The organism is Cryobacterium sp. TMT1-62, assembly GCF_004403145.1.
Lineage (GTDB): Bacteria > Actinomycetota > Actinomycetes > Actinomycetales > Microbacteriaceae > Cryobacterium > Cryobacterium sandaracinum.
The window spans coordinates 1-57,671 of record NZ_SOGZ01000024.1 but is presented as its reverse complement, the minus strand read 5'-3'; the positions used below and the strand labels follow the sequence as shown (position 1 = coordinate 57,671).

Here is a 57,671-nt window from a genome sequence, read left to right as displayed (position 1 = left end):
ACCGCCGTCTACGGCCACTTCGGCCGCGAGCTTCCCGACTTCACCTGGGAGCGCCTCGACCGGGTCGACGAGCTGAGAAGCGCTGCCGGACTGTGACCGGGCAGGCGCGGCGCCGATGACCCGCTCCGGCCTCGTGGCCCGGGTGCTCATCGACTCGCCGCTGCCGCAGCTCGACCACCTGTTCGATTACAGCATTCCCGATGAGCTCGCCGGCATCGCCCGGCCCGGCGTGCGCGTGCGGGTGCCGCTGCGCTCGGCCGGTCGCGTCGCCGACGGATACCTGATCGAGGTGCTGGGTGCGGCCGAGGGGCGCGGTGCGGTCGGACCGGCCGCAGGCCCGGAGGCGCTGCCGGGTCTCGAGGCTGGCACCGAATTCCGGGGCGCGCTCAGCCCGCTCGAGAGCGTGGTCTCCGCCGCCCAGGTGCTCACCCCCGAGGTCTGGGAGCTCGCCCGTCGGGTCGCCGACCGGGCCTCGGGGAACGCGAGCGACATCATCCGTCTCGCCGTGCCCCCGCGCCAGGTCCGGGTGGAGAAGGCCTGGCTGGCGGCGCGAACAGCGGATGCTTCCGCCCCGGCCGACGGGACGGCCGGTGTTGCCACCGTGGCCGAGCCTGGCGATGTGGCCGACCCCGCCACCCCCGCCGGACCGGCCTGTGCCGATTACCCGGCCGGCACCCTCGACACGGCCGTCGCCACGGGGGCGCGCCTCTGCGTGGCCGCGGTGCCCGAGCTGCAACGGCTGCCGGACGGGCAGACCATCGGGAAGTGGGCGATCACCCTGGCCGAGCTCGCGGTGGCCGGCCTGGCCGCCGGGCGGAGCGCCATCCTCATCGTGCCGGACTACCGCGACCAGGACCAGCTTCAGGCCGCCCTCGACCTGCTGGCCCCGGCCGACTCGGTCAGCCGCGTCGATGCACGCCAGCCCAACCCGGAACGCTATCGGGCCTTCCTGGCCGCCCTTGCCCCGGAACCCCGGATCGTGCTCGGCAATCGGTCGGCCGTCTACGCGCCGGCCCACGACCTCGGTCTGATCGCGCTCTTCGACGACGGCGACCCGCTGCACGGCGAACCGCTCAGCCCCTACGCGCACTCCCGCGACGCCGCGCTCGTGCGCCAGGGCCAGTCCGGCTGCGCCCTCGTCTTCCTCGGCCATACCCGCACCGTCGAGGTGCAGCGCCTGGTCGAGCTGGGCTGGCTCACTGCGGTGCACCCCGCGCAGAACCGGCATCCGCGGATCATCCCTACCGACTTCCAGTCCGAGCCCGACCAGCAGGCCCGCGCCGCGCGCATCCCGACGGCCGCGTGGCGGGCCGCCAAGGAGGCGCTGGCCCAGGGCCCCGTGCTGGTGCAGGTGGCCAGCCCCGGCTACGCCCCGATGCTCGCCTGCCAGAGTTGCAAGAAGGCCGCCCGCTGCACCACCTGTCAGGGGCCGCTCGCTTTGGCCTCCAAGGACTCCACCCCGTCGTGTCGCTGGTGCGGGGCGCTGGCCGCCAACTGGAGCTGCACGCACTGCGAGGGGCGCGCCCTGCGGGTCGTCACCCTCGGCACCGGGCGAACCGCCGAAGAACTCGGCCGGGCGTTCCCCGGCGCGCGCATTATCGTCGCCGACGGCGACCATCCGCTGCAGCACCTCGGCGACGCCCCGGCCCTGGTGATCGCCACCCGCGGCGCGGAGCCCATCCCGACGGGTGGATACCGAGCCATCCTGCTGCTCGACGGCGAACGGATGCTCGCCCGGGAATCCCTGCGGGTCGGGGAGGACTGCCTGCGCTGGTGGTCCAACGCCGCATCCCTGGCGGCCCCGGGTGCCGCTGTGGTCCTGGTCGGCGTGGGCGGGCTCGTCGCCCGGGCGCTGAACTCCTGGCAGCCCGAGATGCTCGCCGCGTCGGAACTGGCCGATCGCCGCCAACTGCGATTCCCGCCCGCGGTGCGTGCTGCATCCGTCACCGGCACCGACGCCGACGTCGCCCTGGCCCTGGCAGAGCTGGCCGGGATGGACGGCGTCGATGTACTCGGCCCGGTCACCACGGAGGACCCCCTGGTGCGTGCGATCGTGCGGCTGCCCTACGCCAGCGGTGACGCCGTGGCCCGTGCGCTCAAGGCCGCGGTCGTGCGCAATGCCGCCCGCCGCCGGCGCCCGAAGGGGGCGGCCTTCCGCCCCGCGCCTACACTCAAAGTACGATTCGACGACCCGGAGCTGCTCTAAATGAAACTCGTCTTCGCCGGCACGCCGCAGGCGGCCGTGCCCAGCCTGGGCGCCCTGGCTCAGTCCCACCACGACCTCGCGGCCGTGATCACCCGGGCGGATGCCCCGTTCGGCCGCAAACGCGTGCTCACCCCCTCGCCGCTCGCGCGAGCCGCCGTCGAGAACGGGCTGCACGTGATCAAGGCCAATCGCCTCGACGAGGCCGCGACCGTGGAGATCGCCGCACTGCGACCCGACCTCGGCGTCATCGTCGCCTACGGCGGGCTCGTGCGTGAACCGCTCCTGTCGGTGCCCCGGCTCGGCTGGATCAACCTGCACTTCTCCCTGCTCCCGCGCTGGCGCGGTGCCGCTCCCGTGCAGCGCGCACTCATGGCCGGCGACGAGCAGACTGGTGCCGCCGTATTCCAGCTGGTTCCGGAACTCGACGCGGGCGCCGTGTTCGCGCAACTGACGCGGGCGATCGTCGAGGACGACACCGCGGGCAGCCTGTTGCGGGCGCTCAGCGACAGCGGCGCGCGTCTGCTGCTGCAGGTGATCGACGCCCTCGAAGCCGGCGGCGTCCAGGCGACCCCGCAGTCCGGTCCGGTCACCCTGGCCCCCAAGCTGACTCTTGCGGATGCCCGTATCGACTGGTCCGAACCGGCCGTCTCGGTGCGCAACCGGGTGCGCGGGGTCACCCCGGAGCCGGGCGCGTTCACGGTGCTCGGCGACGCCCGCCTCAAACTCCAGGGCGTTGCCCTGACCCAGGGATCCGAGCCGCAACCGGCCGGCCTGATCCGTGAGATCGACAAGAAAGTGCTGATTGGAACGGGGACCGAGCCGCTCGAGCTGGTCACCGTGCAACCGGCCGGAAAGACACAGATGAAGGCAATCGACTGGTGGCGCGGAGTGAATTGGACGGAGGTTGTCGCCTCATGAGCGACGACCGTCGCCAGGGGCGAAAGAACGACGTCCGTGCTCAGGGCGGCCGCGGCCTGGAGCGCCCGCAGACCGACTTCGTGCAGCCGGCCCGGCGGGTGGCCTACGAGGTCATCGCCGCCGTGCGGGAATCAGACGCCTACGCGAACCTGCTGCTGCCCAGCCGCATCAAGCGGGCGGCGCTCAGCACCGCGGATGCCGCATTGGCCACCGAGCTGACCTACGGCACCCTGCGTATGCAGGGCTTCTACGACCGGGTGATCGCCGACGCGGCCGGTCGGCCCGTCACCGTGATCGACCCGGCCATCCTGGACGTGCTACGTCTCGGTGCGCACCAGTTGCTCGCCACCCGGGTGGCCACCCACGCCGCCGTGAACGAGTCCGTCGAACTCGCCCGTCAGGTGGGCTCCCGCGCCACCACCGGTTTCACCAACGGGGTGCTGCGCACCATCTCCCGCTCCAGCGCCGACGAGTGGCGCGAACGCGTGCTCACCGAAGCCACCAGTGATGATGACCGCCTTGCCGCGGAGCACTCACACCCGATCTGGGTGGTGCGGGCGTTCCGGCAGTCGCTGCGCCTCGAGGGCCGAGAGACCGAGCTCGAGGAGCTGCTGTCGGCCGACAATGCCGCGCCCAAGGTGAACATGGTCATTCTGCCCGGCCTCAGCAACACCGAAGACACCGACGGTCTCGGCGTTGCCAACGACTTCTCGCCCATCGGTTTTGTGCTGGCCGGCGGCGACCCCGTGCACCTGATGCAGGACAGCGGCGGACGCCTTCGAGTGCAGGACGAGGGATCCCAGTTGGCGGCCCTCACGCTCAGTCGGGCCCGCCCGGTGGCGCCGGGGGAGCGTTGGCTCGACCTGTGCGCGGGCCCCGGCGGCAAGGCCTCCCTGCTTGCCTCCGAGGCGCTGGCCGGCGGGGCCAGCCTCGTCGCCAACGAGCTCGTCCCGGCCCGGGCCGCCCTCGTGCGTAAGGCGCTGGCCGCCGTGCCCGGAGAGGTGCCTGTCTGGGAGGAGGACGGCACCCGGTTCGGAGACGATCATCCGAAGGAGTTCGACCGGATCCTGCTGGATGCTCCCTGCACCGGGCTCGGCGCGCTACGTCGGCGCCCGGAGGCCCGCTGGCGCAAGCAGCCCAAGGACGTCGCCGAGCTCTCCGATCTGCAGTCCGGGCTGATCCACGCGGCCCTTGGCGCGCTCAAGCCGGGCGGGGTGCTGGCCTACGTCACCTGCTCACCGCACATCGCGGAGACCCGCGGGATCGTGGCTACCGCGCTCAAGAGATGGGAGGGCCGTGTGCGCACTCTCGACACGGCATCCGTGCTGCAGGGGCTGAGCAGCTCCGAGCTCGACCTGCCCGGCGACGGGGGCAGCGTGCAACTGTGGCCGCATAGGCACGGCACTGACGCTATGTTCATCACCCTGCTCGAGCGCATGGAGTAGCCCGCGCACCCGGACCCCGCGCACCCGGACCCCGCGCACCCGGACCCCGCGCACCCGGACCCCGCGCACCCGGACCCGGCGCATTCGGGCCCTGCGCATTCGGGCCCCGGCCTCGACCCAATCTGACGGAGATTCTGGCTCCCCTGGTTCTTCCGTGAGCATGACCCGGCCGAGCCCGCGCGTGTGGCTAAGGCAGGACATCCGTCCCGCGCGTTCACCGGTGCCGCGAATCAGTGCGGCACCGGGGTAGATATCCAACCCGGCCGGCTGGATCTCCTGAGTTGACCACGACACTCGCGAATGCGCAGCGGTTCTTGCGCGGGCGGGGCGAGTGCCCGTCCCGCCCGACGGCAACCGGTGGATGCGTCGTTCCTGCGGCTGCGGCTCTGCCTCGGCCAGCCGGCATGCGGGCGGGCCGGCGTCGCCCCGGCCGCGCCCGCGCGTCGCGTGGCCAACTCAGGACATCCGTCGTCCGGGCTGCCCAGCCGCCGCGAACGAGTACGGGACCAGTTCGGATGCCGGTGTAGCCGGACGGATCTCCTGCGTAAGCCACAACGCGCGCCGGATCTGCGGCAGGGCTTGTGAGGTCCAGGCACTCGCATCCTTCTCCGTCGCAGCCCGAACGAATTCGACGGAGATTCTGGTTGAAAACTACTTTTTTGAAAGGTTCTAGGCCCATTTCGGCAAAATCTCCGTCGAATTCGTTCGGGACGGGATCGCTCCAGGGCCTTGGGCTCGACCGGCAGGGGACTTTCGAGCCGCCGGGGCTCGCCGCAGTAGGGTGAAAGCATGGTCACCCGGATTAACCCCAGCATCCTCGCCGCCGACTTCGCCAATCTCGAACGGGACCTGGGGCGCATCCGCACCGCCGACCTGGTGCACGTCGACATCATGGACAACCATTTTGTACCGAATCTGACGTTCGGACCGCCCGTCGTCGACCGCCTCGCCCAGGTCTCCCCGCTGCCCTTCGACCTGCACCTGATGATCGAGAACCCGGAGCGTTGGGCGCTCGGCTACGCCGAAGCCGGCGCGTTCTCGGTCACCTTCCACGCGGAGGCCACGACCAACCCGGTCGGCCTGGCCCGCAAGCTGCGCTCGATCGGCGCCCGGGCCGGCATCGCCCTCAAGCCCGGCACGGCCATCGAGCCCTACCTCGAGCTTCTGCCCGAATTCGACCAGGTGCTCGTGATGACCGTCGAACCCGGCTTCGGGGGGCAGAGCTTCATGCCCTCCACCATGCGCAAGCTCCGCACCCTGTCGGAGGCCGTGAAGAAGTCCGGCCTGGACGTCTGGCTGCAGGTCGACGGCGGCATCACCGAGGACACCATCGTCATCGCCGCCGAGGCCGGGGCGAACACGTTCGTCGCCGGCTCCAGCGTGTTCAACGCCGCGGACCCGGCGAAGCAGATCGCCCTGTTGCGCGCCGCCGCGACCGAACACCAGCACGCGCACTAGTACCCTAGTCAGGTGAAGACTTTTGACGACCTGTTCGCTGAACTGAGCGACAAGGCACGGACCCGCCCCGACGGTTCGGGGACCGTGCGCGAACTCGACGCCGGCGTACATGCCATCGGCAAGAAGATCGTCGAAGAAGCCGCCGAGGTCTGGATGGCCGCCGAGTTCCAGAGCGACGACGAAACCGCCGCCGAGATGAGCCAGCTGCTGTACCACGTACAGGTGATGATGCTGGCGAAGGGGCTGACCCCCGCCGACCTGTACCGCCATCTGTGACGCGTCATCAGAGAGACTCCACCCGGTTGACCCCGTGAGACCTGTTCGCCAGAACCTGAAGACGCAGAGAGTGCCCAAATGCTGAGAATTGCCGTGCCCAATAAGGGCTCGTTGTCCGAAACCGCCGCGCAGATGCTGTTCGAGGCCGGCTACACCGGCCGCCGCGACCCGCGCGACCTCGTCGTCGCCGACCCCCGCAACGACGTGGAGTTCTTCTACTTGCGTCCCCGCGACATCGCCACCTATGTGGGCTCCGGAGCCCTCGACGTGGGAATCACCGGGCGCGACCTGCTGCTCGACTCGGGCTCCACCGCCCAGGAGATCGCCAGCCTCGACTTCGGCGACTCCACCTTCCGTTTCGCCGGCCCCGCAGGCCGCTTCACCGACCTGGCCGACCTGTCCGGCCATCGCGTCGCCACCAGCTACCCCGGACTGGTCGAGGCCTTCCTCGCCGAGCACGACGTCAGCGTGACACTGGTCACCCTCGACGGCGCGGTCGAGTCAGCCGTTCAGCTCGGCGTGGCGGATGCCGTCGCCGACGTCGTCTCCACCGGCTCCACTCTGCGCAAGGCCGGCCTCGAGATCTTCGGCCCGGTCATCCTGCAGTCCACGGCCGTGCTGATCAGCTCCGAGAACGACAAGCCCGGCATCGCGACCCTCCTGCGCCGCTTGCAGGGCGTGCTCGTGGCCCGCCAGTACGTGCTGATGGACTACGACATCCCGCAGACGCTCCTCGACGACGCCTGCCTGCTGGCGCCCGGCATCGAGTCGCCCACCGTATCGTCCCTGCACGACCCGGAATGGGTTGCCGTGCGTGTGATGATCCCGCGCCTGAACACGAACCATGTCATGGACGCCCTCTACGAGCTCGGGGCGCGCGCCATCCTGATCAGCTCCATTCACAACGCCCGCTTGTAACGGGCTGACCGGCGGTACCCAGATGCGGCGACACACAATGGAGGCACAATCGTGAGTCTTTCGGTGCGGGTCATACCCTGCCTCGACGTGGCCGACGGCCGCGTGGTCAAGGGCGTGAACTTCCAGAATCTGCGAGACGCGGGCGATCCGGTCGAACTCGCCCGCCGGTATTACGAGCAGGGAGCCGACGAACTCACCTTCCTCGATGTGACCGCCACGGTGGACAACCGTGCCACCACCTATGACGTCGTGCGCGCCACCGCAGAGCAGGTCTTCATCCCGCTTACGGTGGGCGGCGGCATCCGCACGGTCGAGGACGTGTCCCGGCTGCAGGCCAGTGGTGCCGACAAGGTCGGAGTCAACAGCGCCGCCATCAAGCGGCCCGCCCTGATCGGCGAGATCGCCGACCGGTTCGGCTCCCAGGTGCTCGTGCTCTCGCTTGATGTGAAGCGCAGCGGGCGCACCGAGTCCGGCTTCGTCGTCACCACCCACGGTGGCCGCACCGAAACCGACCTGGACGCTCTCGCCTGGGCGCAGACGGCCATCGGGCTGGGGGTCGGCGAGCTGCTCGTCAACTCCATCGACGCCGACGGCACGAAGGCGGGCTTCGACGTCGAACTCATCACGCTGATGCGCGCCCTGAGCACCGTTCCGGTGATCGCCTCCGGCGGCGCCGGCCGGGTCGAGGATTTTCCCCCGGCCATCGCGGCGGGGGCGGATGCCGTGCTCGCGGCATCCGTGTTCCACAGCGGCCAGCTGACCGTCGGCGACATCAAGGCGGAGCTCCGGCACGCCGGAATGCCCGTGCGCTGATGATGCTGTGCCTTACCCGACCCGAAACGGCTCCGTAAATGACCGATGTACTCTCCACCCTCGACGACGCCCTGGCCAGGGCCGTCTTCAACTCCGACGGCCTGCTGCCGGCGGTGATCCAGCAGTGGGACACCGGTGAGGTGCTCATGCTCGGTTGGATGAACCGGGAAGCGCTGCGCCGCACGCTCACCGAGGGGCGCGTGACGTTTTGGTCGCGCAGTCGCCAGGAATTCTGGCGCAAGGGCGACATCTCCGGCCACGGCCAGTATGTGAAGTCCGCCGCGCTCGACTGTGACGCGGACACCCTCCTGGTGCAGGCGGACCAGGTCGGAGCAGCCTGCCACACCGGCTCCCGCACCTGTTTCGACGGGCGCGGCATCGAGGTCGTGACCGGCGCCCGCCCCGCGGCACCCGACGTGGCAGCAGACCGGGCAACCACCCAAAAACCGAAGGACTGACCATGGCACCGAACAGCTCCGGCCCAGCCCCGACGACCACCGCCGGGCAGTTCGCGCTCCAGATCGACGACCACCGGGTGTTCCCCGTGGTGCGCGAACTCTTCGCCGACGGCGAAACCCCGGTGGGCATCTACCGCAAGCTCGCTGCCGGCCAGCCCGGTAGCTTTCTCCTCGAGTCCGCCGAGCAGGGCGGCATTTGGTCGCGGTTCTCGTTCGTGGGCGTGTCCTCGTTCGGCGTGCTCACCCAGCAGGGCGACGAGACCCGCTGGCTCGACTATGGCCTCTCGGCTGAGCGCGCCCTCGGCGACGCCACCGGCCTCGGCCCGCTGGCGGCTCTCGCGGCCCTCCACGAACGCTGGGAAACCCCGCGGATGCCCGGCCACCCACCCCTGACCGGCGGCCTCGTCGGATTCATCGGCTGGGAGGCGATCCGCCAGATCGAGCGCCTGCCGAATCGCCCGCCGGCGGACTACGACGTGCCGGGCCAGGCCTTCAGCTTCGTGGCCGACCTCGTCGTGATCGACCACAAATTCGGCACCGTGCAGCTCATTGCCAACGTTCTGAACGACGGCCACGACGAACCGGATGCCCTCTGGGCCGCCGCCCAGGACCGGCTCGACGCCCTGCAGTCTCGCCTGGCCGAGCCCTCCGAGACCTGGCTCGCGGAGGTCGACCTCGCCACGCCCGCCTCCCCGACGAACCGCACCCGACGTGAGGACTTCCTCGCCGCTGTCGACGTCGCCAAGGAGCACATCGTCGACGGTGACGTGTTCCAGGTGGTCGTCTCCCAGCGGTTCGACCAGGAGTGCACGGCGGACCCCATCGACGTCTACCGGGTGCTGCGCAGCCTCAACCCGTCGCCCTACATGTACCTGCTGAGCCTGGAATCGCCGGAGAAGGAGACTTACTGGATCGTGGGCTCCTCCCCGGAGGCCTTGGTGAAGGTGCAGAACGAACGCGTGTTCACGCATCCGATCGCGGGCTCGAAGCCGCGCGGCACGACCCCGGAGGCCGACGCCGACTTCGAAGCCGAGCTCGCGGGCGACGCCAAGGAACGCGCCGAGCATCTGATGCTCGTGGACCTGGCCCGCAACGACCTGCTCAAGGTGTGTGCACCCGGCTCGGTCGAGGTGACCGAGTTCATGCGCATCGAGCGGTTCAGCCACATCATGCACCTCGTCTCCTCGGTGGAGGGGAACCTGCTGCCGGGCCGGTCCGCGATCGACGTCTTCCGCGCCACGTTCCCGGCCGGCACTCTCTCCGGGGCCCCGAAACCGCGCGCCCTCGAGATCATCGACGCGCTCGAGCCCGCGCAGCGCGGCGTGTACGGGGGGGTGGTCGGCTACTTCGGGTTCGCCGGGGACGCGGACCTGGCCATCGCCATTCGGACCGCAACGATCATGAATGGCGTCGCCCGCGTGCAGGCCGGCGGCGGCCTCGTCGCGGACTCCGACCCGGCGTCGGAATACCAGGAGTCGCAGAACAAGGCCGCGGCGCCCCTTCGCGCAGTCGCGGTCGCGAACGCCATGAAGCGGGTGCGCTAGGTGGCATCCGCACGGCGCCTCAAGCTCGGGCACATCCTCGTGATGCTGGCGGCCAGCGGTCTGGCCCTGCTGGCCTGGACCCAGGTCTGGGTGAACGTCATCGTGGAGCAGTCCGGCTCGGCTGTGCACAGCCTCGAGGTGTCCGGCTCCACGGCCGCCCCCGGGGTGACAGCCCTTGCCCTCGCCGGACTGGCCCTCGCCGGTGCCCTGAGCATCGCCGGTCCCGGCATCCGGGTGGTCCTCGGCCTGCTTCAGGTTCTGCTCGGCTTCTCCGTGTGCCTTTCGGCTATTTTGGCCGTCACCGATCCGGCGGCGGCCAGTGCCGGCGCGGTCACCGATGCCACCGGAATCTCCGGCGCAGACTCGGTCGTCGACGCCGTCGCCTCAGCGGCCGTGACCCCGTGGCCGTTCATCGCGCTGCTCGCCGGCGTGGTCATGGGCGGCGCCGGGGTCGGGGTGCTCGTCACGTCCCGGCGTTGGCCCGGACCGACGTCCCGCTACCAGGCCGTGCGATTCGAAGCGGCCGAGTCGGCCGAGTCGGCCGAGGCGACGGATGCCGGCGATTCCGACGCCGCGGACGTTTCCGCACCCGAACGTGACGCCATCGACGACTGGGACGGGCTGAGCCGCGGCGAAGACCCCACCACCCCGCAGTGAATCGAGACCTGATTCCCGGTTTCACCTGGTGCGCTGGGGAGGCCGGGGAACCGTGGGGCCGCTAGACTTGACTTGTCCGTCAGCGCACAAGAGGAGAATCATGAGCTTTGAATCGGTAGACCCAGGTGAAGGCCATTCGATCGCGGCCTGGACCGCCGTCACCATCATGCTTCTCGCCGTCGCGATCGGCACCGTTGCCTTCTTTCTGGTGATCCCTTGGCTCGTCTGGGCATCCGTCGGCCTGCTGGTGGTTGGCCTGCTGGTCGGCCGGATCCTCGCCAAAATCGGTTACGGCGTAGCCGATACGGCTCACCTGGGCCACTAGTCGAGTGCTGTCTGATCTTCTAGCCGGGGCCGTCGCCGACGCTGAACTTCGTCGGGCCGCCCGTCCGTTCGCCATCGTCGAGGCAACCGCTCTCGACCAAACTCCCGCGATCGATGCCCTGGCGGTGCTCGCACCCGCCGATCAGGTCAAGATCATCGCGGAGGTCAAGCGCGCCAGCCCGTCCCGGGGCACCCTGGCCGAGATTTCGGACCCTGCCGCCCTCGCCGTCTCCTACGAGTTCGGCGGCGCCAGCGCGATCAGCGTGCTCACCGAAGGTCGCAAGTTCCTCGGCTCCCTGTCAGACCTCGAGCAAGTGCGATCCGCCGTGCGCATCCCGGTGCTGCGTAAAGACTTCATCGGCTTGCCGTACCAGGTCTTCGAGGCCAGGGCGGCAGGTGCCGACATGGTTCTGCTCATCGTCGCCGCACTCGACCAGACCACCCTGGTCTCCCTGCACGACCTCGTGCGCCAGCTCGGCATGACCGCGCTGGTCGAGACCCATAGCGCCGAGGAGGTCGACCGTGCCCTGGCCATTGGCGCAAGCCTCGTCGGGGTAAACGCCCGCGACCTGTCCACGTTCCAACTCGATCAGGACCTGTTCGGCAGGCTCGCGGACCGGATCCCCTCGGGCGTCGTCCGCGTCGCCGAATCGGCCGTCAAGACCGCCGCCGACGTGGCGCACTACCGCGCCGCCGGCGCCGACATCGTGCTCGTCGGCGAGGCCCTCGTCACAAACGATCCCATCCGAACCCTCTCCGAATTCCTGGCGGTTTAAATGTCAACGTCCCTCAGAACAGAAGCAGGCCCGTACTTCGGCGACTTCGGCGGGAGGTTCGTGCCGGAGTCCCTCGTGGCTGCCCTCGACGAGCTGACCGACGAGTACGCTCTGGCACGGCAGGACCCGGCCTTCGCGGCCGAATTGATGGAATTGCACCGGAGCTACACCGGGCGCCCGTCCATCATCACCGAGGTGCCCCGGTTCGCCGCGCACGCCGGCGGTGCCCGCATCATCCTCAAGCGGGAAGACCTCAACCACACCGGCTCGCACAAAATCAACAATGTGCTCGGCCAGGCTCTTCTCACCAAGCGCATCGGCAAGTCCCGCGTCATCGCCGAGACGGGCGCCGGGCAGCATGGCGTGGCGGCCGCGACGGCCGCCGCCCTGTTCGGGCTCGACTGCGTCGTCTACATGGGCGAGGTCGACACGGAGCGCCAGGCCCTGAATGTGGCCCGGATGCGACTGCTCGGCGCCGAGGTCGTGCCGGTCAAGACCGGGTCCCGCACCCTGAAAGACGCCATCAACGACGCCATGCGTGACTGGGTCACCAACGTTGAGACCACCAACTACATCTTCGGTACCGTCGCCGGGCCGCATCCGTTTCCGGCCATGGTGCGCGACTTCCAGAAGATCATCGGCGAGGAGGCCCGCCAGCAGGTGCTGGACCTCACCGGCCGCCTCCCCGACGCGGTCACCGCCTGCGTCGGCGGTGGTTCGAACGCCATGGGTATCTTCCACGCGTTCCTCGACGACCCGGAGGTGGCGCTGGTCGGCTACGAGGCCGGCGGTGACGGCGCGGAGACCCTGCGCCATGCGGCGACGATCACCAAGGGGCGCCCCGGCATCCTGCACGGCGCCCGCAGCTTCCTGCTGCAGGACGAAGACGGTCAGACCGTGGAGTCGCACTCCATCTCTGCGGGTCTGGACTACCCGGGGGTGGGCCCGGAACATGCGTGGCTCGCCAGTATCGGCCGGGCCACCTACCTGCCGGTCACCGATGACGAGGCGATGAGCGCCCTCCGGCTGCTCAGCCGCACGGAGGGCATCATCCCCGCCATCGAGTCGGCGCACGCCCTCGCCGGCACCTTGGACCTCGGCAAGCAGCTCGGACCTGACGCCACCATCCTGGTAAACCTCAGCGGACGCGGCGACAAGGACATGGAAACCGCGGGTCGGTACTTCGACCTGCTCGACAAGGGCGCGGAACAGTCATGAGCACGGAAACAGGTACGGGTTCCACGACCGGAACGACGAGCACGGTCGAGGCGACAATCGCCCGTCGCCGCTCCGAGGGCGGCGGTGCTCTGATCGGCTACCTGCCCGTCGGGTTTCCCACCCTGACCGAGAGCATCGACGCGGCCGTGGCACTCGCGCAGAACGGTGTCGACGTCATCGAGCTGGGCCTGCCGTACACCGATCCCGTCATGGACGGGCCAGTGATCCAGGCGGCCACCCAGCAGGCTCTGGCCAACGGCTTTCGGCTGCGGCACGGGATCGAGGCCGTCGCGGCGATCACCGCCCAAGTGAACGTGCCCGTTCTGGTCATGACCTACTGGAACCCGATCATGCAGTACGGCGTGGACCGGTTCGCCGACGACCTGCTCGCGGCGGGAGGCGCCGGGCTGATCACGCCCGACCTCATCCCCGACGACGCGGCCGCCTGGGTGGGAGCCAGCACGCGAACCGGACTCGACCGTGTCTTCCTCGCCGCCCCGTCGTCGTCCGACGCCCGGCTGCGTCAGGCAGTGGACGCCAGCCGCGGCTTCGTCTACGCGGCCTCCACCATGGGAATCACCGGCGCCCGTGGCGACGTGGACTCCGCCGCGCGGGTGCTCGTCGACCGCCTCCGCGCCGTCGGGTCCACCAGCGCGTGCGTCGGACTCGGCATCTCCACCCCGGAGCAGGTGCGGGAGATCCTCGCCTACGCCGATGGCGCCATCGTCGGTTCCGCCCTGGTCAAGGCACTGTCCGACGGGGGAGTGCCGGCCCTGGCCGTCCTCACCCGTGACCTCGCGGCCAGTGCCCGGGATCTGCGCCCCGCCGTCTGATCCCCGCCATCGAAGCACCCAAAAGCTAAGGTAAGTTGACCGAGGCGGTCACGGGGCCTCCCCGGCGCCACGATGAAAGGTAGTCCCCAGGTGTCTTTTCTTCTGAGCATCCCGAGCCCGAGCCCCGAATGGAGCTCGTTCACCCTCGGCCCGTTCACCATCCACGCCTACGCCCTCTGCATTCTGGCAGGGATCATCGCCGCCACCGTCATGACGAGCCGCCGACTGTCTGCGCGCGGCGGAGAGCCGGGCGTGGTGCTGGACATCATCCTGTGGGCCGTTCCGCTCGGCATCGTCGGCGCGCGCTTATACCATGTGTTCACGCACCCCTCCGACTACTTCTTCGAGGGTGCCAACCCTCTCGAGGTGTTCGCCATTTGGAACGGCGGCAACGCCATCTTCGGAGCGCTCCTGGGCGGGGCCGTCGGCGCTTACATCGGCTGCCGCATCTCGGGCATCCGGTTCTGGGCCTTCGCGGACGCCCTGGCACCGGGGATGCTCGTGGCGCAGGCCATGGGCCGTCTCGGCAACTGGTTCAACGAGGAGCTCTTCGGTCTGCCGACCGACCTGCCCTGGGGCCTCGAGGTGTCCGCGGCGAACCCGGCCCTCCCGATCGGGCTTCCCCCCGAAACGTTGTTTCACCCAACCTTCCTCTACGAGATGGTCTGGAACGTGGTCGGCGTCGTCCTGATCCTCGCGATCGAACGCAAGGTCGCGCTCCGCTGGGGCAAGGCCTTCGGCGTCTACCTGATTTGGTATGGCCTCGGCCGCAGCTTCTTCGAATCGATCCGGGTCGACCCGAGCGAGATGTTCTTCGGCCTCCGCACCAATGTGTGGGCCGCTTTCGCCGCCATCCTGCTGGGAATCATCCTGATCGTCGTGCAGAGCAAGCGCCACACGGGCCTGCCCGCGAGCGTGTACATTCCCGGCCGCGAGTGGAAGGGGCCCGACGCTGAGGTAGAATCTGATGAGTTTGATTCGGACCCCAAGGATCACGGTGATGAGGCCGTCGGTCCCGCCGGATCAGGCGACGTTGCAGCCACAAGCACCAGCAACTCGCGCCTCTAGGCTCAAGGTTGACTCCAACCTGTTCCACGGCTTGTGACCCGGTATGACGGGCCGCCGCGCACATGTCTACCTGAGCGGGCCAGCGTCGTCCCCACTCGCCAGTTACTTTTGTGAGGACGGTCCAATGCCGCAAACACCCCTCTTCTCGCGCTTCAGCGCAGTGCCGAAGCCGCAGGGCTTGTACAACCCGGCCGATGAGCGCGATGCCTGCGGCCTCGCCATGGTTGCCACGCTTCGGGGCACCGCCGGGCACGACATCATCACCCTCGCCCTCGACGCGCTGCGCAACCTCGAGCACCGCGGTGCGGTCGGATCGGATGCCGGCACCGGAGACGGCGCGGGCATCATCACTCAGGTTCCCGACGAGTTCCTGCGGTCGGTCACCGATTTCGCCTTGCCCGCGGCGGGCCGCTACGCCGTCGGCAATGTGTTCCTGCCGATCGATCCCACCAAGCGCAGCGGCATCAAGCGTCAGATCAACCGGATCGCCCTCGAAGAGGGACTGGTGATCCTCGGCTGGCGCGAAGTTCCCGTGCGCCCCGACGAGGTCGGCACCCTGGCGCGCGCGGCCATGCCGGCCATCCAGCAACTGTTCGTGCAGAGCGCCCGCACGACCGAGGCCGGCGACACGCTCGGCGACATCGCGCTGGACCGCCAGGCAGTCAGGCTGCGGAAGCGTGCCGAACGCGAGCTGGAGATCTACTTCGCCTCACTGTCCTGTCGCACCGTGGTCTACAAGGGTATGGTCACGACGCTTCAGCTGGAGCCGTTCTACCCGGACCTGTCCGATCCGCGCTTCGTCTCCAGGCTCGCCCTCGTGCACTCCCGCTACTCCACCAACACGTTCCCGTCCTGGCCGCTCGCGCAGCCGTTCCGCATGATCGCGCACAACGGCGAGATCAACACGGTTCAGGGCAACCGCAACTGGATGCAGGCGCGCCAGTCGCAGCTCGAATCCGACCTGCTCGGCGACCTGGCGCCGCTGCTCCCGATCGTCACCCCCGGCGGCAGCGATTCGGCCTCGTTCGATGAGGTCGTTGAGCTGCTCAGCCTGTCGGGGCGTTCGCTCCCGCACGCCGTCATGATGATGGTGCCGGAGGCCTGGGAGAACCAGACCGACCTCGACGCCGAACGCCGTGCGTTCTACGAGTACCATTCCATGCTGATGGAGCCGTGGGACGGCCCGGCCGCGATCGTGTTCACCGACGGATCCCTCGTCGGCGCCACCCTCGACCGCAACGGGCTGCGCCCCGGCCGCTACCTCATCACCGACGACGGCCTCGTCGTGCTCGCCAGCGAGATCGGGGTGCTCGACATCGACCCCAACCGGGTGGTGCGCAAGGGCCGCCTGCGTCCCGGCAAGATGTTTCTGGTCGACACGGTCGCCGGACGCCTGATCGAAGACGACGAGATCAAGGCCGACCTCGCGGCCAGCGAGCCGTGGGGAACCTGGCTGGACGCCGGGCGCATCAACCTCAAGGATCTGCCCGAGCGGGAGCACATCGTGCACCCGCCGGCATCCGTCGTGCGCCGCCAGCGCACCTTCGGCTACACCGAGGAGGAGGTGCGCATCCTGCTCGCGCCGATGGCTCGCCTCGGCGGGGAACCGCTCGGCGCGATGGGCTCCGACACCCCCATCGCCGTGCTCAGCGACCGACCCCGGCTGCTCTTCGATTACTTCACGCAGCAGTTCGCTCAGGTGACCAACCCGCCGCTCGACTCGATCCGCGAGGAAGTTGTCACTTCCCTCAAGCTCGGGCTCGGTCCGGAACGCAACCTCCTCTCGGTGGGCCCCGAGCACGCCCGGCAGGTCGTGCTCGATTTCCCCGTGATCGACAACGACGAGTTGGCGAAGATCCAGCACATCGACACCGCGCCGGGCAGCCGCACCACCAGGACCATTCGCGGGCTCTACCGGTTCGAAGACGGGCCGGACGCCTTGGAGGCCCGCATCAAGGAGATGTGCGCCGAGGCCGACGCCGCCATCGACGACGGCGCGATGTTCCTCGTCCTGTCCGACCGGGATTCCAACAAGGATCTGGCCCCGATCCCGTCGCTGCTGATGATTGCCGCGGTTCACCACCACCTGATCCGCACCGAGAACCGCATGAAGGTCGGCATCGTGGTCGAGGCCGGCGATGTGCGCGAGGTGCACCACGTCGCCCTCCTGATCGGCTACGGCGCATCCGCCGTGAACCCGTACCTTGCGATGGAAACGTGCGAGGATTTGGTGCGCAGTGGCTACATCACGACCGGCACGCCCGAACAGGCCGTGCGCAACGTGATCAAGGCCCTCGGCAAGGGCGTGCTCAAGATCATGTCCAAGATGGGGATCTCGACCGTCTCCTCCTACGCCGGCGCGCAGACCTTCGAGGCCGTGGGACTGAGCCAGGAATTCATCGACCAGTACTTCACCGGCACCACCAGCAAGCTCGGCGGCATCGGCATCGAGGTGGTCGCGGCCGAGAATGAGGCCCGGCACCGGGCCGCCTACCCCGAGGATGCCGCGGTCACCGCGCACGAACGCCTCGCGACCGGAGGTGAGTACCAGTGGCGCCGCGACGGGTCTCCGCACCTGTTCAACCCGGACACCATTTTCCGGCTCCAGCATTCCACCCGCACGCGCAGCTACGACATCTTCCGCGAGTACACGAAACTCGTCGACGACCAGGCGACGAGCCTGATGACGCTGCGCGGCATGTTCACCTTCACCACCGGCAAGCGCCACCCCGTGCCGCTGGACGAGGTGGAACCGATCTCCTCGATCGTGAAGCGCTTCGCGACGGGGGCGATGAGCTACGGATCGATCTCCGCCGAGGCGCACGAGACCCTCGCCATCGCAATGAACCGCCTTGGGGGCAAGTCCAACACCGGTGAGGGTGGAGAAGACCTTGACCGCCTGCTCGACCCGGAGCGACGCAGCGCCGTCAAGCAGGTGGCATCCGGCCGGTTCGGTGTGACCAGCATGTACTTGTCCCACGCCGACGACATCCAGATCAAGCTGGCGCAGGGAGCCAAGCCCGGCGAGGGCGGCCAGCTGCCGCCCACGAAGGTCTACCCGTGGATCGCCCGCACCCGGCACGCGACCGCCGGCGTCGGCCTGATCTCGCCGCCCCCGCACCACGATATCTACTCGATCGAAGACCTCAAACAGTTGATCTTCGACCTGAAGCGGGCGAATCCGACCGCACGCATCCACACCAAGCTCGTCAGCCAGTCCGGTATCGGCGCGGTCGCCGCCGGAGTGGCCAAGGCCCTGTCCGACGTCATTCTCATCTCCGGTCACGACGGCGGAACCGGCGCGAGCCCGCTCAACTCCCTCAAGCACGCGGGGACCCCCTGGGAACTCGGCCTGGCCGAAACGCAGCAGACCCTGATGCTCAACGGGATGCGCGACCGGGTCGTGCTGCAGGTCGACGGCCAGTTGAAGACCGGCCGTGACGTCATCATCGGAGCGTTGCTCGGCGCCGAGGAGTTCGGCTTCGCTACCGCCCCGCTGATCGTGGAGGGCTGCGTCATGATGCGCGTCTGCCACCTGGACACCTGCCCCGTCGGGGTGGCCACCCAGAATCCCGAGCTGCGCAAACGTTTCACTGGCAAGGCCGAGCACGTGATCAACTTCTTCGAGTTCATCGCTCAGGAGGTGCGCGAGTACCTCGCCGAGCTCGGATTCCGCAGCCTCGACGAGGCCATCGGCCACCGGGAGGTGCTCGACGTCAACGGGGCGCTTACGCACTGGAAGGCCTCCGGACTCGACCTGTCGCCCATCCTCGTCGGTCCGGACTTCTCCGCGGGGGAGCCCCGGCAGTCCGGTCGCCCTCAGGAGCACGAACTTGAGCTCCACTTCGACAACGAACTGATCCGGCAGAGCGCCAGTGTGCTTGAACATGGTGGGCAGGTCTCGATCTCCCTGCCCATCCGAAACACCGAGCGGGCCGTGGGCACCATGCTCGGCCACGAGGTCACCGTGCGCCACGGCGAGAACGGGCTGCCGTCCGGTTCCATCGACGTCACCCTCACCGGCAGCGCCGGACAGTCCTTCGGCGCGTTCCTGCCGAGCGGCATCATCCTGCGGCTCGAGGGTGACTCCAACGACTACGTCGGCAAGGGTCTCTCCGGTGGCCAGATCACCGTGCGACCCGACCGGGGCAGCCTGTTCCCGGCCGAGCAGAACGTGATCGCCGGTAACGTCATCGGCTACGGCGCGACCCAGGGCAGCATGTTCATCCGCGGCATCGTGGGCGAACGCTTCCTGGTGCGCAACTCCGGGGCCACCGCCGTCGTCGAGGGCGTCGGAGATCACGCCCTCGAATACATGACCGGGGGACTGGCGGTCATCCTGGGCGAAACGGGGCGCAACCTGGGTGCCGGTATGTCTGGCGGAACCGCCTACGTCTACGGTCTTCGTACCGAGGATGTCAACCGGCAGGCCCTCGACTCCGGCGAACTCACACTTCTGCCGCTCGGCGGCGCGGACCGCGAGATCGTGCGCGACTTGCTCGGACAGCATCATGACCAGACCGAGTCCGCCCTGGCGGCCCGGCTGCTGGCCGATTTCGAGACCACCATGTCCACATTCGTCAAGGTGCTACCGCGCGACTACGCGGCCGTCCTGGCAACCAGGCAGATCGCCGTCGACGAGGGCCTCGACCCCGATGGCGTCGTCGTTTGGAACCGCATTCTGGAGGCAACCAATGGCTGATCCGAAAGGATTCCTCAAGACCACGGACCGGGAGCTTCCGGCCCGCCGTCCCGTATCCGTTCGTCTGATGGACTGGAAAGAGGTCTACGAGCAGGGCGACGCGACGCAACTGAAACGCCAGGCCGGCCGCTGTATGGACTGCGGTGTGCCGTTCTGTCAGCAGGGCTGCCCGCTCGGCAATATCATTCCGGAATGGAACGACCTCACCTGGCGGGACGAGGGTCGACAGGCCATCGAACGTCTCCATGTCACCAACAACTTCCCGGAGTTCACCGGGCGTCTCTGCCCGGCACCCTGTGAGTCGGCCTGCGTTCTCGGAATCAGTCAGCCGCCGGTCACGATCAAGCAGGTTGAGGTCTCCATCATCGACCAGGCCTTCGCCAACGGATGGGTGCAGCCCCAGCCGCCCGGACGCCTCACCGGCAAGACGATCGCGGTCGTCGGCTCTGGCCCGGCCGGCCTCGCGGCCGCGCAGCAGCTCACGCGGGCCGGTCACACGGTGGCGGTCTTCGAGCGCGACGACCGGATCGGCGGGCTTTTACGTTACGGCATCCCGGACTTCAAGATGGAGAAGAAGCACCTCGAGACCCGACTCGGCCAGATGACGGCCGAGGGCACCCGCTTCCGAGCAGGCGTCACCATCGGGGTCGACATCACCTGGGATGACCTCCGGGCCCGCTATGACGCTGTGGTGGTCGCCACGGGGGCCCTGGTACCCCGCGACCTGCCGATCCCCGGGCGCGACCTGCCCGGAGTGCACTTCGCCATGGAATACCTCGTGCAGCAGAACAAGGTCGGCGCCGGCGACACTGTTGACCAGCAGATCACCGCCGAGGGCAAGCACGTGGTCGTACTCGGCGGCGGCGACACCGGCGCCGACTGCATCGGTACCGCGCACCGCCAGGCCGCGGCATCCGTCACGAATCTCGCCATCGGCCGCCAACCGGGCATGGAACGGGCGGAACACCAGCCGTGGCCGCTGTCACCGACGCTGTTCGAGGTGTCGAGCGCCCACGAAGAGGGCGGCAACCGCGAGTACCTGGTGTCGACGGTGGAGTTCCTGGCCAACGAAGCGGGCGAGGTGCGCGCCATCCGCGTGGCCGAGACCGAATTCCTGGGCGGACGCCGGGTGCCCAAGGCCGGAACGGAGCGCGAGATCCCTGCGGATCTGGTTCTCCTGGCCATGGGCTTCACCGGTCCTGAATCACGCGAGCTGACCGACCAGCTGCACGTGCCGGTCGATGGGCGGAGTAATGTCGAGCGTGACGTTAATTACCAGACCAGCCATGAAGGCGTGTTCGTTGCTGGTGATGCCGGCCGTGGCCAGTCGCTCATCGTCTGGGCGATCGCCGAAGGTCGGGCTGCTGCGGCAGCCGTCGACAAATTCCTCGAAGGCGAGACGCAACTGCCTGCACCGGTCAAACCGTCCGATCATGCCTTCGCAATCTGATTGGTCACTGATCCAGTGATTCGATTCCAAGAGATTCACCACCCCGTGGTCTCCCAACCATCAACAGAGAATATGCGCCGAAACAGCGCGGAAACCGGAGTTCTTTCAGAATGAGACGCGCCAAAATTGTCGCCACGCTCGGGCCGGCAGCAGCCAGCTACGATCAAATTCGTGCCCTTATCGATGCCGGTGTCGACGTCTGCCGGATGAACCTGAGCCACGGGGACTACCAGGTCCACGAGGGTGTTTATGCGAATGTACGCAAAGCAGCGAACGACTCCGGTCGTGCCGTCGCCGTCATGGTCGACCTGCAGGGACCGAAGATCCGTCTCGGAAAATTCGAAGGCGGCCCTTACGAACTTGCCCTCGGAGACATTTTTAAGATCACCACAGAAGAAATCCTGGGTACCAAGGAACTCTCCGGCACCACGTACAAGGGCCTGCCCCAGGACGTCAGGCCCGGCGACTTCCTGCTGATCGACGACGGCAAGGTCAAGGTCGAGGTGGTGGCCACGAACGACACCGTCGTGACGACCAAGGTGATCGTTGCCGGCCCGGTGTCGAACAACAAGGGCATCAACCTGCCCGGTGTCGCCGTCAACGTGCCGGCCCTGTCCGAAAAGGACGAGGCCGACCTGCGCTGGGGTCTCCGCCTCGGCACGGACCTGATCGCGCTGTCGTTCGTTCGGGACGCCGCCGACATCACCCGCGTGCACGAGATCATGGCCGAAGAAGGACGCCGCGTTCCCGTGATCGCGAAGATCGAGAAGCCGCAGGCCGTGGAGAACCTCGAGGGCATCGTCGACGCGTTCGACGCCATCATGGTGGCCCGTGGCGACCTGGGCGTGGAGCTGCCGCTCGAGGCCGTTCCGATCGTGCAGAAGCAGGCGGTCGAGCTCGCTCGTCGCATGGCCAAGCCGGTCATCGTGGCGACGCAGATGCTCGAGTCCATGATCCACAGCCCGGTGCCGACCCGCGCGGAGACGTCTGACGTCGCCAACGCCGTGCTCGACGGCGCGGATGCGGTCATGCTCAGTGGCGAGACCAGCGTCGGCGAGTACCCCGTCGTCACGGTCCAGACGATGGCGCGGATTGTCGCGTCGACCGAGGACCACGGCCTGGAGCGTATCGTTCCGCTGACGAACAAGCCGCGTACCCAGGGCGGTGCGATTACCCTCGCCGCCATCGAGGTCGCCGAGTTCGTCGAAGCGAAGTTCCTGTGCATCTTCACGGAGTCCGGTGACTCGGCCCGACGGATGTCCCGGCTGCGGTCGAAGATCCCCATGCTGGCTTTCACCCCGGAGCCCGGTATCCGTCGTCGACTGGCCCTCACCTGGGGCATCCAGACCTACCTGGTCGACCGGGTCACCCACACGGATGCCATGTTCGGACAGGTGGATGACATCCTGCTGGGCCAGGGTCTGGCACAGCTCGGTGACAAGGTCGTCGTCATCAGCGGTTCCCCTCCCGGCATCGCGGGTTCCACGAACGACATCCGTGTGCACCGCGTCGGCGATGCCCACAATGAAGTTCACCCGGCGTACGCGAAGAAGTAGCGCCGCGACGGAGAAAGCCCCGCCGCCCGGCTTCGGGTGGCGGGGCTTTCTCGTGCTGTCAAATCTGCGCGGCACAGCCGAGCGCCGTGATGCTGTGACCCACCGCCCCCGGGCGACACCCTGTTCCCCTTCAGTGTCGCCCATGAGGCTGTGCGCGTGAACACTCCGAACCGGAGCGTGACTGGACGGTCCGTGGCGTGCGCGGGTCCCCCGACCCGGTAGCGTGGGCATGTCCAACCTCATTTCAGGCTAGCACCTGTTGGACATGTCTAATGTCACGGTCCGGCGCCACGGGACAGCGGCGCACAGGGGGGAGCAGGACGTGAACTACGAAGCACGCACCGAGCGGGCGCGCGAACTGGTGGCCACCCTCACCCTCCCGCGTCCGCTGACCGCCGCGACGCTGCACCGGTACATGGAAGGTCTGCGCGGCAAGGCGATCCTGATTCGTGCGGCGAGTCCGCGGCTCGTAGAATCCGGAGTCTGCGGGCTGTGGATCGAGGTCGCCGGGGAGAATTTCGAGCGCATCCACCATGCGCCGACGGACTCCGCCGTGCACCGCCAGCAGTTCATCAACCATGAGTTCGGCCACATGATCCTGCGGCATGAGAAGCAGCTGATGCCGGCCGAGCGGGTCGCGCTGCTCGCACCCCTCATCCCGCTCGACTCGATCGCATACGCGCTGTCCCGCAGCAACTTCACCGACGAGCAGGAAGCCCTGGCCGAGGCGATCGGCGACCGGCTGGCCCTGATCATGTTCGGAGACAGCGCCGAAACGGCCAACGGCCCCCGAACCGGTTTCGGCCGGGTGCTGTAGTGCAGATCATCCTGCTATCGGTGTCGGCGTTGATCTGGATCGCCACAATATTGTGCGTGCCGTCACTCCTTCGCGGTCGTCGTCGCCGTCTCTTCTGGGTCCTCGTTGCTTTCGGGACGACAATGACCCTGCAGCCTTACGTCGTGTACAACGCCGTCGACGGACTACTGGGTGGGGACAACGTCGCCTACTTCAGCTTTCATGCAACGGCGATCGTTACCATTGGTCTCCTGGACGGCATCGTGCAGGAGGCCGTGTCCGTGGGCGGTCTCACGCGGCGTAGGAATCAGGTGACCGCACTCGTCACCGGCGCAATTGTCACCGCCCAAGCTGTCCTATTCTTCGGCGGAGACTGGCGTTTTCGAGACCAGATCCACGAGGCTTTTCCGAATCGTTGGGATTTCGCCGCCTACTCGTCCACCACGTGGATTGCGATGGCACTCTTCTCCGTGTCGGTAGGTGCGGCATGCGCGTCCGATCTACGCCTTCAGCATCGGTTGATCACTCGGGCGTCTCTCGCTCTCGTTGTGCTCGGTTGCCTCGGGGTTCTGGTCTACACGATCGTCAGCTTCGCGAGCGTGACCGCAGCCCTTCTCAGTCCGGACTTCTCCTTTGACGGGTGGCCCTACACCGCTTACCACATCGCCCTCGCCACCGCTCCCGTCTGCCTCGGCCTGGGTCTGGGTCTGACTGCCATGGAAGTGGGTATCCAGGCCCTGGCGAAGACCAGCCGCAACCGGGTGCTGCTGTGGCAGATCACTCCGTTGTGGGAGCGCCTGCTGGCCGGATCTCCGGAGCTCAGCATCGAGCGCGACCTCTCGCGCGTCGGGCTGCTCCTCGTGCGGGCTCCCGGCGCTCACCTGTACCGGCGTTACGTCGAGGTGCGGGATAGCCTGCTCCTCAACCCAGACCAGAGCCTGACGGTATCCGAACGGACACTGATCAACGCCGCCGAGAACCACGTGCGGGCCATCCCCGCCGCAGCTTCGATCGTCACCACCCTTGCCCGCCCCGCGACACCCCGACAGGACCACACATCGTGATTGACCCGCGAGCAGCCGACGACGGGCCCAGCATCCCCGGCGAACCGATCAGTCCGCAGCGGGAACTGGCACGCAAGCTCAACCTCCTGCTTGACGTGGTCGTCGCCGAGGGCAACACGCCGCACACCTACAAGCAGATCGCCGCGGGACTGCAGGCGCGGGGCCTGTCGCTCTCCCGAGCCCGGTGGGCCTACATGATCACCGGGGACGGGCCTCTCGTGACAGACGTCGACCTGCTCACGGGCATCGGCGAGTTCTTCCGTATCCCGCCGGAGTACCTGCTGGGCTCTGACTGCGACCTCCCCGACCGCGTCGATTCCCAGCTCGCGTTCGTGAAAAGCCTGCGTGCCCAGCGCGTGGTCAACTTCGCGGCACGCACGCTCGGGGATGTGTCCCCGGAGACGCTGCGGTCGATCACCGCGCTCCTGGAAGAGGACATGCAGCGCGGCGATGCCGCGCGACCCGCTGAGGGCTGACGGGCTGACGGGCTGACGGGCTGACGGGCTGGCCGATGCGCCGACTGGCGCTGAGGCCCCGGCAGAGCCGAAACGGCCCGACTCGGCGGAAATTTCTGCCTGGGGGTGTTGGTACCGGTGGTGGGACTCGAACCCACACGTCCTTGCGAACAAAGCATTTTGAGTGCTCCGCGTCTGCCATTCCGCCACACCGGCTCACAACACCTGCTCCAGAATACCGTAGGCTTTCTCCCGTGACCGACCAAGACTCCACCCCAGTACCTCCTCGCCGCGTTGTCGTTGCCGAGGATGAGTCCCTCATCCGCCTCGACATCGTCGAAATCCTCCGCGACGCCGGATTCGAGGTGGTCGGTGAAGCCGGCGACGGAGAAACCGCTGTCGCCCTGGCCACCGAGCTGCGGCCCGACCTGGTCATCATGGACGTGAAGATGCCGCACCTCGACGGAATTTCCGCGGCCGAGCGCATCACCAAGGCGCACATCGCCCCCGTCGTGCTGCTGACCGCGTTCAGCCAGAAAGAACTCGTCGAGCGCGCCACGGAAGCGGGCGCGCTGGCCTACGTGGTCAAGCCGTTCACCCCGAACGACCTGCTGCCCGCCATCGAGATCGCGCTGTCGCGCTACAGCCAGATCATCACCCTCGAGGCCGAGGTGGCCGACCTCGTCGAGCGCTTCGAGACCCGCAAGCTCGTCGACCGGGCCAAGGGCCTGCTCAACGAGAAGATGGGGCTCACCGAGCCCGAGGCCTTCCGGTGGATCCAGAAGGCGTCCATGGACCGCCGGCTCACCATGCACGACGTCGCCCAGGCGATTATCGAGCAGCTCAGCGCCAAGAAGTAACCTTCGGCAGCCGGGCAGATCACCCTTCGAGGTTGATGCCTGGCCGTTTTTCAAGCCTCGGGTCTTGCGCCTCGGGCCGGTTCGTCAGTTCCTTGATCAGATTGGTGATCCGGATCGTCGAGCAGCGCCGGCCCTGATCATCCGTGACCGCGATCTCGTGCGTCGTGAGCGTACGGCCCAGGTGCACCGGCGTGCAGACACCCGTGACGAAGCCCGACGTCGCCGACCGGGTATGCGTGGCATTGATCTCGATCCCCACCGCCAGGCGGCCGGGACCGGCGTGCAGATTGGCGGCCATCGAGCCCAGCGACTCGCCCAGCACGACATAGGCGCCACCGTGCAGGAGCATCGCCGGTTGCGTGTTGCCCTCGACGGGCATCCGTGCCACCGCGCGCTCGATCGTGAACTCGACGAACTCGATGCCCATCTTTTCGGCCAGGGAGCCGGCTCCCCGCTGCTGGACCCACTCGAGGGCGTCCGTGGTCTGCTGGATCATAGTCACCTTCGGTCGCTGCACCTGCCCGCGCCGGATGACGCTTGTAGGCTATCTCTGTGTCAGATTCCGAAAAGCCTACCCTGATGATCATCGACGGCCATTCCCTGGCCTACCGGGCGTTCCACGCCCTCCCCGTGGACAGTTTCCAGACCCACGACGGGCAGCACACCAACGCCATCCACGGGTTCCTGTCCATGCTGCTCAGTCTGCTGCGCAACGAGAAGCCCACGCACATCGCCGTGGCGTTCGACATCTCGCGGTTCTCCTTTCGAACGCGCGAATACGCCGATTACAAGGGCACGCGGGCCAGCACGCCAAGCGAGTTCATCGGGCAGGTGCCGCTGCTGCAGGAGGCCCTGGCTGCGATGAACATCACGACGCTGACCAAGGAAGACTTCGAGGCCGACGACATCCTCGCAACACTGTCCGTGCGCGGCAACCAGGAAGGCTTCCATGTCCTGGTGGTCTCGGGGGACCGGGACACGATCCAACTCGTCAACGAAAACGTCACCCTGCTCTACCCGGCCAGCCAGGGCGTCTCGGCGCTCACCCGCTACGACCCGGCCCGGGTGCGCGAGAAGTACGGCATCGAGCCGGCACAATACCCGGATGTCGCGGCCCTGGTCGGCGAGACCAGCGACAACCTGATCGGGATCTCCAAGGTGGGGGAGAAGACCGCCGTGAAGTGGCTCGGCCTCTACGGCAGCCTCGACGGCATCCTGGAACACGCCGAGGAGATCAAGGGCGTCGTCGGCAACAACCTGCGCGAGCAGAAAGAGAACGCGATCCGCAACCGGCGACTCAACCACCTCGTCACCGACCTCGACCTCCCGGTGGAGCTCCCCGACCTCGTGCGGCGCCCCATCGACGAACCGGCCGTGCGCGCTGTGTTCGGTCGGCTCGAGTTTCGCACCCTGCTTGACCGCGTGATCAAGCTTGAGGGCGCCGGCGCGACCGAAGGCGTCGCCGTGGTCGTGCCGGAGGAAGTGCTGGTCGCCGCGCCTCAGGCCCCCGCCGCCCAGGACCTGCTCGACGAGGAGCTGGCCGCGTGGATCGCCCGGGCCACGGTCGCCTCCCCGCAGGGCCTCGCTCTCTCCGTCGAGGTACACGAGGGCAAGGCCATTGGCTTCGGAGTGTCCGGACCGACCGAGTCGGTAAACCTGCCCTGGCAGCCCGGACGCACGGACTACCTCGCATTCGAGGCCTGGTTGGCCAGCGACTCGCCCAAGATCATGCACGACGCCAAGAGCCAGATCAAGGCGCTCCGCCGCAGCAACCTGGACTTTTCGGGGCTGGTGTTCGACAGCCTGATCGCGGGCTGGCTACTGCGCCCCGGGGTGCCGGACAAAACCCTCGCCACCCTCGTCTTGCGATACCTGGGCGAAACCCTGCCGGTGACCGACCCCAACCAGCTGATCCCGGCCGAGAACGAGGCCGGGGGCGTGCCGGTGGAGTCCTGGTACACGTTCCGGGTGGCCGCGGCCATCGACGCGCTGCTCGACGACGGGTCCCGCGAGGTGCTCACCACCATCGAGATGCCCACCCTGCTGGCACTCTCCGACATGGAACTGGCCGGCGTGGCCGTCTCCCATGACCAGTTGTCGGCACTGTCCGGCCAGCTGGGCGAGCGCGCCGCCGGGTTGGCCGCCAGCGCCTACGCCGAGATCGGCCGCGAGGTGAACCTCGGTTCACCCAAGCAGTTGCAGGAGGTGCTGTTCGACCAGCTCGGCATGCCCAAGACCCGGGCGAACAAGACCGGGTTCTCGACGGATGCCGGGGCTCTGGCCGACCTGCAGGCCAGCAACCCGCATCCGTTCCTTGACATGCTGTTGCAGCACCGCGACGCCACCAAGCTGCGCCAGATCGTGGAGACCCTGGACAAGGCCATCGACAAGACAGGACGTATCCACACCACGTATGTGCAGATCGGCACGGCCACCGGTCGGATCTCCTCCACCGACCCCAACCTGCAGAACATCCCGGTGCGCACCGAGGAGGGCCGCCGCATCCGGGCCGCATTCCACGCGGCCAACGGGGCCGACTGCCTGCTCACCGCCGACTACTCGCAGATCGAGATGCGCATCATGGCGCACCTTTCCGGCGACGCGGGACTGATCGAGGCCTTCAACGCCGGCGAAGACCTGCACCGGTTCGTCGGCGCAAGCGTGTTCGGCGTGGCGCCGGAAGACGTCACGAACGAGATGCGCTCCAAGGTCAAGGCCATGTCCTACGGCCTGGCCTACGGATTGAGCGCCTTCGGGCTGTCCCGGCAGCTGCGCATCGAGACGAAGGAGGCCAAGCAGCTCATCACAGACTACTTCGCCCGGTTCGGCGCGGTACGCGACTACCTGCGCAATGTCGTCGAGCAGGCCAAAATAGATGGTTACACGGCCACCATATTCGGCCGCCGCCGCCCGTTCCCCGAGCTGCACAGCGCCAACCGGGTCGTACGCGAGAACGCGGAGCGCGCGGCCCTCAACGCGCCGATCCAGGGGTCGGCCGCCGACATCATGAAGATCGCGATGAACGGGATCGCCGTGGACCTGATCGACGGCAATTTGGAGTCGCGCATGCTGCTTCAGGTACACGACGAACTGATCTTTGAGGTTGCCCCGGGGGAGTGGGATGCGCTCCGCCAGGTCGTGACGCACCGGATGGAGACCGCAGCGGACCTGTTGGTGCCGCTCGACGTGCAGGTCGGCCGCGGCGACAACTGGGATGCCGCCGCCCACTAGGCAGCGACTACCAGCCGCCCGAATGCGAGGTCCGGCGCTCCGCCCGCGGTCGAGCGCGTGTTCTAGGCTCGGGTCATGACAACCGACAAGCAGCGCACCCCCACGCCGATCGACCGGATCGCCGAGGACTGGGTGGACACCCTCGTCGATATCGACCCGACCGTGGGCACGTACATCGGCCGCACCGAGGTTGACGGCCGCTTCGGCGACTACTCCCCGGACGGGCTGGACCGCAGGGTCGACGCGGCCCGATCCTTCATCACCCGCCTCGACGCGGCCACGGCCGTCGACGACGTCGACGTCGTCACCCGCACCGACCTGCGCAGCTCGCTCGCCCTCGACGTCGAGAGCGCCGAAGCCGGATTGCCGCTGCGCGACCTGAACGTGATCGCGTCGCCGGCCCAGGGCATCCGGGAGGTCTTCGACCTGATGCCCACCGCCACCGTCGCCGACTGGGACACCGTTTGCGCCCGTCTGCGCGCACTGCCCGGGGCCATCAACGGCTACATCCAGACCCTGCGTCTCGGTATCGAGCGCGGCAGTATGCCTGCCCGGCGTCAAGTGCAGGAAGTCATCCTGCAGGCCCGGCGCCACGCGGCGAACGACGGCTTCTTCGCCGAGCTCGCCGCCAACGCCGGCCACGACACGGGAGCGCTCCCGGCCTCGCTGGCCAAGGATCTCGACACCCGGGCGCGTGCCGCTGCCGCGGCCTATGGAACGCTGGCGGACTTCCTCGGCACCGAGCTCGAGGGCAGGGCCCCCACCCGCGACGCCATCGGTCGCGACCTCTACCTGCTGCAGTCCCGCCGTTTCCTCGGCGCGACCATAGACCTCGACGAAACCTATGAGTGGGGCGTGGAGGAGCTGGCGCGGATGGTCGCCGAGCAGGAGAGCATCGCCGACCTGATCAAGCCGGGCGCGAGCGTGCCCGAGGCCATTGCGTTCCTCGACACCGAACCCAGCCGCAAGCTGCACGGCACCGACGCCCTGCAGAAATGGATGCAGGAGACCAGCGACCGAGCCGTCGCCGAGCTCTCCGAGACCCAGTTCGACATCCCCGACGAGATCAAACGCCTCGAGTGCCTGATCGCCCCCACCCAGGAAGGCGGCATCTACTACACCGGGCCTACGGACGACTTCTCCCGCCCGGGCCGGATGTGGTGGTCGGTGCCGGTCGGGATCACCGAATTCGACACCTGGCGCGAATTGACCACCGTTTACCACGAGGGCGTGCCCGGCCACCATCTGCAGATCGGCCAGGCCGTCTACAACCGGGCCAAGCTGAACACCTGGCGCCGCCAGCTGGCCGGCACCTCGGGTCACGCCGAGGGCTGGGCGCTCTACGCGGAACGTCTGATGGAGCAGCTGGGCTACCTCGATGACCCGGCCGACCGTCTCGGCATGCTGGACGGGCAGCGGATGCGCGCCGCCCGCGTCGTCCTCGACATCGGCGTGCACCTCGAGAAGCGGCTGCCCGACGGTTCGGGCCCCTGGACCGCCGACTACGCCTTGGAGTTCTTGGGCCGGAACGTGAACATGAACGCGAGCTTTGTCAAGTTCGAGGTGAACCGGTACCTCGGCTGGCCGGGGCAGGCCCCGTCCTACAAGGTCGGCCAGCGCATCTGGGAGCAGCTGCGGGACAGGTACAGGGAGCGCGAGGGTGACGCCTTCTCGATCAAGGAGTTCCACCGCAAGGCCCTCGATCTCGGCGGGGTCGGCCTGGACACCCTCCAGGCGGCGATGCTCGGTTAACGTTCGGGGTCGATCGGCGTAGTTTCGGTGGGGGACGGGCAAGTTGCCGGCCTCTCCCGCAAACAGCTAAGCTTGACTGTCACGCTTGTGACGAACTGTCCACCGCCATGCATGGTGCACGAGCACGAGTTTTTCCCGTGTGTGGCCCGAACTATGTCCATCCTGGAGCAACTACTACATGACAAACGCAACGACCGAACGGGCACCCAAGCAGGTCGCCATCAACGACATTGGATCTGCTGAAGACTTTCTTGCCGCGGTCGAAAAGACTCTGAAATTCTTCAACGACGGAGACCTCATCGAGGGCACCGTGGTGAAGATCGACCGCGACGAGGTTCTCCTCGACGTGGGCTACAAGACCGAGGGCGTCATCCCCTCCCGCGAACTTTCCATCAAGCACGACGTCGACCCCTCTGAGGTCGTCAAGGTCGGCGACCTGGTTGAGGCCCTCGTTCTTCAGAAGGAAGACAAAGAAGGCCGTCTCATCCTGTCCAAGAAGCGTGCTCAGTACGAGCGTGCATGGGGCGACGTTGAGAAGATCAAGGAGTCGGATGGCGTTGTCACCGGTTCGGTCATCGAGGTTGTCAAGGGTGGCCTCATCGTGGACATCGGACTCCGCGGGTTCCTCCCGGCCTCGCTCATCGAGTTGCGCCGTGTTCGCGACCTGACCCCGTACCTGGGCCAGGAGATCGAGGCCAAGATCCTCGAACTCGACAAGAACCGCAACAACGTCGTGCTGTCCCGTCGTGCGCTGCTCGAGCAGACTCAGTCCGAGAGCCGCACCACGTTCCTCAACAACCTTCAGAAGGGACAGGTCCGCAAGGGTGTTGTCTCGTCGATCGTCAACTTCGGTGCGTTCGTCGACCTGGGTGGCGTTGACGGTCTGGTTCACGTCTCCGAGCTCAGCTGGAAGCACATCGAGCACGCCAGCGAGGTCGTCGAGGTTGGCCAGGAAGTCACCGTCGAGATCCTTGAGGTCGACCTCGAGCGCGAGCGCGTGTCGCTCTCCCTCAAGGCCACGCAGGAAGACCCGTGGCAGGTCTTTGCTCGCACCCACGCCATCGGCCAGGTTGCACCGGGTAAGGTCACCAAGCTCGTTCCGTTCGGCGCGTTCGTTCGCGTTGCCGAGGGCATCGAGGGACTCGTTCACATCTCCGAGCTCTCCGGCAAGCACGTCGAGCTCGCCGAGCAGGTCGTGTCGGTCGGCGACGAGGTCTTCGTCAAGGTCATCGACATCGACCTCGAGCGTCGCCGCATCTCGCTGAGCCTCAAGCAGGCCAACGACGGTGTCGACCCCGAGGGCACCGAGTTCGACCCGGCGCTCTACGGAATGCTCACCGAGTACGACGACCAGGGCAACTACAAGTACCCCGAGGGCTTCGACCCGGAGACCAACGAGTGGCGCGAAGGCTTCGAGACCCAGCGCGAGAAGTGGGAGCAGGACTACGCTGCAGCCCAGGCTCGCTGGGAAGCCCACAAGAAGCAGGTTGCCTCCGCGAACGACGAGATCACCGCCGTCAGCGATGTCCCGTCCGCCGCAGGCAACACCTTCTCGAACGAGACGGCCGGCGCCGGCACGCTCGCGGACGACGAGGCCCTCGCAGCACTGCGCGAGAAGCTCTCCAGCTCCAACTAGCACCGAGCTGACTGAAGGCCGCACCCTCCGGGGTGCGGCCTTTTTTCGCTTCGCCGGCGGATGCCGGTTCGTCCATCGAGGGCCGTTAGCATGGCAAGTGTGTACTTGATTGGACTGACCGGCGGGATCGCATCCGGAAAAAGCACCGTCGCGCGGCGGCTAGTGCAGCACGGGGCCGTGCACATCGACGCCGACCAACTCGCGCGGGTCGTGGTCGGGCCCGCCACCCCGGGGCTCGTCAAGATCGCGGATGCTTTCGGTGACGCGGTGCTGCTGCCCGACGGCAGCCTGAACCGGGTGGCGCTCGGCGCGGTCGTGTTCCGTGACCCGGAGGCGTTGGACCGCCTCAACGCGATCGTGCACCCCGAGGTGCGCGCGCGCTCGAACGCACTGATCCGCGAGGCGGAAGATGCCGACCGCAACGCGATCGTCGTGTACGACGTGCCCCTGCTGGTGGAGGCAGGCGTCGACCATCCTTTCGACCTCGTCGTCGTCACCCAGGCCGACGAGCCGACCCGGGTGCGCCGCATGGTGGAGCTGCGGGCGATGGATGTCGGCGAAGCGGAGCGCCGGATCCGCGCCCAGGCCAGTGACGCCGACCGTCACAGGATCGCCGACGTCGTCATCGACACGGGCGGCACTCTTGAGCAGACCCTGGAGCAGGTCGACGTGCTGTGGGACCAGGTGCGGGGTCAGGGTCAGCAGCGCATTGTCAGAGGCGCTCCGTAGACTGACGAGCATGGAACCCACGCGCTCTGTTAATCCGTTCGAGGTGGTGAGCGAGTACACGCCGAGCGGCGACCAGCCCACAGCGATCGCCGAGCTGGCCGGCCGCATCAACGCCGGAGAGACCGACATCGTGCTGCTCGGCGCCACCGGGACGGGCAAATCGGCGACCACGGCCTGGCTGATCGAACAGGTGCAGCGGCCGACCCTGGTGCTCGCCCATAACAAGACCCTCGCCGCGCAGCTCGTGAACGAATTCCGTGAGCTGATGCCCAACAATGCCGTCGAGTATTTCGTGTCGTATTACGACTACTACCAGCCCGAGGCCTATGTGCCCCAGACCGACACCTTTATCGAGAAGGACTCCTCGATCAACGCGGAGGTCGAGCGCCTACGGCACTCCACCACGAACTCCCTGCTCAGCCGGCGCGACGTCATCGTGGTCTCCACGGTCTCCTGCATTTACGGCCTCGGCACGCCCGAAGGCTACCTCGAGGCCATGGTCGCTCTCCAGGTCGGTCAACAGGTCAACCGGGACTGGCTGATCCGCAAGTTCGTTGCCATGCAGTACCAGCGCAACGACATCGACTTCTCCCGCGGCCACTTTCGGGTGCGCGGCGACACCATCGAGATCATCCCGATGTACGAAGAACTCGCCATCCGCATCGAGATGTTCGGCGACGAGATCGAGGCGCTCTACAGCCTGCATCCGCTCACCGGCGACATCGTGAGGAAGCTCGACTCCGTTGCCGTCTTCCCCGGCTCGCACTACGTGGCCAGCACGGACGTGATGGAGCGCGCCATCGGCACCATTCAGGAGGAGCTCGCCGAACGGCTTGAACAGCTGGAGCGCGAGGGCAAACTGCTCGAGGCCCAGCGCCTGCGCATGCGCACGCAGTTTGATCTGGAGATGATGGAGCAGATCGGTTTCTGCTCCGGCATCGAGAACTATTCCCGGCACATCGACCAGCGGCAACCGGGGGAGGCGCCGCATTGCCTGCTCGACTATTTTCCTGACGACTTCCTGATGGTCATCGACGAGTCCCACGTCACGGTGCCGCAGATCGGCGCCATGTACGAGGGCGACTCCTCGCGCAAGCGCACACTCGTCGATCACGGGTTCCGGCTCCCGAGCGCCCTCGACAACCGACCGCTCAAATTCGGGGAGTTCAAGGGGCGCGTCGGCCAGACCGTCTACCTCTCCGCCACCCCCGGCAAGTACGAGTTGGGCATCGCCGACGGCATCGTTGAACAGATCATCCGTCCCACCGGGCTGATCGACCCGCAGATCATCGTCAAGCCCAGTAAGGGCCAGATCGACGACCTTCTCGAGGAAATCCACAAGCGCGTCGACCGCAACGAACGCGTCTTGGTCACCACGCTCACCAAGAAGATGTCCGAGGAACTCACTGACTTCCTCACCGAGGCCGGCGTGCGGGTGCGGTACCTGCACTCGGATGTCGACACGCTCCGTCGCGTCGAACTCCTCACTGAGCTGCGGGCCGGCGTCTACGACGTCCTCGTGGGCATCAACCTGCTCCGCGAGGGACTCGACCTGCCCGAGGTGTCGCTTGTCGCCATCCTCGACGCCGACAAGGAGGGCTTCCTCCGTTCGGCGACCTCGCTGATCCAGACCATCGGCCGCGCGGCCCGCAACGTCTCCGGCGAGGTGCATATGTACGCCGACCGGCTCACAGCCTCGATGGAGCGCGCGATCGACGAGACCGACCGCCGCCGCGAGAAGCAGGTGGCCTACAACACCCTTCACGGCATCGATCCCACCCCGCTGCGCAAACGGATCGCTGACATCACTGAGGTTCTCGCTCGGGAAGAGGCGGACACCGCCGAGCTTTTGGCCGGCCGCGACACCCGCCGCAAGGGCGTCGCGGCGACACCGCGCCGGCAGGGACTGGCCGCGAACGGCGCGAACGACCTTGAGTCGATTATCGCCGACCTGAACGGCCAGATGCTCGAGGCGGCGGGGGAGCTCAAGTTCGAGCTCGCGGCCCGGCTCCGCGACGAGGTATCCGAGCTGAAGCGCGAGCTGCGCCAGATGGAGAAGGCCGGCCACATCTGATCGGATGATTGGACTGGCTGGGTAGATTTCGAACATTTGTTCGCTCAGGGCGTGCTGATTCGCAGGGTTGGACGCGTGACGCTGCATAGAATCGAATGGTGTCAATTTCCAAGGTAGAGACCGGATCAAAACTCAACGTTCGTGGCGCCCGTGTGCACAACCTGCACAACGTGGACCTCGAGATTCCGCGCGATTCGCTCGTCGTCTTCACGGGGCTGTCCGGCTCGGGCAAGTCTTCTCTCGCGTTCGACACCATCTTCGCGGAGGGCCAGCGGCGCTACGTCGAATCGCTGTCCGCGTACGCCAGGCAGTTCCTGGGCCAGGTCGACCGACCCGACGTCGACTTCATCGAGGGCCTGAGCCCTGCCGTCTCCATCGACCAGAGATCGACCAACCGCAACCCTCGGTCGACCGTGGGCACCATCACCGAGGTCTACGACTACATGCGGCTGCTCTGGGCGCGCATCGGTGTGCCGCACTGCGCCGTCTGCGGCGAGGTCATCCAGGCACAGACCGTGCAGCAGATCGCCGACCAGCTGATGGGACTCGATGAGGGCGTCCGTTACCAGGTGCTCAGCCCGGTCGTATCCCAAAAAAAGGGCGAGTTCGTCGACCTGTTCAAGGAACTGGCAGCGGGCGGTTATTCCCGCGCCATCGTCGACGGCACCCCGATCCAGCTCAACGAGCCGCCCGTTCTGAAGAAGCAGCTCAAACACGACATCTTCGTGGTCATCGACCGTCTGGTCGCCGGCCCCGACCTGTTGAGCCGGCTCACAGACTCCCTTGAGACGGCGCTCAAGCTGACCGATGGCATCGTGCAGATCAACTACGTCGACCGGGAGGGCGACGAGGCCTGGCAAAGCTACTCGGAGAAGCTCTCCTGTCCCAACAACCACCCCGTGCAGCTCACCGAGATCGAGCCGCGCACATTCTCCTTCAACGCGCCCTTCGGCTCCTGCCCTGAGTGCTCCGGGCTCGGCACGCGCATGTCGGTCGACGCAGACCTGCTTCTCGGCGACCCCGAGCTCAGCATCGCGGACGGCGTCGTGCTGCCCTGGACCACGCAGGGCAAGGGACTGTTCCAGTACTACGAGAAGCTCCTCGACGGGCTCGCCCGAGACCTGGACTTCTCCCTCGACACCCCGTGGGGCGAACTGCCCGCCGAGGTGCAGGACGCCGTTCTGCGCGGCGACAACTTCGAGGTCAAGGTGAAGTGGAAGAACCGCTACGGCCGGGAGATGAGCTACACCTCCGGCTTCGAGGGCGTCGTGCCCTACATTGAACGTCAGTACCTGCAGGCGGAGTCCGACACCCAGCGCGCCCGCTGGGGAGAATACCTGCGCGAAGTCGACTGCCCCGTCTGCTCCGGAACCCGGCTCAAGCCCGAGGTCCTCGCCGTGCTCGTGCACGGGGCCAGCATCGCTGATGTCTGCAACCTCAGTCTCACCGACGCCCGCGATTTCATGAACAAGCTCGAGCTGACCGACCGGGAGGCCGTCATCGCCGCGCAGGTGCTGCGAGAGATCAAGGCGCGCCTGGACTTCCTGATCCGCGTCGGCCTGAACTACCTCAATCTGGCCCGGGCCGCGGCGACCCTGTCCGGCGGCGAGGCGCAGCGCATCCGTCTGGCCACCCAGATCGGGTCCGGCCTGACCGGGGTGCTGTACGTCCTCGACGAACCGAGCATCGGCCTGCACCAGCGCGACAACCGACGGCTGATCGAGACCCTGGTTACCCTGCGCGACCTCGGGAACACCCTGATCGTGGTTGAGCACGACGAAGACACCATCAAGACGGCCGACTGGGTCGTCGACATCGGTCCGGGCGCCGGCGTCAACGGCGGCCATGTCGTGCATTCCGGTTCCTACGCCGACCTGCTCACCAACACGGAGTCGCTGACCGGGGACTACCTTGCCGGCCGCAGATCCATCCCGACCCCGGCCACCAGGCGCGAGATCGACCCGGCGCGCGAAATCTCGGTTATCGGCGCGGAGGCCAACAATCTCAAGAAGGTGTCGGTCAGCTTCCCGCTCGGCACGTTCACGGCCGTGACCGGCGTCAGCGGATCGGGCAAGTCGTCTCTCGTCAACGACATCCTGTACCGGGTACTGGCCAACCGGCTCAACGGCGCCCGCAAACTCCCCGGCCGGCACACTCGCGTCACCGGGCTCGAGCAGCTCGACAAGGTCATCCACGTCGACCAGGCCCCGATCGGGCGCACGCCGCGCTCCAACCCTGCCACCTACACCGGCGTCTTCGACAAGATCCGCACCCTCTTCTCCGAGACGATCGAGGCTAAGGCGCGCGGCTACCTGCCCGGCCGGTTCAGCTTCAACGTCAAGGGCGGCCGCTGCGAAGCCTGCTCCGGCGACGGCACGATCAAAATCGAGATGAACTTCTTGCCCGACGTCTACGTTGCCTGCGAGGTCTGCGGGGGAGCGCGCTACAACCGCGACACCCTCACCGTGCACTACAAGGGCAAAAGCATCGCCGAGGTGCTGGACATGCCGATCAGCGAGGCCGCCGATTTCTTCGAGGCGATCTCGTCCATCCACCGGTTCCTGAACACCCTCGTCGAGGTCGGCCTCGGCTACGTGCGCCTCGGCCAGAGCGCCACGACGCTGTCCGGCGGCGAGGCCCAGCGCGTCAAGCTGGCCACCGAGCTGCAGCGCCGGTCCAATGGCCGCAGCGTGTACGTGCTCGACGAGCCCACGACCGGCCTGCACTTCGAAGACGTGCGCAAACTGCTGCTTGTGCTGAACAGCCTGGTCGACAAGGGCAACACCGTAATCGTGATCGAGCACAACCTCGACGTGATAAAATCCGCGGACTGGGTGATCGACCTTGGTCCCGAGGGCGGCTCCGGCGGGGGCCGCGTGCTTGCCACCGGAACCCCGGAGCACGTCGCCACCGTGAAGAAGAGCCACACGGGCGTGTTCCTGAAGGAGATCCTGGCGGCACACTGACCGCCTCAGGAACCATCATGTCCGATGCGCTGAGCTACCGCCCCAAGACGGGCGAGATCCCCACGAGTCCCGGGGTGTACCGATTTCGTGACGAAACCGGGCGGGTACTCTATGTCGGCAAGGCCAAGAACCTGCGGGCGCGGCTCGCGAACTACTTCGCCCCGCTGAGCAGCCTGCATGAGCGCACCCGGCGCATGGTCACCACGGCCAGCTCGGTTGAGTGGACGGTCGTCGGCACCGAGGTCGAGGCCCTCCAGCTGGAGTGGACCTGGATCAACGAGTTCGACCCGCCCTTCAACGTGCGGTTCAAGGACGACAAGTCCTACCCGTACCTCGCGGTGACCCTCGCCGACGAGGCGCCGCGGGCTCTCGTCACCCGCACCACCGGCATCCGCGGCGCCCGGTATTTCGGACCGTACCCGAAGGTCTGGGCCGTGCACGAGACAATCGAGCTGATGCTCAAAGCCTTCCCCATCCGCACCTGCAACAACGCCAACTACAAACGGGCCATTCAGTCCGGCAAGCCCTGCTTCGGCGGGCAGATCGGGCGGTGCTTCGGCCCCTGCTCCGGCCTGGTCTCCATCGAGGAGCACCGGGTGATCGTAAATGAGTTCGTCAGCTTCATGGGCAGCCAGGATCGCAAGCTGATCAACCAGCTGACCGCGGAGATGAAGGATGCCGCGGTGGGCCAGAACTACGAGGTCGCCGCCAAACGGCGCGACCAGGTGCGGGCGCTGAACGCCGTTCTGGAGAAGAGCGCCGTCGTGCTCCGCGACAGCGTCGACATCGACCTGTTCGCCATCGACCAGGATGAACTCGCCGCGGCGGTGCAGTTGTTCATCGTGCGGGGCGGCCGCATCCGCGGTGTGCGCGGCTGGATGGTCGACAAGGAACTGGACCTCACGACGAGCGACCTGATCGACTCGATCATGCTGACGGCCTACGGCTCCGGAGCCGTGCCTCCGCGGGAGATCGTTGTGCCGGAGTTGCCCGACGACGCCGCGGCGCTGGAAACCTGGCTGGCCGGCGTCGGCAAACGCAAGGTCCGGCTTGTCGCTGCCCAGCGGGGCGAGAAGGCCGCCCTGCTCGCCACGGCGACCCAGAACGCCAAGCATGCCTTGATGCTCTACAAGACCCGGCGGAGCTCCGACTTCGTCGCCCGGTCCAAGGCCCTCGAAGACATCCAGGAGGCGTTGGAGATGCCCTCCGCGCCGCTCAGGATGGAATGCTACGACGTCTCGCACCTGAGCGGCACCAACATCGTCGCCTCCATGGTGGTGTTCGAAGACGGGTTGCCGCGAACCGACGAGTACCGCCGGTTCAGCATCCCCGAGTCCACGGATGACACGGACTCCATCTACCGCACGCTTACCCGCCGCCTGGCCTACCTGATCCCCGACGAGGAAGCGGCGCCGGAGAGCGAGGCCGATGCCACGGTGACGCGCAAGAAGTTCCGGTACCAGCCGAACCTGCTCATCGTCGACGGCGGCCAGCCTCAGGTGGCCGCGGCGGCGCGGGCGCTGCGCGAATCCGGCGTCACCGGTATCCAGCTGTGCGGAATCGCGAAGCGGCTCGAGGAAATCTGGTTGCCGGACTCCGACTACCCGGTGATCCTGCCGCGCAACAGTGACGCCCTGTTCCTGATCCAGCGCATCCGCGACGAGGCGCACCGGTTCGCGATCATGCACCAGCGCTCGAGAAGGAAGCGGGACATCACGTCGGTGCTGAACGAGGTCCCCGGTCTCGGCCCGGCCAGAGTCAAGGTGCTCCTGCAGCATTTCGGCTCCGTCACCCGGCTCAAGGAGGCGCCGGCGGAGGCGATTGCCGACGTTCGCGGCATCGGTCCGGTGCTGGCCGAGGCGATTCATCGCCACTTGCGCGCCTGAACGGTCCGGCTGATCGGTAGGCTGGACACTTAGGTTCCACCCGATCGAAGGCGCAGTCCAGAATGACAACGGAGAACGACAGGCAGGAAATGCTTATCGTGACGGGGATGTCCGGCGCAGGCCGCTCCACCGTGGCCAACGCGCTGGAAGACCTGGGCTGGTACGTCGTCGACAACCTTCCGCCGCAGATGCTGCGCCCGCTGGCCGAACTCGTCGGCCGGGCCGGCACCAGCCTGCCGAAGATCGCTGCCGTGGTCGATATCCGCGGCCGAGACTTCTTCACCGATTTCCAGGAGATCCTGCACTCGCTGCGCAAGACGTCCCAGGTACGGGTCATTTTCCTCGAAGCCCGCGACGACGTGCTCGTGCGACGGTTCGAATCCGTGCGACGACCGCATCCGCTGCAGGGCGACGGCACGATCCTTGACGGCATCGCGGCCGAGCGCGTCAAGCTCAGCGCCGTGCGCGAGTCCTGCGACCTCGTCATCGACACCTCCGATCTCAACATCCACCAGCTGGCCACGTCGATCTCGGACCGCTTCGCCGCCGAGGACGCCGCCGGGGTGCACGTCACGCTGATGAGTTTCGGCTTCAAGTACGGCCTTCCCACCGACGTCGACATGGTTGCCGATGTGCGTTTCCTTCCCAACCCGTTCTGGGTTCCCGAACTGCGCAGCCACAACGGCCAAGACTCCGAGGTACGGGATTTTGTTCTCGCCCAGACCGGGGCGCGGGAGTTCATCTCGCACTACGCGGCGGCCCTGGAACCGGTCCTCGCGGGGTACCAGCGGGAGAACAAACGCCACGCGACCATCGCGGTCGGGTGCACGGGTGGCAAGCACCGCTCGGTCGCCATGGCCGCGGAAATCGCGGCCCTGGTCAAGGACTTCCCCGGTGTCGCGGTCAGCGTCAAGAACCGCGACCTCGGACGGGAATAACCCGGTCACGGGCGACTGCATCCAGCAGACGCCCACTCCGGCCAGAACGACTACAACTCGGCCCCACATCAGGCCAGGACGACAGAATGGACAAGCGATTGGCACTCACCGCCGACGTCAAAGACGAGCTTGCTCGCGTCGAAATTTCAAAGACCACGGTGCGTGCAGCGGAACTGGCCACCATTCTCCGCTTCTCCGGCGGACTGCACATGATTTCCGGCCGGATCGCCATCGAGTCAGAGCTCGACACCCCTCTCCTCGCCAGGAGGGTGCGCAAAGATCTCGCCGAGCTCTACGGCGTGCGCAGCGACGTGACCGTGATCCCCGCCGCCGGCCTGAGGCGCGCCAGCCACTACCTGGTGCGAGTGCTTGACGGCGGCGAAACCCTCGCGCGCCAGACCGGGCTGCTCGACGCGAGACGGCGCCCGATTCGCGGTCTGCCGAACCGGCTCACCACGGGCTCGAAGGAAGAGATCGCCGCTGTCTGGCGTGGAGCCTTCCTCGCCCACGGCTCGTTGACCGACCCGGGTCGTTCGGCGGCGCTGGAGGTCACCTGCCCCGGGAACGAATCTGCCATGGCTCTCGTGGGAGCCGCCGGCCGCCTCGGAGTCGTCGCCAAGGCGCGTGAGGTTCGGGGTGTGCACCGGGTCGTCATCCGCGACGGCGACGCCATCGGCGCCATGCTCGTGCAGATGGGGGCGCAGGAGACCGTGCTCAACTGGGAGGCCCTCCGCCAGCGTCGCGAAGTGCGCGCGACTGCGAACCGACTGGTCAACTTCGACGACGCGAACCTGCGCCGCTCCGCTCAGGCCGCGGTGGCCGCGTGCGCGCGCGTGCAGCGCGCCATGGAAATCCTTGACGAGGAGATCCCGGAGCACCTCCGGTATGCGGGCGAGCTACGCCTCTCCTTCCGCGACTCCAGCCTCGACGAGCTCGGTCACCACGCGGACCCGCCCATGACGAAGGATGCCGTCGCCGGCCGCATCCGTCGCCTGCTGGCCATGGCCGACAAGAAGGCCGCCGACCTGGGCATCCCGGGCACGGACGCGAACCTCCCGGCCGACCTCGATGACGTCTGACCTGCCCGGCGTTCAGCGTTCATCCACGTTCGTCACAGCCACAGCGCATCCTGAGTAGACTGGAATGGTTGCTCACGAACGGGTGGCGGAGCGTTTCGCGCCGACAACTACAGAGGAGATGCACCTTGGCTGAATACACACTTCCGGCTCTGGCCTACGACTACTCGGCTCTTGCGCCGAGTATCAGCGGCACCATCATGGAACTCCATCACGGAAAGCACCACCAGGCCTACGTCACCGGGGCCAACACAGCCCTGGCCCAGCTGGCCGAGGCTCGCGACAGCGGCAACCTCACCTTTGTGAACAAGCTCGAGAAGGACCTCGCGTTCAACCTGGGCGGCCACGTCAACCACTCGATCTTCTGGACCAACCTGTCGCCCGATGGCGGAGACAAGCCCACTGGTGACCTGGCTAGCGCAATCGAGGACAACTTCGGTTCCTTCGACAAGTTCCAGGCCCACTTCACGGCCGTGGCCCTTGGCGTTCAGGGCTCCGGCTGGGCGGTTCTCGCCTGGGACTCGATCGGCCAGCGCGTGATCATTCAGCAGTTCTTCGACCAGCAGGCCAACTTTGCGGCCGGCACGATTCCGGTGCTGATGCTCGACGTCTGGGAGCACGCGTACTACCTCGACTACCGCAACGTTCGTGCGGACTATGTGAAGGCGTTCTGGAACATCGTCAACTGGGCCAACGTACAGGAACGCTTCACCATCGCACGCGAAAAGACCACCGGACTGCTGCTCCTTTCCTGAGAGGAGGGGCCCCCACGGGGGCCCGCAGCCCGTCCGATTCACCCACCACAACGCGCCTCGGCGCACAAGAATAGGAGACATTCGTGTCTGTAAAGATTGGTATTAACGGATTTGGCCGCATTGGCCGTAATTATCTTCGCGCCGTCCTGGCCCAGGGCAGCGACATCGAGATCGTCGCCGTGAACGACCTCACCGAGGCGAAGACGCTGGCTCACCTTCTTAAATATGACTCCATCACCGGTCGCCTTCCCGCCACCGTCGAGGTCGATGGAGACACCATCCTCGTCAACGGCAAGCCGATTAAGGTTCTTGCCGAGCGCGATCCCGCCAACCTGCCCTGGGCAGCCCTGGGCGTCGACATTGTGATCGAATCCACCGGACGCTTCACCAAGGCCGAGGATGCGCGCAAGCACATCACCGCCGGTGCCAAGAAGGTCATCGTTTCCGCTCCTGCCTCCGGCGAGGCGGCAACCATCGTCATGGGCGTCAATGAGGCAGACTACGACCCGGCCAAGTTCGACATTATCTCCAACGCGTCGTGCACCACGAACTGCCTCGCGCCCCTCGCGAAGGTGTTCAACGACAACTTCGGCATCAAGCACGGCCTGATGACCACGATCCACGCGTACACGGCCGACCAGAACCTGCAGGACGGCCCGCACTCTGACCTGCGTCGTGCCCGCGCGGCCGCTCTGAACATCATTCCGACCACGACCGGTGCCGCCAAGGCCCTCGGCCTGGTTCTGCCGGAGCTCAAGGGCAAGCTTGACGGCTTCGCGCTGCGCGTTCCGGTTCCCACCGGCTCCATCACCGACCTCACCGTCGTTGCCGAGCGTCCCGTCACCGTCGAGGCCATCAAGGCCGCGTACAAGGCTGCCGCCGAGGGTCCCCTCAAGGGCATCCTCATGTACACGGAAGACGAGATCGTCTCCAGTGACATCGTCACCGACCCGCACTCCTCGATCTTCGATGCCGGCCTGCTTCGCGTCATCGGCGACCAGGTCAAACTGTCCGCATGGTACGACAACGAATGGGGCTACTCCAACCGCATGGTTGACCTCACTGCGCTCGTCGCCAAGAGCCTCTAACGGAGTCCGCAGTGACGCTGCGTACTATTGATTCACTGGGGCAGCTCGGCGGAAAGCGCGTCATCGTCCGTTGTGACCTGAATGTGCCGTTGCAAGACGGTCAGATCACCGACGATGGGCGTGTCCGGGCATCCTTGCCCACCATCAAGGCCCTCATCGAGCAGGGCGCGCGAGTTGTGATCGTGTCGCACCTCGGTCGACCGAAGGGCGCACCGGAAGCCAAGTACAGCCTGGCTCCCGTCGCCGACCGTCTCGGCGAGCTCCTGGGCGCGGACGTGGCATTCGCCACGGACACGGTCGGGGCGTCGGCTCAGGCTGCCGTTGCCGCCCTCACCGACGGTGACGTGGTTGTTCTCGAGAACCTCCGCTTCAACGCGGGGGAGACCGCCAAGGACGACGCCGAGCGCGGCGCCTTCGCCACGGAGCTTTCCGCTCTGGGCGATGTGCTCGTCTCGGATGGCTTTGGCGTCGTGCACCGCAAGCAGGCCAGTGTGTACGACCTCGCCGGGATCCTTCCCAGCGCGGCCGGCCTCCTGATCGCCGCTGAGCTCGAAGTCCTGGACCGCCTCACCGAGAAGCCCGAAGCGCCGTACGCGGTCGTTCTGGGCGGCTCGAAGGTGTCCGACAAGCTCGGCGTCATCGGGCACCTGCTGCCCCGCGTCAACTCGCTGCTCATCGGCGGCGGCATGGCGTACACGTTCCTCGCCGCTCAGGGCCACAAGGTGGGCGCAAGCCTGCTGGAGGCCGACCAGATCGAAACCGTTCGCGGTTACCTTCAGGAAGCGGAGCGCCTGGGCGTGCGGATCGTGCTGCCGACGGATATCGTCGTTGCCTCCAAGTTTGGGGCAGACGCCGAAGTGGCGGTCACCCCGGCCGACGCGATCGAGAGCACCACGTTCGGTGCCTCCGGTCTCGGTCTGGACATCGGACCGGAGACCGGTGCGGCGTTCGCCGACATCATCCGGTCGTCGAAGACGGTCTTCTGGAACGGCCCGATGGGCGTGTTCGAGTTGGCGCCGTTCGCGGAGGGCACCCGTGCGGTGGCCGGCGCGCTGACCGAGGTCGACGGCCTGAGTGTCGTCGGTGGTGGAGATTCGGCCGCGGCCGTGCGCATCCTCGGTTTCACCGATGACCAGTTCGGTCACATTTCTACCGGCGGCGGCGCGAGCCTCGAGTTCCTCGAGGGTAAGCGCCTGCCAGGACTGGAGGTCCTCGGATGGCAGTAAACGAACACCCACGACGCACTCCGCTGATTGCCGGAAACTGGAAGATGAACCTGGACCACCTCCAGGCCATCGCGTTCGTCCAGAAACTCGCCTGGAATCTCAAGGATGCGAAGCACGATGTCGCAGCGGTCGAGGTCGCGGTGTTCCCACCGTTTACCGACCTCCGCTCCGTGCAGACGCTCGTCTCCGCTGACAAGCTCCCGATCGTCTTCGGCGGCCAGGACGTGTCGGCCCAGGATTCGGGCGCGTACACCGGTGAAATCTCCGGCGCGTTCCTCGCGCAGCTCGAGTGCAAGTATGTGTTGATCGGTCACTCCGAGCGCCGCACACTGCACGCCGAGACTGACGAGATCGTCTCGGCGAAGGTCACGGCAGCGCTCAAGCACAACCTGGTTCCGATCATCTGCGTCGGCGAGTCTGCCGCGGACCTGGAATTGCACGGCCCGAGCGCCGTACCGGTCGCCCAGTTGCGCGCGGCCCTGGCCGGCGTGACCAACGCGGCCGACTTCGTCGTCGCCTACGAGCCCGTCTGGGCGATCGGTTCCGGCAAGGCGGCAACGCCGGAGCAGGCCGAGCAGGTGGCGGCGCAACTGCGTCTCGTGCTCACGGAGACGCTGGGCCAGGATGTGGCCGACAAGACCCGTATCCTGTACGGCGGTTCCGTGAAGGGTTCGAATATCGCGGGCTTCATGCGTGAGCCGAACGTGGACGGCGCCCTGGTGGGCGGCGCCAGCCTGGATATCGACGAATTCTCGAGCATCGTCCGGTTCCAGCAGCACGTCGGTCTGTAACAAGACAACTGCACCACATCTGCTGTCTCAACTCGGCAGCAGGCCTCGAAGCAGCCCATCGGCCCCCAACAGGGGGTCGGTGGGCTGGTTCGTGAGTCAGGCTATGATTATCACTGATCTTGATGGGCTTTTTGGGCCCATCGCACTGTGAAAGGTTTTTGCGTGGAGATTCTCCAGGTTGTGCTGCAGGTGTTGCTCGGAATTACGAGTCTCCTGTTGACCATGCTCATTTTGCTTCACAAGGGGCGTGGTGGCGGTCTGTCCGACATGTTCGGCGGAGGTGTCACTTCCAACCTCGGTGCGTCCGGTGTGGCGGAACGCAACCTCAACCGCATCACCGTCATCCTGGGGTTGCTCTGGATTACCTGCATCGTAATCCTGGGACTCCTCACCAAGTTCGACACGGGGCTTTAGCCTCCCGTTTCACAGTTTCGACGAGCTCTAGCTCAACCGGTCAATCGGCTACAACGCCCTTTTCAAGCGGAGGAACATAATGGCATCTGGTGGCAGCGCAATCAGAGGATCCCGGGTCGGTGCCGGCCCCATGGGCGAGCAGGACCGCGGTTTTCACGCGGACCGCATCAAGGTGTCCTACTGGGACGCCCTCGGCAACGAGACCGTGCGTTACTTCGCGGCAAACCTCCCCGATGACGAGATTCCGGTGACCATCGACTGCCCGTCGTCGGGGCTCCCGGCCGGGCGGGACAAAGAGAACCCGCCGTCGGTGGTCAAGCTTGAACCGTACAAGACGCACCTTGCCTACGTGAAGGAACGCCGCACCGAGGAAGAGGCAGAATCGCTCCTCGAAGAAGCGTTGGAGCAGTTGCGCGTGCGCCGGGGCAAGCTGTCCGCGACGAACTGACGTTTGGACGCGCACGCCTGTCGTTCACTGAGAAAGGCCCCGACTCCGGTCGGGGCCTTTCTCAGTGTGCGGGTCTGCCCGAGCGGGTGACTGTTCTAGAACGTCGACGCGGTGAGGTTCTCGGGGACCTCCGCAGCGGCCTCCCGGTCGACGAAGAAGTTCGTGTACCGGCGGCCCTTGATGCCCGCCACGGGCACTTCGTCGCGGCTGGCGCCGGCTAGGGCGAGACCGAGCGCCGATGCCTTGTCCGGCCCGGCCAGCACCATCCACACGCACCGTGAGGAGTTCAGGGCCGGTCGGCTGAGGCTGAGCCGCTCCGCCGGGGGCTTGGGAGAGTTGCGCACGGCGAGCACGCTCTTGCTATGTTCGCGGATGCCGGCCTGGTGCGGGAATAGGGAGGCGACGTGGCCGTCCGGCCCGACGCCGAGGAAGGTGATGTCGAAGCGCGGCAGGTCGGTTCCCTCGATCGAGGCGGACTCGAGCAACGCGGCGTAGCTCTCGACTGCGGTGTCGAGGTCGACTCCTTCGTCCGAGGCGCCGAAGGGGTGGATGTTCGCCTCCGGGATCTGGATGTGGTCGAGTAGGGCGGTGCGAGCCTGGCGCTCGTTGCGGTCGGGGTGCTCCTTGGGCACCCAGCGCTCGTCACCCCACCAGAACGTGACCAGGGCCCAGTCGATGGTGTCGCGGGCGGCTGAGGCGTTGACAGCTTCCAAGACCTCGATCGCGACGCTGCCGCCGGCCAGGACCACGTTGACTTCTCCCTGTTCGTGCAGGAGGTCCACGGTCGTTGTGATGAATCGGGCCGCCACCGAGGCGGCCAGGGCCGCGCGATCGGTGTGCACAAGTACGCGTCGTTCGTTGGTCACGGTCGTCCTTCGTTGTGTTCTGCGACCACATCGTCAAGGTGCGGTAGGCCGCGCGTGATGACCTCACCATACAGCTCATCGGGGTCGAGGCGGCGCAGCTCGTCGCTGAGGCAGTCCCGCAGGCTCCGCCGCTTGAGGGTGAGGTCCTGAACGGGCTGGCCGGGCTGGGTGAGTCTGGCGATGTCGGGCACTTCTCGTTCGAGCGAGATGAGCCCGGCGGAGCGCGTCAGGTGCACACTCCGGATGCCGTGGGACAGCGGCCCCGTAGTGAACTCGTAGTCCACCGAGACCTGCAGCTGCAGAGCGAGCCAGGCGGCGAGGAGTGTCGTGGACGGCGAGTCCGCGGCACCGGTCACCTGCACGACGGTCACAGGCAGGTAGGGCGGCTGGTCGAGGACCGCCGCCAGCTGGGCGCGCCAGAGGGTGAGGCGGGTCCAGGCGAAGTCCGTGTCGCCGGGACGGTATGAACCGCAGAGGTGATGAAGCGCGGCCTGCGGGTCGGGCTGCGCGGAAGCATCCGTGATGCGCCGGTGGGCGATGCGCCCGAGGGGCGAATCCGCTGGCACAGTGGGTGCCACACCGGGCCACCAGGCCACAACGGGGGCGTCGGGCAGGAGTAGGCCGGTGACCAGGCTTTCCGGGTCGCTGGCGGCCTCACCGTAGGCGCGCAGCACGATGACCTCGCTGGCGCCCGCGTCCCCGCCGACACGGATTTCCGCGTCGACGCGGGGGGCGAGTGGGGAGGCCGTGTCATCCTGGTCCATCGTCGACAGCACGATCACGCGCATAGGGTGTTCCCTGGACGCGTCGTTCGCGGCCTCAATGGCCTCCTCCTCGCGGCCCATGGTGGACGCGATGATGAGCGTAAGCACGCGGCCGAGGGCCACCGCGCCGCCTTCTTCGCGGATGCGCACCAGGGCCTTGGAGATCTTGGAGGTGGTCGTGTTGGGCAGATCGACGATCATGGGCGTCTCCAATGTCGGCCGTCGCGGGACAGCAGTTCGTCGGCCGAGACCGGACCCCAGGTTCCCGGCCGGTATTGCTCGGGCTGGCCCTGCTTCGCCCAGAACTCCTCGATCGGGTCGAGGATCTTCCACGACAGCTCGACCTCCTCGTGCCGGGGAAAGAGCGGCGGGTCGCCCAGGAGCACGTCGAGGATGAGCCGCTCATAGGCCTCGGGGCTGGCCTCGGTGAAGGCGTGGCCGTAGCCGAAGTCCATCGTCACGTCGCGCACCTGCATGCCGGCACCGGGCACCTTGGAACCGAAACGGATGGTGACGCCTTCGTCGGGCTGCACCCGGATGACCAGGGCGTTCTCGCCCAACGGTGCGGAGTTTCCCTTGCCGAAGAGGTGCTGGGGGGCTCGTTTGAACACCACGGCGATCTCGGTGACCCGGCGGCCCAGACGCTTGCCCGCACGCAGGTAGAAGGGCACCCCTGACCACCGGCGGTTCTCAATGGTCAGCCGCAGCGCGGCATACGTTTCGGTGAGGGATTCGGGGTCCATCCCGTCCTCGTCCAGAAACCCCACGACCTTCTCGCCGCCCTGCCAACCGCCGGCATACTGGCCGCGGGCCGTGCCACGGGCGAGGTCGTCGGGAAGCCGGACGGAGGCGAGAACCTTCTCTTTCTCCGTGCGCAGGTCGGCAGCGTCGAAGGAGATTGGTTCCTCCATGGCGGTTAGCGCTAGAAGCTGCAGCAGGTGGTTCTGGATGACGTCCCGGGCTGCGCCGATGCCGTCGTAGTAGCCGGCCCGACCGCCCACGCCGATGTCCTCGGCCATGGTGATCTGCACGTGGTCGACGTAGTTGGCGTTCCAGATCGGTTCGTACAACTGGTTCGCGAAGCGGAGGGCCAGAATGTTTTGCACCGTCTCCTTGCCCAGGTAATGGTCGATGCGGAAGACCGAGTCGGGCGGGAAGACCGACTCGACCACGGCGTTGAGTTCGCGCGCGGTCTGCAGGTCACTGCCGAACGGCTTCTCGATCACGACCCGCCGCCACTGCCCGTCCGTCTGCTCGGCCAGGCCCGAGCGGCGCAGCTGCTCCGTGACCTGCGGGAATGCCTTCGGCGGGATCGACAGGTAGAACGCATGGTTGCCCATCGTCCCGCGCTCCCGATCGAGTTGCGCGATGGTGTCCTTGAGCAGTTGGAACGACGCGGCGTCGTCGAACGACCCCGGCACGAAACGGATGCCCTCGGCCAGCTGAGTCCAGACGTCCTCGTTGAACTCGGTGCGCGCGTACTCCTTGACCGAGTCGTGCACGACTTTCATGAAGTCCTCGTTGGTCCAGTCGCGGCGTGCGAATCCGACGAGCGCGAAACCCGGCGGAAGCAGGCCGCGGTTGGCGAGGTCATAGACGGCCGGCATGAGTTTCTTCCGCGACAGGTCACCCGTGACGCCGAAGATCACCAAGCTGCTGGGCCCGGCGATGCGATTCAGACGGTAGTCGTTTGGTGAACGCAGTGGATTGAACTCCGGGGTGATTTCCACCGGGGACATGCAGCTCCTTCGAGGTGTGGCGTTCGAGCACGTTGTTCGGCGCCGGCCCGCGGGCCGGCGCCGAACGGGTTAGCGCAGTGCGTCGAACAGGGTGGCGATGTTCATGGCCGGGTCGGTCAGCGTCAGCGTCAGTACGGGGCGACCGTGGTCCGCCAGCACGCTGGCGTCACCGCTGGCTTGGGCCAGGATTAGTTCCCCGAACGTGAAGGGGCGCTCCGGGATGTCGAGGTCGACGTCCGGGGTGGTGAGGATCTGCAGGAACACTCCGGTGGCCGGTCCGCCCTTGTGCAGCTGGCCGGTGGAGTGCAGGAACCGCGGTCCCCAGCCGAACGTGACCGGGCGCTTGGCCAGTGCGGCCAGCAGATCACGGATTTCGGCGAGCTGGGGCAGTTCCAGCCGGTTGACGTAGGCCTGCACGGAGATGTAGCCGTCCGTGCCCAGCTCCTCGATCAGGGCATCGATAGCGGAGGGCAGGTCGCTGGCGGCGCCGATCACGTGCGCGGTGCCGCGGATCTCGATTCCGTCCGTGATGAACGCGGCGGGGACCGGTTCGGGACGGGCGTCGAGGAGACCGCGGGTCGCGTTTTTGGCGGCCTCGACATCCGGCTGGTCGAACGGGTTGATGCCCAGCAAGCGGCCGGCGACGGCGGTGGCATACTCCCAGACGAGGAACTGCGCGCCGAGGGTGCCGCTGATCCGGATCTCGTCGTGTCCGCCGTTATCGGAGAACACGTCGCGGCCGGCGTCGGAGACCAGGCGAACAACCTGCAGGTCAGGCAGGTCCAGGGTCAGCTCGGGGGCATCCAGGTCGAGCACGACGGGAAGGATGCCGATGCCCTGTTTGCCGGTGGATTCGGCGATCAGCTGTTCGGCCCAGTCGGCGAAACCGACGATGTGGGTGCCATCCTCGACGATTGCGAGCTTGTCGCGGCGCGGGGTGGTCGCGGCGATGGCCGCACCCAGGATGAGCCCCGGGTTCTCGGCGGTGTCCACGGCAAGGGAAAGCGAAACGGCCTCGGCCTCGTCGAGCAGCTCGGCGATGTCCACGCCGGCAAGGCCGGACGGAACGAGTCCGAACGCAGTCAGCACCGAGAAACGTCCACCGACCGTGGGGTCCGCATTGAAGACGCGGTAGCCCACGGAACGGGCATCCGCGTCGAGGGGGGAGCCAGGGTCGGTCACGATGATGATGCGCTCGACCGGGTCAATGCCGGCCTCGCGGAAGGCGCGCTCGAAGACACGGCGCTGACTGTCGGTCTCGACCGTGGAGCCGGACTTCGACGACACCACGAGCGCGGTGGCGGCCAGGTTCTCGCCGAGGGCCGCGAGGACCTGACCGGGGTCGGTGGAGTCGAGCACGGTGAGGTTCACGCCGGCGGTGCGGGTGATGACCTCGGGGGCCAACGACGAGCCACCCATGCCGGTGAGGGCGATACGGGTGACTCCGCCGGCCCGCAGGGAGTCGCGCAGGGCAAGGATCTCCGCGACCAGCGGACGGGAATCCGTAACGGACTCGGTCCAGCCGAGTCGCTTCGCGGCTTCGGCTTCGGCTTCGGGGCCCCAGAGGGCCGGGTCAAGGGCGGTGATCCCGGATGCGACGAGGTCGGCCACCAGGGTCGGGACGGTGGTGCGAACGGCCTCGGCCGCCGCGCCGCTCACGGAGATGTGGAAGCTCACAGTGCGGCCCCGTTCTTGGTCGTCGTGGCGGTCTCGAGGGCAGCGGTCACGGTCTCGAGGAGTTCATTCCACGAGACGATGAACTTGGCCACGCCTTCGGCCTCGAGTACCTGGGTGACGTCGTTGTACGAGACACCCTCGTTCGCGAGTGCGTCGAGAACCAGGTTGGCTTCGTCGTACGCGCCGGTGATGGAGTTCGCGGGGATGACGCCGTGGTCGAGTGTGGCCTCGAGGGTCTTCTCCGGCATGGTGTTGACGACCTCGGGCGCGACCAGGTTGGTCACATACAGGGTGTCGGGGAGGCTGGGGTCCTTGACGCCGGTGGAGGCCCAGAGGGGGCGTTGCTTGTTGGCTCCGGCGCTGATCAGGCCGAGGGCGCGTTCGGTGGAGAAGGCTTCCTCGTAGACCTGATAGGCGAGCTGGGCGTTCGCGACGCCGGCCTTGCTCTTGAGCGCAAGCGCGGCTGTCGTCCCGATGACCTCAAGGCGGGTGTTGATCTCGGTGTCGACCCGCGAGACGAAGAACGACGCAACGGAGTGGATCACGCTGAGGTCGAGGCCGGCCGCCTTGGCCTTCTCCAGGCCGGACAGGTACGCGTTGATGACCTGGCGGTGACGTTCGAGGCTGAAGATCAGGGTGACGTTGACGCTGATGCCGAGGGCGATCGTCGCGGTGATCGCCTCGAGACCTTCCACCGTTGCGGGGATCTTAATCATGGCGTTGGGTCGATTGACCTTCGCCCACAGTTCCTGGGCCTGCGTGACCGTGCCGGCCGCGTCGTGGGCCAGCCCGGGCTCGACCTCGATCGACACGCGCCCGTCGACGCCGCGGGTGCGATCGTAAACCGGGCGGAAGATATCGCTGGCCGCGGTCACATCGTCGGTGGTGATCTCGAACACGGCGTCGTGCACGCTGGTGCCGGCGGCGGCAAGAGCGGCCACCTGCTCCGCGTACGCCTCGCCCTTGCTGAGGGCGCCGGCGAAGATCGTCGGGTTGGTGGTCACGCCGACGATGTTCTTCGTGTCGATCAGGTTCGCCAGGCCGCCGGAAGCGATGCGTTCCCGGGACAGGTCGTCCAGCCAAATGCTGACGCCGGCCAATGACAGCTCGGCTAGGGGAGTGTTCTCAGTCATATTTCGTATCTCCTTGGAATGCAGGGTATTCAGGTGTGTGGTGTCGCGGCGCAGCGGGTTCAGTGCGCGGCGAGAGATTCCTTGGCGGCGGCGACGACGGCATCCGTCGTGATGCCGAATTCACGGAACAGGGTCTTGTAATCGGCCGACGCACCGAAGTGCTCGATCGAGACGCTGCGGCCACGGTCGCCGACGTACTTGTCCCAGGTCAACGCTATGCCCGCCTCGACGGATACCCGGGCGGTGATCGATGCGGGCAGGACAGCCTCGCGATACTCGGCGCTCTGCTCGCGGAACCATTCGAGGCTGGGGGCCGACACGACGCGCGCGCTGATGCCTTCGGCCTGGAGCTGCTCGCGGGCCGCCAGGGCCAGCTGCACTTCGGAACCGGTGCCGATCAGGATCACGTCGGGGGTTCCGCCATGGGCCTCGGCCAGCACGTAGGCCCCCTTCGCCACGTTCTTGGCGGATGCGAGCACGTCGCCGGTGGCGTCGCCCTCGCCGCGCTCGAACACGGGAATGTTCTGGCGGGTCAGCACGATGCCGGCCGGTCCCTGGCGGCGCTCGAGGATGGTCTTCCAGGCCCAGGACACCTCGTTGGCGTCGCCGGGGCGCACCACATCGAGTCCGGGGATGGCGCGCAGGGTCGCGAGCTGCTCGATCGGCTGGTGGGTGGGGCCGTCCTCGCCGAGGGCGACGGAGTCGTGGGTCCAGACGAAGATCGAGGGGGCCTGCATCAGCGCGGCCAGGCGGATGGCCGGTCGCATGTAGTCGCTGAAGATCAGGAAGGTGCCGCCGAAGGGGCGGGTGTTCCCATGCAGCACGATGCCGTTCAGGATGGCGGCCATGGCGTGTTCGCGAATGCCGAAGTGCAGCACGCGGCCGTAGGGGTTGCCGGTCCATTCATTGGTGGAGTGCTCGCTCGGAATGAAGGAGGCAGCACCGCCGATGGTGGTGTTGTTCGATTCTGCGAGGTCGGCGGAGCCACCCCACAGCTCGGGGATGACCGTGCCGAGCGCGGTGAGGACCTTGCCGGACGCGGCACGGGTCGATACCTCCGTGCCGGCGGGGAAGACGGGCAGGGCCGCCTCGACGCCGTCGGGCAGGTCGCCGGAGAGCACCCGATCGAGTAGGTTCTTGCGCTCAGGGTTGGCGGTCGCCCAGGCCTCGAACTCGACGTTCCAGGCGGAGTGGGCGACGGCCCCGCGGTCCACGGCCTGTCGGGTGTGCGCGATGACCTCGTCGGCGACCTCGAAGGCCTGCGCGGGGTCGAAACCGAGGACCGTTTTGACGGCGGCCAGCTCCTCGGCGCCGAGCGCCGAGCCGTGGATCTTGCCCGTGTTCTGCTTCTTCGGGCTGGGCCAGCCGATGATGGTCTTCAGGATGATCAGCGACGGCTTGTCGGTGACTGCCTGGGCCGCCTCGATCGCGTCGTGGAGTGCGGCGATGTCCTCGACGTAGGCGCCGGTCTGCTTCCAGTCGACTGTCTGCACGTGCCAGTCGTAGGCCGCGTAGCGGGCCGCGACGTCCTCGGTGAAGGCTATGTTGGTGTCGTCCTCGATGGAGATCTGGTTGCTGTCGTAGATCGCGATCAGGTTGCCGAGCTGCTGGTGGCCGGCGAGGGAGGAGGCCTCGCTCGTGATGCCTTCCTGCAGGTCGCCGTCGCCGGCGATCACGTACACGAAGTGATCGAACGGGCTCGTGCCGACCGACGCCTCCGGGTCGAACAGTCCGCGCTCGAAGCGGGAGGCGTAGGCGAAGCCGACGGCGGAGGCCAGACCCTGGCCCAGAGGACCGGTCGTGATCTCGACCCCGTCGGTGTGGCCGTACTCCGGGTGCCCGGGCGTCTTGGAACCCCAGGTGCGCAGAGCCTTCAGATCTTCGAGCTCGAGTCCGTAGCCACCGAGGTACAACTGCACGTACTGGGTGAGCGAGCTGTGGCCGACCGAGAGAATGAAACGGTCCCGACCGATCCACTCGTTGTCGGACGGGTCACGCCGCATCACCTTCTGGAACAGGAGGTAGGCCGCGGGAGCGAGGCTCATGGCGGTACCGGGATGCCCGTTCCCGACCTTCTCCACGGCATCGGCCGCGAGGAGGCGCGCGGTGTCGACCGCCTTGCTGTCAATTGAATCCCACTGCAGTGCTGCCACTTGGTATTGACCCTTCTGAAGACAGGGGAGAAGGTTGCTGAGAACCCGCACCCGCTATTGTGCGCGCCCGAGGACATCAGCGTCATCACGGTGTCGCAGCAGATGCCCGGTTCCGGTGGATCAGCATGCATGCACCGAGATTGGCGAGCACCTCCAGTATAGGCAACGCCGGTTCGGACCCGTGATGTGTCGTCTCGTGACGCACCCCGGGCGGCCCGTCGACGGTTTCGGTTCCGACAGTTCGCCTAGAATCACAGTCACTGTCACCAGCGTTGGAGGAGCTTTGCCCGGAGCCGCCGAAACCCACATCCTGAGCGCCCCACGCACGCTCCGGCGCACGGCAAGGGCCTACCTCTCGCTGACCAAGCCGCGGGTCGTGGAACTGCTCCTGGTGGTTACCGCTCCCACGATGATCCTGGCCGAACAGGGCATCCCGAGCCTGTGGCTGGTCGTGGCAACTCTGATCGGCGGTTCGCTTAGCGCCGGCTCTGCCGGGGCGTTCAACTGCTACATCGACCGGGACATCGACCGGCTGATGAAGCGTACCCAGAATCGCCCGCTCGTCACGGGGGAACTCACCGACCGGCAGGCCCTGGTGTTCGCCTGGCTGGTCGGTCTGGCATCGATTCTCTGGCTGCTGGCCTTCACGAACTGGCTCGCCGCGGCCCTGTCGCTGGGCGCCATCCTGCTCTATGTCGTCTTCTACACGATGGTTCTGAAACGCCGCACGGCCCAGAACATCGTCTGGGGCGGCATCGCGGGCTGCATGCCCGTGCTCATCGGCTGGGCCGCCGTGACCGGCGACCTGTCATGGCCGCCCTTCGTCCTGTTCCTGATCATCTTCCTGTGGACGCCGCCGCACTACTGGCCGCTTTCCATGAAATACCGTGACGACTATCAGGCCGCCGGGGTGCCGATGCTCGCCGTCGTGCGCGGCCGCAGCCAGGTGGGCCTACAGGTCATCCTGTACGCCTGGGCGACCGTCGCCTGCTCGCTCCTGCTCGTACCGATCGCGGACATGGGCCTGCTGTACCTTTTTGTGGCCCTGGTGACCGGCGCCTGGTTCATCTCCGAGACGCACCGGCTCTACGGCCTGGCGATCCGTCACGTGGAGGTGTCGCCGATGCGCGTCTTCCACGGTTCGATCGCCTATCTCACCCTGTTGTTCCTGGCCGTCGGAGTTGATCCGCTGCTCCCGTTCTAGCCCGCAGCTCCCGTTCGACACCGGGCAAGGCGTTCGGGCCGTGATGATCACAACTAAACGACGAGGACTTACGTCGCTACCGGCGACCGACCAGGTCGGGGGTGGTCGCTCTGGGGGACACCCGCACGTCCACCGGTGTGCTGAGGTTCAGGACGAGCGCGGTCAGGATGGCCACGAGCACGCAGGAGAGCACCATGTGGATGCCGACCAACCCGGCAGGGAGCCCCGTGTTGGACTGGATCAGGCCGACGCCGACCTGCATGGCCTCGACGAGCAGAAGGAGAAGGGCCCAGCCCTGCGTCGGCAGAGCGCGCGAGAAGGCCACGACGAGGAGAACCACGGTGAGGGCAACGGTGACGTAGGCCGGCCAGCTGTGCACGTGCTGCAGGATTTCGGGGTCAAGGCCCGTGCGGGGAGCATCCGCGTCCCCGGCGTGCGGGCCCGAGCCGGTGGTGAGAATGCCGACGAGGATCGTGACGAACACGACCGCGCTCGTGGCATACGCCAGCGTCCGATACCAGACCGGAACCGCGAGGGTGCGCCGCACCCGGCCGGTGTAGACCCGGTGCACGAAGACGGTGCACAGCAGGACCAGGATCACGGAGATCACGAAGTGGATGCCGACCACATAGGGGTTCAGCTGGGCAAGAACGCTGATGCCGCCGATAACGGCCTGCGCGGGGATGCCCAACCCCGCGAGCAGGGCGACCCAGAACAGGTCGGGGCGTTCCTTGCGGAGGCGCACCACGGCGAGGAAGGCCGCGATCGCGACCAGGCCGAGGGCAACTCCGAGCAGGCGATTGCCGAATTCGATGTAGCCGTGGATGCCCATCTCGGGCGTGTTGACCACTGAGTCCGCGGTGCACTTGGGCCAGGTGGGGCAACCGAGGCCCGAGCTGGTCAGGCGCACCAGGCCTCCCGTCCCGACCAGCAGAATCTGGGCGGCGAGGTAGATCCACGCGATCACACGCACACGCCTGTCAATCCTGGTCGGCAACCACGCCGTAATTCGATTCACCGGTTCTGCTCCCTCTTCGATGACCACATGTGAAAACGCCGGATCGCACTGCTGAACCCGTCGCCAGCCTGTAGAATTAGGTGTTTCATGGGCGGGAACGTTGCGGTTGCCACAACCGCGGCGCGCGTCGTCCTTAAACATCTTAGGTACGCAACGTAGCCGCCCACACAACCGATCCCTGACTGGGTCTCCGCTGGAGGCCATTCTGGGAACGACCGGACTAATATCCGGGTTGCCGGGGTGGCAGAAGAGGTAAATATGTCTGACGTCCTTCTTGACCGCCCCGAACTTGCGGGGCTCGGTGTCTACGAG

At 67.0% G+C, this 57,671-nt stretch carries 47 protein-coding genes and 1 tRNA gene (1 of these 48 running past the window's edge); 39 read left to right on the top strand and 9 right to left on the bottom strand.

Annotated features, from left to right (window positions below):
- The 22 genes from metK to E3T34_RS05795 form a co-directional block, all read left to right on the top strand.
- A protein-coding gene (metK, locus tag E3T34_RS05905) for a methionine adenosyltransferase (RefSeq protein WP_134342456.1) crosses the window boundary here: on the top strand, positions 1–96 show its 3' portion. Its footprint begins 1,098 nt before the window's first position; 96 of the gene's 1,194 nt are visible here — the last part of the coding sequence; its start codon lies beyond the left edge, outside the window; it ends in the stop codon at positions 94–96.
- 19 nt (positions 97–115) lie between these two features.
- Entirely contained in the window at positions 116–2,206 is a 2,091-nt protein-coding gene (locus tag E3T34_RS05900) for a hypothetical protein (RefSeq protein WP_104100521.1), read from the top strand.
- Positions 2,207–3,124, top strand: a complete 918-nt coding sequence (gene fmt, locus E3T34_RS05895; RefSeq protein ID WP_104100522.1) for a methionyl-tRNA formyltransferase — start codon at positions 2,207–2,209, stop codon at positions 3,122–3,124.
- Complete coding sequence (locus E3T34_RS05890; RefSeq protein WP_104100523.1) at positions 3,121–4,569, top strand: RsmB/NOP family class I SAM-dependent RNA methyltransferase; 1,449 nt, start codon at positions 3,121–3,123, stop codon at positions 4,567–4,569. Before fmt ends, E3T34_RS05890 begins: the two co-directional genes overlap by 4 nt.
- A 789-nt stretch (positions 4,570–5,358) precedes the next feature.
- Positions 5,359–6,027 (top strand): ribulose-phosphate 3-epimerase, encoded by a 669-nt coding sequence (gene rpe / locus E3T34_RS05880; RefSeq protein WP_134342455.1) that lies wholly within the window; start codon positions 5,359–5,361, stop codon positions 6,025–6,027.
- 12 nt (positions 6,028–6,039) lie between these two features.
- Entirely contained in the window at positions 6,040–6,303 is a 264-nt protein-coding gene (locus E3T34_RS05875) for a phosphoribosyl-ATP diphosphatase (RefSeq protein ID WP_104100525.1), read from the top strand.
- A gap of 78 nt (positions 6,304–6,381) precedes the next feature.
- On the top strand, positions 6,382–7,221 hold the full coding sequence (gene hisG / locus E3T34_RS05870) for an ATP phosphoribosyltransferase (RefSeq protein WP_104194874.1): 840 nt from the start codon (positions 6,382–6,384) through the stop codon (positions 7,219–7,221).
- 51 nt (positions 7,222–7,272) lie between these two features.
- Complete coding sequence (gene hisF / locus E3T34_RS05865) at positions 7,273–8,034, top strand: imidazole glycerol phosphate synthase subunit HisF (RefSeq protein WP_134342454.1); 762 nt, start codon at positions 7,273–7,275, stop codon at positions 8,032–8,034.
- Positions 8,035–8,072: 38 nt separating this feature from the next.
- Entirely contained in the window at positions 8,073–8,492 is a 420-nt protein-coding gene (gene hisI / locus E3T34_RS05860) for a phosphoribosyl-AMP cyclohydrolase (RefSeq protein WP_104171001.1), read from the top strand.
- A 2-nt stretch (positions 8,493–8,494) separates the two neighbouring features.
- Complete coding sequence (locus E3T34_RS05855) at positions 8,495–10,036, top strand: anthranilate synthase component I (protein ID WP_134342453.1); 1,542 nt, start codon at positions 8,495–8,497, stop codon at positions 10,034–10,036.
- Positions 10,037–10,693, top strand: coding sequence for a Trp biosynthesis-associated membrane protein (locus E3T34_RS05850; RefSeq protein WP_241976773.1), 657 nt, complete (start codon positions 10,037–10,039; stop codon positions 10,691–10,693).
- A 100-nt stretch (positions 10,694–10,793) separates the two neighbouring features.
- Positions 10,794–11,018, top strand: coding sequence for a DUF6704 family protein (locus E3T34_RS05845; protein ID WP_104100531.1), 225 nt, complete (start codon positions 10,794–10,796; stop codon positions 11,016–11,018).
- A gap of 4 nt (positions 11,019–11,022) precedes the next feature.
- Positions 11,023–11,793, top strand: a complete 771-nt coding sequence (gene trpC / locus E3T34_RS05840; protein WP_104194870.1) for an indole-3-glycerol phosphate synthase TrpC — start codon at positions 11,023–11,025, stop codon at positions 11,791–11,793.
- The gene (gene trpB / locus E3T34_RS05835) at positions 11,794–13,011 is read left to right on the top strand and encodes a tryptophan synthase subunit beta (RefSeq protein ID WP_104100533.1); all 1,218 of its coding nucleotides are present in this window, start codon (positions 11,794–11,796) and stop codon (positions 13,009–13,011) included.
- The gene (gene trpA, locus E3T34_RS05830) at positions 13,008–13,844 is read left to right on the top strand and encodes a tryptophan synthase subunit alpha (protein ID WP_104100534.1); all 837 of its coding nucleotides are present in this window, start codon (positions 13,008–13,010) and stop codon (positions 13,842–13,844) included. Before trpB ends, trpA begins: the two co-directional genes overlap by 4 nt.
- A gap of 72 nt (positions 13,845–13,916) precedes the next feature.
- Positions 13,917–14,912, top strand: coding sequence for a prolipoprotein diacylglyceryl transferase (gene lgt / locus E3T34_RS05825; protein WP_134342452.1), 996 nt, complete (start codon positions 13,917–13,919; stop codon positions 14,910–14,912).
- 124 nt (positions 14,913–15,036) lie between these two features.
- Positions 15,037–19,614 (top strand): glutamate synthase large subunit, encoded by a 4,578-nt coding sequence (gltB, locus tag E3T34_RS05820; protein ID WP_134342451.1) that lies wholly within the window; start codon positions 15,037–15,039, stop codon positions 19,612–19,614.
- Positions 19,607–21,064 (top strand): glutamate synthase subunit beta, encoded by a 1,458-nt coding sequence (locus E3T34_RS05815; protein ID WP_134342450.1) that lies wholly within the window; start codon positions 19,607–19,609, stop codon positions 21,062–21,064. The genes gltB and E3T34_RS05815 overlap by 8 nt, the downstream gene beginning before the upstream one ends.
- Before the next feature lie 110 nt (positions 21,065–21,174).
- Positions 21,175–22,620, top strand: a complete 1,446-nt coding sequence (gene pyk, locus E3T34_RS05810; RefSeq protein ID WP_104100538.1) for a pyruvate kinase — start codon at positions 21,175–21,177, stop codon at positions 22,618–22,620.
- 322 nt (positions 22,621–22,942) lie between these two features.
- Positions 22,943–23,437, top strand: coding sequence for a hypothetical protein (locus E3T34_RS05805; protein WP_104100539.1), 495 nt, complete (start codon positions 22,943–22,945; stop codon positions 23,435–23,437).
- A 122-nt stretch (positions 23,438–23,559) separates the two neighbouring features.
- The gene (locus E3T34_RS05800) at positions 23,560–24,480 is read left to right on the top strand and encodes a DUF6545 domain-containing protein (protein ID WP_134342449.1); all 921 of its coding nucleotides are present in this window, start codon (positions 23,560–23,562) and stop codon (positions 24,478–24,480) included.
- Positions 24,477–24,956, top strand: coding sequence for a hypothetical protein (locus E3T34_RS05795; protein ID WP_233191355.1), 480 nt, complete (start codon positions 24,477–24,479; stop codon positions 24,954–24,956). The genes E3T34_RS05800 and E3T34_RS05795 overlap by 4 nt, the downstream gene beginning before the upstream one ends.
- Positions 24,957–25,065: 109 nt before the next feature.
- Here the strand turns inward: E3T34_RS05795 and E3T34_RS05790 are convergent.
- Positions 25,066–25,151: transfer RNA gene (locus tag E3T34_RS05790), tRNA-Leu, on the bottom strand.
- A 38-nt stretch (positions 25,152–25,189) separates the two neighbouring features.
- Between E3T34_RS05790 and E3T34_RS05785 the strand changes: the two genes are divergently transcribed.
- On the top strand, positions 25,190–25,795 hold the full coding sequence (locus E3T34_RS05785; protein WP_104100541.1) for an ANTAR domain-containing response regulator: 606 nt from the start codon (positions 25,190–25,192) through the stop codon (positions 25,793–25,795).
- Between the two features lie 19 nt (positions 25,796–25,814).
- Here E3T34_RS05785 and E3T34_RS05780 read toward each other — a convergent pair whose 3' ends face one another.
- On the bottom strand, positions 25,815–26,291 hold the full coding sequence (locus E3T34_RS05780) for a hotdog fold thioesterase (RefSeq protein WP_104100542.1): 477 nt from the start codon (positions 26,289–26,291) through the stop codon (positions 25,815–25,817).
- A gap of 56 nt (positions 26,292–26,347) precedes the next feature.
- Here E3T34_RS05780 and polA point away from each other — a divergent pair, with 56 nt between their 5' ends.
- From polA to E3T34_RS05705, 15 genes are all read left to right on the top strand, one after another.
- Positions 26,348–29,026 (top strand): DNA polymerase I, encoded by a 2,679-nt coding sequence (gene polA, locus E3T34_RS05775; protein ID WP_134342448.1) that lies wholly within the window; start codon positions 26,348–26,350, stop codon positions 29,024–29,026.
- 75 nt (positions 29,027–29,101) lie between these two features.
- Positions 29,102–30,778, top strand: a complete 1,677-nt coding sequence (locus E3T34_RS05770) for a DUF885 domain-containing protein (protein WP_134342447.1) — start codon at positions 29,102–29,104, stop codon at positions 30,776–30,778.
- Positions 30,779–30,956: 178 nt separating this feature from the next.
- On the top strand, positions 30,957–32,414 hold the full coding sequence (gene rpsA, locus E3T34_RS05765; protein ID WP_104100545.1) for a 30S ribosomal protein S1: 1,458 nt from the start codon (positions 30,957–30,959) through the stop codon (positions 32,412–32,414).
- A 99-nt stretch (positions 32,415–32,513) separates the two neighbouring features.
- Positions 32,514–33,143: a dephospho-CoA kinase gene (gene coaE / locus E3T34_RS05760; RefSeq protein ID WP_104100572.1), complete on the top strand. Its 630-nt coding sequence runs from the start codon at positions 32,514–32,516 to the stop codon at positions 33,141–33,143.
- A 10-nt stretch (positions 33,144–33,153) separates the two neighbouring features.
- On the top strand, positions 33,154–35,217 hold the full coding sequence (gene uvrB, locus E3T34_RS05755) for an excinuclease ABC subunit UvrB (RefSeq protein WP_134342446.1): 2,064 nt from the start codon (positions 33,154–33,156) through the stop codon (positions 35,215–35,217).
- Positions 35,218–35,315: 98 nt separating this feature from the next.
- Positions 35,316–38,183 (top strand): excinuclease ABC subunit UvrA, encoded by a 2,868-nt coding sequence (gene uvrA, locus E3T34_RS05750; RefSeq protein ID WP_233191356.1) that lies wholly within the window; start codon positions 35,316–35,318, stop codon positions 38,181–38,183.
- A gap of 17 nt (positions 38,184–38,200) precedes the next feature.
- Positions 38,201–40,069, top strand: coding sequence for an excinuclease ABC subunit UvrC (gene uvrC / locus E3T34_RS05745; protein WP_104100548.1), 1,869 nt, complete (start codon positions 38,201–38,203; stop codon positions 40,067–40,069).
- A gap of 62 nt (positions 40,070–40,131) precedes the next feature.
- On the top strand, positions 40,132–41,007 hold the full coding sequence (gene rapZ, locus E3T34_RS05740) for an RNase adapter RapZ (RefSeq protein WP_104100549.1): 876 nt from the start codon (positions 40,132–40,134) through the stop codon (positions 41,005–41,007).
- 98 nt (positions 41,008–41,105) lie between these two features.
- Positions 41,106–42,086: a DNA-binding protein WhiA gene (gene whiA / locus E3T34_RS05735; protein ID WP_104100550.1), complete on the top strand. Its 981-nt coding sequence runs from the start codon at positions 41,106–41,108 to the stop codon at positions 42,084–42,086.
- Between the two features lie 125 nt (positions 42,087–42,211).
- A complete protein-coding gene (locus E3T34_RS05730; RefSeq protein ID WP_134342445.1) occupies positions 42,212–42,838 on the top strand; it encodes a superoxide dismutase in 627 nt (208 codons plus the stop codon).
- Between the two features lie 83 nt (positions 42,839–42,921).
- Positions 42,922–43,926: a type I glyceraldehyde-3-phosphate dehydrogenase gene (gap, locus tag E3T34_RS05725; protein WP_104100552.1), complete on the top strand. Its 1,005-nt coding sequence runs from the start codon at positions 42,922–42,924 to the stop codon at positions 43,924–43,926.
- 11 nt (positions 43,927–43,937) lie between these two features.
- Entirely contained in the window at positions 43,938–45,152 is a 1,215-nt protein-coding gene (gene pgk, locus E3T34_RS05720; protein WP_134342444.1) for a phosphoglycerate kinase, read from the top strand.
- Positions 45,143–45,943 (top strand): triose-phosphate isomerase, encoded by an 801-nt coding sequence (tpiA, locus tag E3T34_RS05715; RefSeq protein ID WP_134342443.1) that lies wholly within the window; start codon positions 45,143–45,145, stop codon positions 45,941–45,943. Before pgk ends, tpiA begins: the two co-directional genes overlap by 10 nt.
- Before the next feature lie 162 nt (positions 45,944–46,105).
- Positions 46,106–46,357 (top strand): preprotein translocase subunit SecG, encoded by a 252-nt coding sequence (gene secG / locus E3T34_RS05710; protein ID WP_104100555.1) that lies wholly within the window; start codon positions 46,106–46,108, stop codon positions 46,355–46,357.
- A 79-nt stretch (positions 46,358–46,436) separates the two neighbouring features.
- Positions 46,437–46,805: an RNA polymerase-binding protein RbpA gene (locus E3T34_RS05705; protein ID WP_134342442.1), complete on the top strand. Its 369-nt coding sequence runs from the start codon at positions 46,437–46,439 to the stop codon at positions 46,803–46,805.
- A gap of 95 nt (positions 46,806–46,900) precedes the next feature.
- Here the strand turns inward: E3T34_RS05705 and pgl are convergent, their stop codons facing one another.
- The 6 genes from pgl to tkt all read right to left on the bottom strand — a co-directional run bounded on the left by pgl (position 46,901) and on the right by tkt (position 55,137).
- Entirely contained in the window at positions 46,901–47,671 is a 771-nt protein-coding gene (gene pgl, locus E3T34_RS05700) for a 6-phosphogluconolactonase (protein WP_134342441.1), read from the bottom strand.
- Positions 47,668–48,636: a glucose-6-phosphate dehydrogenase assembly protein OpcA gene (locus E3T34_RS05695; RefSeq protein WP_134342440.1), complete on the bottom strand. Its 969-nt coding sequence runs from the start codon at positions 48,634–48,636 to the stop codon at positions 47,668–47,670. The genes pgl and E3T34_RS05695 overlap by 4 nt, the downstream gene beginning before the upstream one ends.
- A complete protein-coding gene (gene zwf / locus E3T34_RS05690; protein ID WP_134342439.1) occupies positions 48,633–50,174 on the bottom strand; it encodes a glucose-6-phosphate dehydrogenase in 1,542 nt (513 codons plus the stop codon). The genes E3T34_RS05695 and zwf overlap by 4 nt, the downstream gene beginning before the upstream one ends.
- A gap of 69 nt (positions 50,175–50,243) precedes the next feature.
- On the bottom strand, positions 50,244–51,851 hold the full coding sequence (locus E3T34_RS05685) for a glucose-6-phosphate isomerase (RefSeq protein WP_104100560.1): 1,608 nt from the start codon (positions 51,849–51,851) through the stop codon (positions 50,244–50,246).
- On the bottom strand, positions 51,848–52,984 hold the full coding sequence (gene tal, locus E3T34_RS05680) for a transaldolase (protein WP_104100561.1): 1,137 nt from the start codon (positions 52,982–52,984) through the stop codon (positions 51,848–51,850). The genes E3T34_RS05685 and tal overlap by 4 nt, the downstream gene beginning before the upstream one ends.
- A 59-nt stretch (positions 52,985–53,043) precedes the next feature.
- A complete protein-coding gene (tkt, locus tag E3T34_RS05675) occupies positions 53,044–55,137 on the bottom strand; it encodes a transketolase (RefSeq protein WP_134342438.1) in 2,094 nt (697 codons plus the stop codon).
- Between the two features lie 283 nt (positions 55,138–55,420).
- On the opposite strand from tkt, the gene E3T34_RS05670 reads away from it, so the two are divergent.
- On the top strand, positions 55,421–56,341 hold the full coding sequence (locus E3T34_RS05670) for a heme o synthase (RefSeq protein WP_241977350.1): 921 nt from the start codon (positions 55,421–55,423) through the stop codon (positions 56,339–56,341).
- A 76-nt stretch (positions 56,342–56,417) separates the two neighbouring features.
- Here the strand turns inward: E3T34_RS05670 and E3T34_RS05665 are convergent, their stop codons facing one another.
- Positions 56,418–57,308 (bottom strand): heme A synthase, encoded by an 891-nt coding sequence (locus tag E3T34_RS05665; RefSeq protein ID WP_241977349.1) that lies wholly within the window; start codon positions 57,306–57,308, stop codon positions 56,418–56,420.
- Positions 57,309–57,671 lie beyond the last annotated feature (363 nt).

Excerpts from the sequence above, each read along its gene's own strand:
- E3T34_RS05900 (WP_104100521.1), top strand. The coding sequence starts at position 116 with ATGACCCGCTCCGGCCTCGTGGCCCGGGTGCTCATCGACTCGCCGCTG.
- fmt (WP_104100522.1), top strand. The coding sequence starts at position 2,207 with ATGAAACTCGTCTTCGCCGGCACGCCGCAGGCGGCCGTGCCCAGCCTG.
- E3T34_RS05890 (WP_104100523.1), top strand. The coding sequence starts at position 3,121 with ATGAGCGACGACCGTCGCCAGGGGCGAAAGAACGACGTCCGTGCTCAG.
- rpe (WP_134342455.1), top strand. The coding sequence starts at position 5,359 with ATGGTCACCCGGATTAACCCCAGCATCCTCGCCGCCGACTTCGCCAAT.
- hisG (WP_104194874.1), top strand. The coding sequence starts at position 6,382 with ATGCTGAGAATTGCCGTGCCCAATAAGGGCTCGTTGTCCGAAACCGCC.
- hisI (WP_104171001.1), top strand. The coding sequence starts at position 8,073 with ATGACCGATGTACTCTCCACCCTCGACGACGCCCTGGCCAGGGCCGTC.
- E3T34_RS05855 (WP_134342453.1), top strand. The coding sequence starts at position 8,495 with ATGGCACCGAACAGCTCCGGCCCAGCCCCGACGACCACCGCCGGGCAG.
- E3T34_RS05845 (WP_104100531.1), top strand. The coding sequence starts at position 10,794 with ATGAGCTTTGAATCGGTAGACCCAGGTGAAGGCCATTCGATCGCGGCC.
- trpB (WP_104100533.1), top strand. The coding sequence starts at position 11,794 with ATGTCAACGTCCCTCAGAACAGAAGCAGGCCCGTACTTCGGCGACTTC.
- trpA (WP_104100534.1), top strand. The coding sequence starts at position 13,008 with ATGAGCACGGAAACAGGTACGGGTTCCACGACCGGAACGACGAGCACG.
- lgt (WP_134342452.1), top strand. The coding sequence starts at position 13,917 with ATGAAAGGTAGTCCCCAGGTGTCTTTTCTTCTGAGCATCCCGAGCCCG.
- gltB (WP_134342451.1), top strand. The coding sequence starts at position 15,037 with ATGCCGCAAACACCCCTCTTCTCGCGCTTCAGCGCAGTGCCGAAGCCG.
- E3T34_RS05815 (WP_134342450.1), top strand. The coding sequence starts at position 19,607 with ATGGCTGATCCGAAAGGATTCCTCAAGACCACGGACCGGGAGCTTCCG.
- pyk (WP_104100538.1), top strand. The coding sequence starts at position 21,175 with ATGAGACGCGCCAAAATTGTCGCCACGCTCGGGCCGGCAGCAGCCAGC.
- E3T34_RS05800 (WP_134342449.1), top strand. The coding sequence starts at position 23,560 with ATGACCCTGCAGCCTTACGTCGTGTACAACGCCGTCGACGGACTACTG.
- E3T34_RS05780 (WP_104100542.1), bottom strand. The coding sequence starts at position 26,291 with ATGATCCAGCAGACCACGGACGCCCTCGAGTGGGTCCAGCAGCGGGGA.
- E3T34_RS05770 (WP_134342447.1), top strand. The coding sequence starts at position 29,102 with ATGACAACCGACAAGCAGCGCACCCCCACGCCGATCGACCGGATCGCC.
- rpsA (WP_104100545.1), top strand. The coding sequence starts at position 30,957 with ATGACAAACGCAACGACCGAACGGGCACCCAAGCAGGTCGCCATCAAC.
- uvrB (WP_134342446.1), top strand. The coding sequence starts at position 33,154 with ATGGAACCCACGCGCTCTGTTAATCCGTTCGAGGTGGTGAGCGAGTAC.
- uvrC (WP_104100548.1), top strand. The coding sequence starts at position 38,201 with ATGTCCGATGCGCTGAGCTACCGCCCCAAGACGGGCGAGATCCCCACG.
- rapZ (WP_104100549.1), top strand. The coding sequence starts at position 40,132 with ATGACAACGGAGAACGACAGGCAGGAAATGCTTATCGTGACGGGGATG.
- tpiA (WP_134342443.1), top strand. The coding sequence starts at position 45,143 with ATGGCAGTAAACGAACACCCACGACGCACTCCGCTGATTGCCGGAAAC.
- E3T34_RS05705 (WP_134342442.1), top strand. The coding sequence starts at position 46,437 with ATGGCATCTGGTGGCAGCGCAATCAGAGGATCCCGGGTCGGTGCCGGC.
- E3T34_RS05695 (WP_134342440.1), bottom strand. The coding sequence starts at position 48,636 with ATGATCGTCGATCTGCCCAACACGACCACCTCCAAGATCTCCAAGGCC.
- zwf (WP_134342439.1), bottom strand. The coding sequence starts at position 50,174 with ATGTCCCCGGTGGAAATCACCCCGGAGTTCAATCCACTGCGTTCACCA.
- tal (WP_104100561.1), bottom strand. The coding sequence starts at position 52,984 with ATGACTGAGAACACTCCCCTAGCCGAGCTGTCATTGGCCGGCGTCAGC.